This is a genomic window from Psychromonas sp. (assembly GCF_047632955.1).
Lineage (GTDB): Bacteria > Pseudomonadota > Gammaproteobacteria > Enterobacterales > Psychromonadaceae > Psychromonas.
Window position 1 is genome coordinate 1 of record NZ_JBLIED010000025.1, and the last position, 51,711, is coordinate 51,711.

48 protein-coding genes and 3 rRNA genes are annotated in these 51,711 nt (G+C 40.9%); 24 read left to right on the plus strand and 27 right to left on the minus strand.

All coding sequences use genetic code 11. The annotated features are described in order from the left end of the window. The 5 genes from ACJAZP_RS13795 to rpoE form a co-directional block, all read right to left on the minus strand. A 16S ribosomal RNA gene (locus ACJAZP_RS13795) occupies nt 1–90 on the minus strand; the annotation flags it as partial. A gap of 459 nt (nt 91–549) precedes the next feature. Beyond that, a complete protein-coding gene (locus ACJAZP_RS13800) occupies nt 550–999 on the minus strand; it encodes a SoxR reducing system RseC family protein (RefSeq protein ID WP_415231321.1) in 450 nt (149 codons plus the stop codon). Nucleotides 1,000–1,002: 3 nt separating this feature from the next. Continuing rightward, nucleotides 1,003–2,010: a MucB/RseB C-terminal domain-containing protein gene (locus tag ACJAZP_RS13805; RefSeq protein ID WP_415231322.1), complete on the minus strand. Its 1,008-nt coding sequence runs from the start codon at nt 2,008–2,010 to the stop codon at nt 1,003–1,005. 158 nt (nt 2,011–2,168) lie between these two features. Beyond that, nucleotides 2,169–2,714, minus strand: coding sequence for a sigma-E factor negative regulatory protein (locus ACJAZP_RS13810; protein WP_415231323.1), 546 nt, complete (start codon nt 2,712–2,714; stop codon nt 2,169–2,171). A gap of 12 nt (nt 2,715–2,726) precedes the next feature. After that, a complete protein-coding gene (gene rpoE, locus ACJAZP_RS13815; protein ID WP_415231324.1) occupies nt 2,727–3,305 on the minus strand; it encodes an RNA polymerase sigma factor RpoE in 579 nt (192 codons plus the stop codon). A gap of 230 nt (nt 3,306–3,535) precedes the next feature. Between rpoE and nadB the strand changes: the two genes are divergently transcribed. Then, nucleotides 3,536–5,167: an L-aspartate oxidase gene (gene nadB / locus ACJAZP_RS13820; RefSeq protein WP_415231325.1), complete on the plus strand. Its 1,632-nt coding sequence runs from the start codon at nt 3,536–3,538 to the stop codon at nt 5,165–5,167. Between the two features lie 271 nt (nt 5,168–5,438). Here nadB and ACJAZP_RS13825 read toward each other — a convergent pair whose 3' ends face one another. Continuing rightward, nucleotides 5,439–5,891, minus strand: coding sequence for a protein YgfX (locus tag ACJAZP_RS13825; protein ID WP_415231326.1), 453 nt, complete (start codon nt 5,889–5,891; stop codon nt 5,439–5,441). After that, entirely contained in the window at nt 5,863–6,114 is a 252-nt protein-coding gene (locus tag ACJAZP_RS13830) for a succinate dehydrogenase assembly factor 2 (protein WP_415231327.1), read from the minus strand. The genes ACJAZP_RS13825 and ACJAZP_RS13830 overlap by 29 nt, the downstream gene beginning before the upstream one ends. Before the next feature lie 179 nt (nt 6,115–6,293). Here ACJAZP_RS13830 and ygfZ point away from each other — a divergent pair, with 179 nt between their 5' ends. From ygfZ to metJ, 3 genes are all read left to right on the plus strand, one after another. Then, a complete protein-coding gene (gene ygfZ / locus ACJAZP_RS13835) occupies nt 6,294–7,271 on the plus strand; it encodes a tRNA-modifying protein YgfZ (RefSeq protein ID WP_415231328.1) in 978 nt (325 codons plus the stop codon). A gap of 195 nt (nt 7,272–7,466) precedes the next feature. Next, nucleotides 7,467–10,253 carry a class I adenylate cyclase gene (locus tag ACJAZP_RS13840; protein ID WP_415231329.1) on the plus strand — a complete coding sequence of 929 codons (2,787 nt, stop codon included), beginning with the start codon at nt 7,467–7,469 and terminating at the stop codon, nt 10,251–10,253. 83 nt (nt 10,254–10,336) lie between these two features. Then, nucleotides 10,337–10,627 (plus strand): met regulon transcriptional regulator MetJ, encoded by a 291-nt coding sequence (metJ, locus tag ACJAZP_RS13845; protein WP_415231330.1) that lies wholly within the window; start codon nt 10,337–10,339, stop codon nt 10,625–10,627. Between the two features lie 44 nt (nt 10,628–10,671). On the opposite strand, the gene slmA is transcribed toward metJ, so the two are convergent. From slmA to coaBC, 3 genes are read right to left on the minus strand one after another with little or no spacing between them, the layout of a single operon-like run. Next, entirely contained in the window at nt 10,672–11,274 is a 603-nt protein-coding gene (gene slmA / locus ACJAZP_RS13850) for a nucleoid occlusion factor SlmA (RefSeq protein WP_415231331.1), read from the minus strand. Between the two features lie 34 nt (nt 11,275–11,308). Then, entirely contained in the window at nt 11,309–11,764 is a 456-nt protein-coding gene (dut, locus tag ACJAZP_RS13855) for a dUTP diphosphatase (RefSeq protein WP_415231332.1), read from the minus strand. After that, nucleotides 11,764–12,999 (minus strand): bifunctional phosphopantothenoylcysteine decarboxylase/phosphopantothenate--cysteine ligase CoaBC, encoded by a 1,236-nt coding sequence (coaBC, locus tag ACJAZP_RS13860; protein ID WP_415231333.1) that lies wholly within the window; start codon nt 12,997–12,999, stop codon nt 11,764–11,766. Before coaBC ends, dut begins: the two co-directional genes overlap by 1 nt. A 177-nt stretch (nt 13,000–13,176) precedes the next feature. Between coaBC and radC the strand changes: the two genes are divergently transcribed. The 3 genes from radC (at nt 13,177) to rpmG (ending at nt 14,392) form a co-directional block, all read left to right on the plus strand. After that, on the plus strand, nt 13,177–13,854 hold the full coding sequence (radC, locus tag ACJAZP_RS13865) for a RadC family protein (RefSeq protein ID WP_415231334.1): 678 nt from the start codon (nt 13,177–13,179) through the stop codon (nt 13,852–13,854). A 134-nt stretch (nt 13,855–13,988) separates the two neighbouring features. Beyond that, nucleotides 13,989–14,225, plus strand: coding sequence for a 50S ribosomal protein L28 (rpmB, locus tag ACJAZP_RS13870; protein WP_415231335.1), 237 nt, complete (start codon nt 13,989–13,991; stop codon nt 14,223–14,225). A gap of 11 nt (nt 14,226–14,236) precedes the next feature. Next, the gene (rpmG, locus tag ACJAZP_RS13875; protein ID WP_011768487.1) at nt 14,237–14,392 is read left to right on the plus strand and encodes a 50S ribosomal protein L33; all 156 of its coding nucleotides are present in this window, start codon (nt 14,237–14,239) and stop codon (nt 14,390–14,392) included. Nucleotides 14,393–14,611: 219 nt separating this feature from the next. Here rpmG and ACJAZP_RS13880 read toward each other — a convergent pair whose 3' ends face one another. Beyond that, a complete protein-coding gene (locus ACJAZP_RS13880) occupies nt 14,612–15,127 on the minus strand; it encodes a hypothetical protein (protein ID WP_415231336.1) in 516 nt (171 codons plus the stop codon). Nucleotides 15,128–15,183: 56 nt separating this feature from the next. Between ACJAZP_RS13880 and mutM the strand changes: the two genes are divergently transcribed. Continuing rightward, nucleotides 15,184–15,996: a bifunctional DNA-formamidopyrimidine glycosylase/DNA-(apurinic or apyrimidinic site) lyase gene (mutM, locus tag ACJAZP_RS13885; RefSeq protein ID WP_415231337.1), complete on the plus strand. Its 813-nt coding sequence runs from the start codon at nt 15,184–15,186 to the stop codon at nt 15,994–15,996. 851 nt (nt 15,997–16,847) lie between these two features. Here the strand turns inward: mutM and ACJAZP_RS13890 are convergent. From ACJAZP_RS13890 to ACJAZP_RS13905, 4 genes are all read right to left on the minus strand, one after another. Beyond that, nucleotides 16,848–17,198, minus strand: a complete 351-nt coding sequence (locus tag ACJAZP_RS13890) for a type II toxin-antitoxin system RelE/ParE family toxin (RefSeq protein ID WP_415231338.1) — start codon at nt 17,196–17,198, stop codon at nt 16,848–16,850. Next, nucleotides 17,179–17,460 carry a type II toxin-antitoxin system prevent-host-death family antitoxin gene (locus ACJAZP_RS13895; RefSeq protein ID WP_415231339.1) on the minus strand — a complete coding sequence of 94 codons (282 nt, stop codon included), beginning with the start codon at nt 17,458–17,460 and terminating at the stop codon, nt 17,179–17,181. Before ACJAZP_RS13895 ends, ACJAZP_RS13890 begins: the two co-directional genes overlap by 20 nt. Before the next feature lie 600 nt (nt 17,461–18,060). After that, nucleotides 18,061–19,251 (minus strand): hypothetical protein, encoded by a 1,191-nt coding sequence (locus tag ACJAZP_RS13900; RefSeq protein ID WP_415231340.1) that lies wholly within the window; start codon nt 19,249–19,251, stop codon nt 18,061–18,063. Between the two features lie 8 nt (nt 19,252–19,259). Further along, complete coding sequence (locus tag ACJAZP_RS13905) at nt 19,260–19,478, minus strand: hypothetical protein (RefSeq protein WP_415231341.1); 219 nt, start codon at nt 19,476–19,478, stop codon at nt 19,260–19,262. 1,268 nt (nt 19,479–20,746) lie between these two features. Here ACJAZP_RS13905 and serC point away from each other — a divergent pair. Continuing rightward, nucleotides 20,747–21,964 (plus strand): 3-phosphoserine/phosphohydroxythreonine transaminase, encoded by a 1,218-nt coding sequence (gene serC, locus ACJAZP_RS13910; RefSeq protein WP_415231342.1) that lies wholly within the window; start codon nt 20,747–20,749, stop codon nt 21,962–21,964. Nucleotides 21,965–22,178: 214 nt separating this feature from the next. Here serC and ACJAZP_RS13915 read toward each other — a convergent pair whose 3' ends face one another. Both ACJAZP_RS13915 and ACJAZP_RS13920 read right to left on the minus strand, forming a co-directional pair. After that, complete coding sequence (locus ACJAZP_RS13915) at nt 22,179–23,378, minus strand: DegT/DnrJ/EryC1/StrS family aminotransferase (protein WP_415231343.1); 1,200 nt, start codon at nt 23,376–23,378, stop codon at nt 22,179–22,181. 17 nt (nt 23,379–23,395) lie between these two features. After that, entirely contained in the window at nt 23,396–24,769 is a 1,374-nt protein-coding gene (locus tag ACJAZP_RS13920; RefSeq protein ID WP_415231344.1) for an aspartate aminotransferase family protein, read from the minus strand. 219 nt (nt 24,770–24,988) lie between these two features. Between ACJAZP_RS13920 and ACJAZP_RS13925 the strand changes: the two genes are divergently transcribed. Next, nucleotides 24,989–25,726, plus strand: coding sequence for a sulfite exporter TauE/SafE family protein (locus tag ACJAZP_RS13925; protein ID WP_415231345.1), 738 nt, complete (start codon nt 24,989–24,991; stop codon nt 25,724–25,726). A gap of 586 nt (nt 25,727–26,312) precedes the next feature. On the opposite strand, the gene ACJAZP_RS13930 is transcribed toward ACJAZP_RS13925, so the two are convergent. From ACJAZP_RS13930 to tauA, 3 genes are read right to left on the minus strand one after another with little or no spacing between them, the layout of a single operon-like run. Beyond that, complete coding sequence (locus ACJAZP_RS13930; RefSeq protein WP_415231346.1) at nt 26,313–27,305, minus strand: ABC transporter permease subunit; 993 nt, start codon at nt 27,303–27,305, stop codon at nt 26,313–26,315. 9 nt (nt 27,306–27,314) lie between these two features. Continuing rightward, nucleotides 27,315–28,154 carry a taurine ABC transporter ATP-binding protein gene (locus ACJAZP_RS13935; RefSeq protein ID WP_415231347.1) on the minus strand — a complete coding sequence of 280 codons (840 nt, stop codon included), beginning with the start codon at nt 28,152–28,154 and terminating at the stop codon, nt 27,315–27,317. Nucleotides 28,155–28,196: 42 nt separating this feature from the next. Beyond that, on the minus strand, nt 28,197–29,204 hold the full coding sequence (gene tauA / locus ACJAZP_RS13940) for a taurine ABC transporter substrate-binding protein (protein WP_415231348.1): 1,008 nt from the start codon (nt 29,202–29,204) through the stop codon (nt 28,197–28,199). 255 nt (nt 29,205–29,459) lie between these two features. On the opposite strand from tauA, the gene ACJAZP_RS13945 reads away from it, so the two are divergent. Continuing rightward, nucleotides 29,460–30,947 (plus strand): PLP-dependent aminotransferase family protein, encoded by a 1,488-nt coding sequence (locus tag ACJAZP_RS13945; protein WP_415231349.1) that lies wholly within the window; start codon nt 29,460–29,462, stop codon nt 30,945–30,947. Between the two features lie 213 nt (nt 30,948–31,160). After that, nucleotides 31,161–31,931, plus strand: coding sequence for an SDR family NAD(P)-dependent oxidoreductase (locus tag ACJAZP_RS13950; protein ID WP_415231350.1), 771 nt, complete (start codon nt 31,161–31,163; stop codon nt 31,929–31,931). Between the two features lie 135 nt (nt 31,932–32,066). On the opposite strand, the gene coaD is transcribed toward ACJAZP_RS13950, so the two are convergent. From coaD to cyaY, 3 genes are all read right to left on the minus strand, one after another. After that, nucleotides 32,067–32,543 (minus strand): pantetheine-phosphate adenylyltransferase, encoded by a 477-nt coding sequence (gene coaD / locus ACJAZP_RS13955; protein WP_415231351.1) that lies wholly within the window; start codon nt 32,541–32,543, stop codon nt 32,067–32,069. Nucleotides 32,544–32,568: 25 nt separating this feature from the next. After that, nucleotides 32,569–32,802: a hypothetical protein gene (locus tag ACJAZP_RS13960; RefSeq protein WP_415231352.1), complete on the minus strand. Its 234-nt coding sequence runs from the start codon at nt 32,800–32,802 to the stop codon at nt 32,569–32,571. Between the two features lie 167 nt (nt 32,803–32,969). Beyond that, nucleotides 32,970–33,284, minus strand: coding sequence for an iron donor protein CyaY (cyaY, locus tag ACJAZP_RS13965; RefSeq protein WP_415231353.1), 315 nt, complete (start codon nt 33,282–33,284; stop codon nt 32,970–32,972). Between the two features lie 145 nt (nt 33,285–33,429). Between cyaY and lptM the strand changes: the two genes are divergently transcribed. The 9 genes from lptM (at nt 33,430) to ACJAZP_RS14010 (ending at nt 42,839) form a co-directional block, all read left to right on the plus strand. Beyond that, a complete protein-coding gene (lptM, locus tag ACJAZP_RS13970; RefSeq protein WP_415231354.1) occupies nt 33,430–33,612 on the plus strand; it encodes an LPS translocon maturation chaperone LptM in 183 nt (60 codons plus the stop codon). A gap of 68 nt (nt 33,613–33,680) precedes the next feature. Further along, nucleotides 33,681–34,946, plus strand: a complete 1,266-nt coding sequence (lysA, locus tag ACJAZP_RS13975) for a diaminopimelate decarboxylase (protein ID WP_415231355.1) — start codon at nt 33,681–33,683, stop codon at nt 34,944–34,946. Nucleotides 34,947–34,978: 32 nt separating this feature from the next. Then, nucleotides 34,979–35,806 (plus strand): diaminopimelate epimerase, encoded by an 828-nt coding sequence (gene dapF / locus ACJAZP_RS13980; protein ID WP_415231356.1) that lies wholly within the window; start codon nt 34,979–34,981, stop codon nt 35,804–35,806. Nucleotides 35,807–35,913: 107 nt separating this feature from the next. Next, nucleotides 35,914–36,813, plus strand: coding sequence for a tyrosine recombinase XerC (gene xerC, locus ACJAZP_RS13985; protein ID WP_415231366.1), 900 nt, complete (start codon nt 35,914–35,916; stop codon nt 36,811–36,813). 33 nt (nt 36,814–36,846) lie between these two features. Next, complete coding sequence (locus ACJAZP_RS13990; RefSeq protein WP_415231357.1) at nt 36,847–37,554, plus strand: HAD-IA family hydrolase; 708 nt, start codon at nt 36,847–36,849, stop codon at nt 37,552–37,554. Nucleotides 37,555–37,590: 36 nt separating this feature from the next. Further along, on the plus strand, nt 37,591–39,762 hold the full coding sequence (gene uvrD, locus ACJAZP_RS13995) for a DNA helicase II (RefSeq protein WP_415231358.1): 2,172 nt from the start codon (nt 37,591–37,593) through the stop codon (nt 39,760–39,762). Nucleotides 39,763–39,950: 188 nt separating this feature from the next. Beyond that, the gene (locus ACJAZP_RS14000; protein WP_415231359.1) at nt 39,951–40,406 is read left to right on the plus strand and encodes a hypothetical protein; all 456 of its coding nucleotides are present in this window, start codon (nt 39,951–39,953) and stop codon (nt 40,404–40,406) included. 138 nt (nt 40,407–40,544) lie between these two features. Next, on the plus strand, nt 40,545–42,293 hold the full coding sequence (gene argS, locus ACJAZP_RS14005; RefSeq protein WP_415231367.1) for an arginine--tRNA ligase: 1,749 nt from the start codon (nt 40,545–40,547) through the stop codon (nt 42,291–42,293). Nucleotides 42,294–42,296: 3 nt separating this feature from the next. After that, nucleotides 42,297–42,839 (plus strand): SPOR domain-containing protein, encoded by a 543-nt coding sequence (locus ACJAZP_RS14010; protein ID WP_415231360.1) that lies wholly within the window; start codon nt 42,297–42,299, stop codon nt 42,837–42,839. A 306-nt stretch (nt 42,840–43,145) separates the two neighbouring features. Here the strand turns inward: ACJAZP_RS14010 and melB are convergent, their stop codons facing one another. After that, nucleotides 43,146–44,528: a melibiose:sodium transporter MelB gene (gene melB, locus ACJAZP_RS14015; RefSeq protein WP_415231361.1), complete on the minus strand. Its 1,383-nt coding sequence runs from the start codon at nt 44,526–44,528 to the stop codon at nt 43,146–43,148. A 360-nt stretch (nt 44,529–44,888) separates the two neighbouring features. Further along, entirely contained in the window at nt 44,889–47,003 is a 2,115-nt protein-coding gene (locus ACJAZP_RS14020; RefSeq protein WP_415231362.1) for an alpha-galactosidase, read from the minus strand. Between the two features lie 254 nt (nt 47,004–47,257). Between ACJAZP_RS14020 and ACJAZP_RS14025 the strand changes: the two genes are divergently transcribed. From ACJAZP_RS14025 to hslU, 3 genes are all read left to right on the plus strand, one after another. Further along, nucleotides 47,258–48,262: a substrate-binding domain-containing protein gene (locus ACJAZP_RS14025; RefSeq protein WP_415231363.1), complete on the plus strand. Its 1,005-nt coding sequence runs from the start codon at nt 47,258–47,260 to the stop codon at nt 48,260–48,262. Between the two features lie 159 nt (nt 48,263–48,421). Continuing rightward, the gene (hslV, locus tag ACJAZP_RS14030) at nt 48,422–48,976 is read left to right on the plus strand and encodes an ATP-dependent protease subunit HslV (RefSeq protein WP_415231364.1); all 555 of its coding nucleotides are present in this window, start codon (nt 48,422–48,424) and stop codon (nt 48,974–48,976) included. Nucleotides 48,977–48,987: 11 nt separating this feature from the next. Then, nucleotides 48,988–50,322 carry an HslU--HslV peptidase ATPase subunit gene (hslU, locus tag ACJAZP_RS14035; protein WP_415231365.1) on the plus strand — a complete coding sequence of 445 codons (1,335 nt, stop codon included), beginning with the start codon at nt 48,988–48,990 and terminating at the stop codon, nt 50,320–50,322. A 970-nt stretch (nt 50,323–51,292) separates the two neighbouring features. On the opposite strand, the gene rrf is transcribed toward hslU, so the two are convergent. After that, a 5S ribosomal RNA gene (gene rrf / locus ACJAZP_RS14040) occupies nt 51,293–51,408 on the minus strand. A 197-nt stretch (nt 51,409–51,605) separates the two neighbouring features. Further along, nucleotides 51,606–51,711, minus strand: a 23S ribosomal RNA gene (locus ACJAZP_RS14045); the annotation flags it as partial.

Genomic DNA, 51,711 nt, shown 5'->3' on the forward strand with positions numbered 1-51,711 from the left:
ATAGCAAGCTATTTCCTGTTACCGTTCGACTTGCATGTGTTAAGCCTGCCGCCAGCGTTCAATCTGAGCCATGATCAAACTCTTCAATTTAAAGTTTAATTTGCAGCTTGCGCTGCGACTCAATATTACTGACTAAAACTAAAGAACCTAAGTTCTTTTGTTATTCTGAATTAATGAATTAATTCGTGTGTCACTATATTGATGTTGCCTTTACAAGAAAGGACTTTGATTTTTTTGAAATCACATCAACAATAAGTGTCCACACAGATTGTTTGATTAAATTGTTAAAGAGCGTGCCTTTCGGCAAGGTGCGTATACTACGCCACCTGCAAACGATGTCAATGATTAATTCTTGTTTTCAATCAACGTTTAACGTTATTAAAAACTTAATCTCTTTCGTTCTGAGTAACTGGTTTGACTTGCGTCTTTACCGTTTCCGTGGATGCGCATTATAGAGATTTAGATGACGCTGGCAAGCGTTTATTGGCAATTATTTGAATAAAATGAATGAACGATTAATTAAACAACAAAGTGCTGTTTAGTTAGCCGTTATTGTATTGTTTTGCTGCTGATTAGCTGATTGATAGATTTTTGAGGGTACAATTTTTTACTAACGAAGTGAGTTATCACAAAACCAATCGCCGCCCAGCTGATTGCTATTAATATAATGAAGGCTTCATTGGTTATGTAAAACTGTTTGGCTATTAATGCACTGCAGATAAAAAAGAGAAGGGGTACAAGGTAGACTAACATGGCACTTTTTATTAAATCTTTATTATTTATACGCAGTTCAACAAAGTTATTCACCTTCATTTCTTCTGTATAAGGAATACTAAATTGGAGTGCTTTGTCTGAAAATGTTTTTGATACAACACCCACACCACAGTTATCATTATTTTGACACGACGAACATGCCGATTTTGAAATGTATTCAATATGAGCGAGAGTTTTACCCTTATTTTTTTCTATTGCTATTATTTTCCCTTTCTCAGCTACCATCTTTTATTCCACCATAGAAATTGATTCGATTAAACGCTTGGCAGTGGCAACAGGTATTTCGCCGATCACATTGATCTCAAAATTATCTTTTTGATCTGTGTATAAAACCGTTGCGCCGCGTTGAATTATATTTTGCTGTTGCTCTGACGTTGTTTTTTTAGTTGATATATATATCGAAACAGAAACAATGCCATCGTTTAACATTATGTAGGAAACCGGTTCATTTTCATACATTACTAATTTATGCTGATCATCCTTAACAACTTTAAAACCAGCAGGCAACCAATCGACCTTCCATAAAGACGCTTGAAGATTAGAGCTTTGGGTTAAATGAAATAATTCAGGCAATTTTTGATTACTCAAGCTTTCTAGCCATGGATTCAGTTGTTCGCTAACTTTTAATGAAACAACCATTATCTGGTCAAGAATAATATTTTCATTATTAATTGTATCTAAGCGCAAAGGCAAATGAGTATCAAGATCGATCCAGACTATATAACTATAACGATATTGATCTTTACTTATCATACGTATCGCCATTGCTGTTTTACCCGCAATGCGACCTTTTCCTAAAATAATGTACTCGTATGACACTAACCCCTGGTCATAATCAAAATTAGCAATATTTGCAAAAACACTTTGGTTGCGAGTCGATTGTAACGTATAGGGTTGTGAGCCCTGTTCAAAATAACTTATTTTCTGCAGGTATTGTAAAGACTCACGCATTGCGCCGTTTAAATAACGAAAATAAACAATCTCTTCTTGATTAATCACGCCATGGAGTAACTGTTTGGGTTCAACTGTATTTTTTAGGTTATTTAAATATAATATTTCATAATTTAAATTTTTATAGGATTTTTGCATCAGCTGCAGGTATTCAATAGCAGTTAGCTCATCCTTTTTTTCTGTTTGATCGTTGCTCGCCTCTGTGGCTTGAACAGAAAATGCGGCACTCGCCATTAATATCAACACACAGGTAATTAACGTTTTAAAATATAAGAGCAGTTTCATTACTTACCTTAAGGTTGTGTTTGCAGCTGTATTTTTTAATTTAAATATTTATACGCCGTTTACATAAGCAGCAGTTAGACTATCTTTTTTATGCTTTGATAGTGCTCACCTCTGTGGCCTGCACAGAGGTGAGCTTTTAATCTTAAATTAACAATTACTTAAGGTTGCGTTTGCAACTGTAATTGATGGTCATTTAATAATGCGTCTAATCGTGCATTATGTTCTTTAACGTCCTGTTGTGATTGTTTTTTAGTTGCCTGCAAGCTGACCGGGTTTGCACCGCCCATGGGCACAGTCTTTAACACTTCAAGTCCTGCACCGTTGTTTTCAAAGGTTGGTTCAGAAGTAACAAGGCTTGCTAACACCACCACACCGGCAACGGACGCGGCGATCGCATATTGTCCAAAACGTTTAAAAAAAGAGATGACGTTATTTTCACTTGCTTGTGCCACTGTTTCATTAATTGCACCAAGCTCCACAACTGGCGCTGTATCAGGTTGTTTTTTTATTTCAGCCATGACTTGTTGGCTAATATCAAAATTAACGAATTGATCGGTAACATCACCACGCATCACCTCACCAATTAAATTATAACGGCAAAATTGATCCTGTTTATCTTTATTGATCAGCAGTTCATCAATTAACTTCTGCTCAATAAATTCATTATCAACAATCGCTGACAGTTGTTCATTCACATCTTTCATTTTGCTTCCCAATTAATCTTCTAAAAGAGGTTTCAGATGCTTATCTATCATTTCACGAGCTCTAAAAATCCGAGAGCGAACTGTACCGATAGGGCAATCTTCGATAATTGCTATTTGTTCATAACTCATTCCCTCGAGCTCTCTAAACGTAATAGCAGCCTTTAGTTCCGGGGGTAATTGTTCAATAGTTGTTAAAATCACTTTTTTTACTTCCTGAGATCTTAATATCGCCTCAGGATTATCAACTTCTTTTAACGCATCACTACCTTCAAAATTATCAGCTTCCATTGCATCAATATCTGATGCGGGCGGTCGACGGCTTTGACTTGTTAAGTAATTTTTTGCTGTATTAACCGTAATTCTATATAACCAGGTATAAAACGCACTGTCTCCACGAAAAGAGGCCAGAGAATTATACACTTTGATAAATACCTCTTGGGCTACATCTGCAATATCCCCAGTATTGCGCACATAGCGCGTTAAAATATTGGCAACTCGGGTTTGGTATTTTCTAACTAACAATGTAAAAGCAACTTGATCCCCGTTTTGAATACGCCGAACCAGTTGTAAATCTAAATCTCGCTCACTCATTAGGGCTTCTCTACCTATGATAATGTTGGTGAGCCCTATTAGCACCCACACTTATGACTTTGAATAAAAAAGAAAGTTCCGAAAAAAATGAAAATAATTGACTTTTTGGACTGACTTTATATTTAATATACCTAAAGTAGTTGAAAAGTATAGGTTCTCATTTTAAAGTGGTTAATGTGAAAATGAAATAGATACTGACAAATGACCTTAATAACAGAGCATATAACGCTATGACAGAAAGTAAATCAATAACTGAACAGCAACATACTTGTGACGTCCTCATTATTGGCGCTGGCGCTGCCGGGCTTTCATTAGCGCTAAAGCTCGCTCCTCACGCTAAAATCACAGTATTGAGTAAAGGCAAGCTTTCCGAAGGTTCAACCTTATATGCCCAGGGGGGCGTTGCGGCTGTTTTTTCCGATGATGACAGTGTTGAAGCGCATGTCCAAGATACATTAATTGCAGGCGCAGGTTTATGTGATGAAGATGCTGTACGCTTTACGGTCAGTAATGCCAAAGAGAGCATTCAATGGTTAATTGATACCGGCGTTGGTTTTGATACTGAAATTGATAGAGATGGTCAGGCACAATACCACCTCACGCGGGAAGGCGGACACTCGCATCGCCGTATTCTGCACGCGGCCGATGCGACGGGTAAAGAAATTGAAACAACGTTACTCGGCGCGGTCAAAAAGCATAAAAATATCAACCTGCTGGAAGGCTATAATGCGGTTGATTTAATCACCAGCCGAAAATTAAATCTTCCGGCAAACCGCATTTTAGGCGCTTATGTCTGGAACCGTAAAGCCGAGCGAGTTGAAATCATCAAGTCAAATTTTGTCACACTGGCAACGGGCGGCGCCAGTAAAGTTTACCAATATACCAGTAATCCCGATGTCTCCAGCGGTGATGGTATTGCCTTAGCCTGGCGCAGTGGTTGCCGTATTGCCAACATGGAATTTAATCAGTTCCACCCGACCTGTCTATTCCACGCTGACGCTAAAAACTTTTTGTTAACTGAAGCACTCCGCGGAGAAGGGGCTCATCTGCTGCGCCCGGACGGTAGTCGCTTTATGTTTGATTTTGATGAGCGTGCCGAGCTGGCTCCGCGTGACATTGTTGCGCGGGCAATCGATTATGAGATGAAGCGCTTAGGGGCAGATTGTATGTATTTAGACATCAGCCATAAATCCAAAGAATTCATCGTTAAACACTTTCCCACTATTTATCAGCGCTGCTTGTCACTCGGCATCGATATGGCCGAGCAACCTATCCCTATTGTACCCGCAGCGCATTATAGCTGTGGTGGTGTGATGATCGATCATCATGGGCAAACAGATATAGATGGATTATATGCGATTGGAGAAGTCTCTTATACTGGCCTGCATGGCGCAAATCGCTTAGCCTCGAATTCGTTATTAGAGTGCATTGTTTATGCGCATGCCTGCGCCAAAGATATAATTAACCGTCTTCCTTTTTATAATGAGCGTAAATTTGCAAAAATTCCTGACTGGGATGAGAGCCAGGTAGATGATTCAGATGAAGCGGTCGTCATTCAGCATAACTGGCATGAGCTGCGCTTATTTATGTGGGATTATGTTGGTATTGTGCGCACCGATAAACGTTTACAACGGGCGCTGCACCGAGTGCAGTTACTGCAACGAGAAATCGATGAATATTACAGTAACTGTAAAGTAAGCAACAACCTTCTGGAGCTCAGAAATTTAGTGCAAGTTGCTGAAATAATGGTAAAAAGTGCAATGAAAAGAAAAGAGAGCCGAGGTTTACACTACAATCTTGATTACCCTGAACAACTGGACAACCCGAAACCCACCATTCTTAGCCCTGACAAAAACAGCTAGTCATCACCAGAGTCTGTTGATCTTTTGTGTGCATTTTTGCAGCAATTTGTGCGTGCTTAATACAAGGCAGAGCCTGCGCGGTGTGGTTATTCTACACAAGCAGGCGATAACGCAGTAGGAAGTGCGCACAAATGTTGCCCTTTGGGTTGATCTAAAAGCGTCCTGCGCTGCGTTATTCGTCGTTTACAGAGAATAACTATGTGAACGATACATGCCTTGCCCAGAATACTTTTAGACTGAACAAAATTTGTACTTGAATGATCAACAGATCCTACTGCCCGGTTTTAATCAATCGGGCTAATAACCGGTACTCATCTTCTTTAACTGCATCTTTGTAAATGACAATAAATCTTTTAGCAGGTTTTTTGTGGATGATTAAGTTTGATAAGTCAGTGGGTCTGCTTTGCAAATGCACAAATAAGCAAAAACCATTATAAAAAGAAGATGAGCTAATTTCCCCGCGGAGCAACTGCTTATTGGCAAATACAACGTCAATCTTTCCCGTATCACTCAATTTTAGTTGGTAAGTCTGAGCATAGGCTTTTTTCCCCCCATAGGCCGCAATCAGCACTAAAAATACAGACAATATAATGCTTAACCAGGTTAATTCAACGACTAGCAGTAATAATAGAATAAGGGAAGAGTACAAGGTAAAAACAAAAACACCTCCGTAAAGAGAGGTGCTGACAACAATGTTATACTTTAACGCGCTTGAGTATGACATCGATGATCTTCGCCTGTTCGGCATCGGGACAGATTTTATGACCCATGAACCAGGCAAACAAGTCCGGATCTTCGTTAGTCAATAAACGTTCAAAAGTCAGCTTATCCAGATCAGATAAGTAATCATAAGCGTCTTTAACAAAAGGGATAAATAACACATCGAGCTCTAACATACCTCGGCGACATGCCCATAATAAACGAGATTTATTGACGGCTTCAGCCATTTCTTTGCTTTCCTATTTAAAATAAAGTGCATAGATACCTGAACTACTTGATGATACAGATTCAAGTAATTTGGGTATACATCATAACAATAATAAATTATTCACAGCAACTGCTGACAAATTATGTTGTGAGCTATACCATGGTAAAATATCATAACCGTATAAAGATGAGGCCTAAAATGTTTAAACTCAGTCAACTCAATAATATCAGCCAGCTGCCCGACTTGGTCTTATGTCCCCTGAATAGCTGGGATTTGATTAGCGTAACAGGTGAAGATCGTATTACCTTTCTACAGGGCCAACTCACATGTGATTTGACGAATTTAAAACCAGGCCAACAAACACTGGCAGCTCAGTGTAACCCGCAGGGAAAAGTTTGGAGTATTTTTCGAGTTATTATTTTAAATGATAGAATTTTACTGACTCAGCCGAAATCAGTAACGGCAAAACAACTGCCTGAATTACAGAAATATGCAACCTTTTCAAAAGTTACCATTAACATAGAAACTGAATACCAATTATTGGGTTTGGCCGGCTGTAAATCTGCAGCTTATATTGCCAAAAATTTCGATATATCAGCCACTCGTGAAGAGAGTCATCTGCTGGGCGATGATCAGGGTGTTATCATCAAACAACCCTACCCATCATTACGTTATTTAATGATTGTAAAAAACCAGCAGGCAATGCATTTAACTGAAGATCTCAAAGATCAGGCGGATATTTATGATGATAGTTTGTGGAACGCGATGAATATTGCTTCAGGTGTCGCTTTTATAGAGCAGGAAACATCCGGATTGTTTATTCCGCAAATGCTTAATCTGCAGGCACTTAATGGTATCAGTTTCACTAAAGGTTGTTATATTGGCCAAGAAACCGTTGCCCGGGCAAAATACCGAGGCGCAAACAAACGGGCGCTTTTTATTCTCACCGGCCGCGCCACAGAGGCACCCAAAGCAGGACAAAATGTACAAGTTTTATTAAACAACAACTGGAAGCGTGTTGGTACTATCTTATCCGGGTGCCAATACGGTGATGGACATATCGAAGTGTTAGCCATTTTACCAAAAGACAGTGACTCACAGAGTGTTTATCAGATACAAGAGATAGAAGGTTCAACCCTTTATTATGCTCCTTTACCTTATGAACTAGACGATTAAAAACAAAAGTTCAGCAAATGCATAATAAGCAAGAAAACTGTTTTTTTATTAACGGTTGTGCGGTTACTCATAAAGTCTTTTCTCGCAATGGAATTGGCTTTAATTTGTCATTACTTATGAAAACTTGACATTTACCGGTGTACTAAAAAATGCTAAGCTAATCACACTTTCATTTACTCCCAGGTTCATTTATTGATGAAATGGGCAGCAGGTTTTACGTTGAATCCAGAAATAAAAAGATTACGTGACAAAGCTGACGAGTTGACTCGCCTGCGGATACAATCGGCAGAATTATTGATGGATGCAGACACCCTGACTGTATTTCATACTTTCCCTCTTTTATTTCATTATAATCACCCTAGCCTTCCGGGCTATACCCAAGGTGATACCCCTGTTGGCATACATCAATTTAACGTTACAAAAAAACATAAAAAACAGCTGGCTGAATTATTTTCCTATCAAGCCGAGCCACAAAAAGACACCCAAGAAACTGACTTAAATACAAAACCATATGATTTATCCTCATATTTAAAAGAGCAAAAAAAGACTCACTCAGCAGACTTAAAAATACAACTCAAGAACTTATTATCACTTCAAGATGAGCCGCAAAAAAACACTCAAACAACGGGCTTAAATAGCAAAGCATATAACTTGCCTTTATATCTAAAAGAGCAAAAGACTCACTCAGAAGACTTAAAAATACAACTGAATAACTTATTATCATTTCAAGATGAACCACAAAAAAAAGCGCAGCCGGCGGATCTAATCGGTTTATATGCGATGGGCAGTACGGCCTCCATAGGTCAATCGTCCGAAAGTGATTTGGACATTTGGATTTGTTATCCTCACCAACTGGATCAGCAGCGGGTCAAACTATTAGAGAATAAAGCCTGGTTAATAACCCATTGGGCAGAAGGTTACGGGGTTGAACTGAACTTTTTTTTAATTCCTGATAATAAGTTTCGTATTGATAATACATCCGATATGACCATGGATGCATGTGGCAGTTCGCAGCATTTATTATTGCTTGATGAGTTTTATCGCACTGAACTGCATATCGCAGGAAAACGCATCCTATGGTGGCAGGTCCCCTTTGAACATGAAAAAAATTATAATCAGTATGTGCAAAACCTTTATGATAACGGTGACTTAAATCCCGATGACTGGTTAGATCTCGGCGGATTTGACCGTATTCCGGCTGAAGAATATTTTGGTGCAACACTTTGGCAACTCTATAAAGGCATCGATACGCCCTACAAAGCGGTCTTAAAAACCATTCTTATGGAAGCTTACTCTTGGGAATACCCCAACACTCAACTCATTGCAATGTGTTATAAAAAACGCTTTCAAGAACAACAGACTGACATTGAATATCTTGATCCCTATTGTCTCATGCTGGAAAGAGTAACCACGTATTTAAACAAGATTAACGACCTTCCACGCCTCGAGGTGGTGCGCGCTTGTTTTTATCTAAAAACCGAAGAGACCCTTTCAAAAATGTGTACTTTGGATCCACCTACCTGGCGACGCCAAGTTTTAACTAAATTTGTCAAGCAGTGGGGTTGGAATGAGAGTCAGATTGCAGATTTAGATAATCGCAAAAAATGGAAAGTGAGAGCGGTCACTAAAACCAAAGATATATTGCTTGATACTTTAATGGCAAGTTACAGTAAATTGCTCAGCTTCGCGCGTGATAATAATATTGAAGGTTCAATCAGCGCCGAAGATTTGGGTATATTATCGCGTAAACTTTATGCAGCACACGAAAGCCTACCGGGTAAAGTAGACCTAATTAACCCTAAAATATCACCGGATCTATCGGAGCCGAATCTCAGTTTTATTCAAGTTCCCGAAAATAGAAAAAATGCGGCTGGATGGTATCTGTATAACTGTCCTCTTGACAGCTTTGCCCTGATCAACACCCCGACATTAATGTATGCTAAATATATTGCCAAGTTAGTTGCATGGTGTCATATGAATGGATTGTATGAAGAGGAGACGCAATTATATATCTATAATCAAGGTTCTGACCTTGTGGATAAAAAACTAAACCAGTTTATTCAAGATCTTTATTCGGTTTTTCCTATTTATATCCCCAAAGCAAGCAATAATGCATTAAGCCGCCCTTGCGAGATCAAACACTTAACCATTTTTTTAAATCTTGAAAGAGATCCCACCCGTCACTGGGAAAGTACCCCCGAAAGTGAAGATGATCAACGGGGAGATGTTTTTTCTTACGGCGAAGAAAAAGAGTGTTTAATTGGCAGTATTGACCTTATTTACCGGAATTCTTGGAATGAGGTACGCACCTTACACTTTAATAATAATCAATCCGTTATTGATGCACTTCATACTATTTTAGGAAAAATGCACCAGGAGGCAGAACCTCCTGAACAGATAGATTTATTTTGTTACAGTTGCCAGTTTCAATCGCAAATAAGTCAGGCATTTATATCAAAACTAAATGAATACATACAGTTGCGTTTGGATTCTATCAGCCAGCGATCCGTACAAACGTTAAGGACAGGCGAAGAAAAGTTTGCTTTTTATTTTGAACAAACGGGCGTTTCAGTACAGCATCTAAAAAATCCCGTTGATATTTACAGCCATATTTCCAATAAAAAACTATCCAGCAGTGCCCTTAATTTAAAAAACACTTATTTTGATAAAACAGCATCCATTATTGGCTCACATATCAGTGAAGGTATCGTGCAGTTCTTTTTTGAGAATCACAGTAATGGGTTTAATGTTTATATTGCCAATGCGGATAATGAAATAGAAACACTGCATAATTTTACCGGCGGTAAAGATGATTTGGTGCAAAACGTAAATCGATTTTATGCTTCAAATAACAATGAAATGAATAAATCAGATGAAAGAATAAATTTCAACTTACCGCAGTTTTATGAAATTGAATTATCCAACAATAAAGAGCTTATTTTATCGTCATTTACCAGTACAGCCAAGGAAAGTGAACAATAGACATCCAGCCCTCTTTACGTATAGATTGCCATAATAAGCAACAAACGGTAAAATAACCTTTCTACTTTTATGGGGTAATAAAGATGTCTACAAAATGGAATGGTGAATATATCAGCCCTTATGCTGAACACGGTAAAAAAAGTGAGCAAGTAAAAAAGATAACTGTCTCTATCCCCACTAAAGTCCTTAAAATATTGACCGACGAACGCACCCGTCGTCAGGTCAATAATCTACGCCATGCAACCAACAGCGAATTATTATGTGAAGCCTTCTTACACGCTTATACCGGGCAGCCTCTGCCGGAAGATGGGGACCTTGATAAAAACCAGCCCACAGGTATTCCAGAAAGTGTTAAAAAGTTAATGAAAAAATAGAAAATAAAACTGCCTGTCATTCACTTTTTCTGCGCAGTTTATAATTAACTTTGTTGCAGCTGTCGGTATAAGAATGGCCATTGAATATTGAAATACTGGGTGGGTTTCTGTTTAAATTGACTGCGTACAAACTGGCTCATGCGTCCTTCAACAAAAGCCAATAATAAGTTCGCGATGATAGCCTCGTCAATACTCAGTTTACCGCCATCAAAAATGGCTTTTTCTCTCAGGATCAGTTTGAGTTGTGACTCTAACTTTGAAAAAACATGCTCAATGCGTGTTTGCAGGCGCTCATTTTCTCCTAACAAAGCATCCCCGGTTAAAATGCGCGTAAGACCGGGATTTTGCTCTGCAAAACCTAACAAAAAATATAAGATATGTTCAATACGTGCGAATGTTTGCTTTTGCTGTTCTTTAATTAAATTTATCTGGGTAAAGATGGTTGATTCAATATAATCAATTATCCCTTCAAACATTCGCGCTTTGCTTGGAAAATGGCGATATAATGCGGCTTCAGAAACGCCGACTTCAGCAGCTAATTTTGCGGTTGTAATACGCTGGCCGGGTTGCCCTTCAAGCATTTTAGCCAATGCGCGTAAAATATCGTCCTTGCGATTTACTTTCTTTTTGGTAATTTGTGTCAGCATAATTTACAACTTCCCTTGTCGTTTTAAACTAAAATCAATGTTTACCCGAGTGACCAAATCCACCCTCGCCACGCTCTGATCCCTTAAATTCAGTAACAATTTCAAAGGTTGCCTGTATTACGGGCAAAAAAACCAACTGCGCCAATCGCTCTCCCGGCTCAAGGCTGAAGCTTTCTGTACTTCTATTCCAACAAGAAACCATCAGCGGACCTTGATAATCAGAATCAATTAAACCCACTAAATTTCCCAACACAATACCATGCTTATGACCCAATCCTGAACGCGGTAAAATGGTTGCCGCCAGTTTAGGGTCACCAATATGGATGGCAATACCCGTTGGAATTAGCTTGGTTTCTCCAGGCTGAATAATTAATGCTTGATCAATACAAGCACGCAAATCCATACCAGCAGATCCCGCCGTGGCATGCTCAGGAAGCGGGAATTCTTTACCAATGCGGGGATCGAGAATTTTCAGCTCTATCTGTTTCATTATTTAAATCCTTTGTTTTTTAAAGCGTATTGTTGGCTTATTATTTTAAGTAGCTGCCCGGCAACCGCCTTTTTATCGGCAAGTGTTATATCAAATCTCTGTTCGCTGGAAAACACGCTTAACGCATTTTGTTCACTATTAAAACCTTGGCCACTTTTTGCAACATCATTGGCTGCAATTAAATCTACATTTTTACGTTTTAATTTATCTTTTGCATGAACTTCAAGATACTGCGTTTCTGCAGCAAAAGCCACGCAGAAAGGTCGATCTTGATGATTTGCGACATCGGCAATAATATCCGGATTTTTTACTAACTTAATCATTAAATCATCAGTGCCTGACTGTTTTTTCATTTTTTGCTCGGCAACCGTTTCCGCTCGATAATCCGCAACAGCCGCACAAGCGATGAAAATATCGCAGTGATTAAGGCAGGATAAACTGGCTTGGTGCATCTCTAACGCACTTTCAACATTCAATCGAGTCACCCCGTTTGGCGTACCTAAGTGCACCGGACCACTAATTAAAGTCACATTTGCCCCACTTTTTTGCGCCGCTTCGGCCAATGCAAACCCCATTTTACCGGAACTGTGGTTACTGATATAACGCACAGGATCTAATGCTTCCTGCGTCGGCCCTGCCGTAATGGTGATGTTAACACCCGTAAAATAGCGGTTTTTATCATTGAAACAATCTATAACGTGCTCGACCAGATCAGCCGCCTCAAGCAATCTACCGGGCCCTATATCGCCACAGGCTTGCATACCTTGTGCCGGTCCCCAAATCATTAGCCCGCGTTGCTTTAATACGCTGATATTGTCTTGCGTTGCCTGTGCTAAGTACATTTGCTGATTCATTGCCGGCGCAACCGCAATGGGAGAGGATGTCGCTAAACATAAAGTGGTTAATAACTCATCCGCCATGCCCGCACGTAATCGTGCGATTAAATTGGCGGTGGCGGGTGCAAGCAAAATAAGGTCCGCCCATTTGGCCAACTCGATATGTCCCATACCAGATTCTGCATTGGGATCTAATAAATTATCAGCTACAGCATGTCCGGAGACAGCCTGCATGGTGAGAGGCGTGATAAACGCCTTCGCCGAAGAGGTCATTACAATTCGGACATCTGCACCCTGATCCTTTAAACGGCGCGTTAATTCTGCGCATTTATAAGCAGCAATTCCGCCCGCAATACCCAGTAATATTTTTTTCCCGCTTAAAACATGATGTTCAGACATTGTGGAAGACTCAATATAACAAATAAGAAGAGCATAGAATAGCAAAGTAATGAAGCAAAATGTCAATAAATCTACTCAAATTAATCGCAATTTAATGGCTGCACTATACTTATCCAAAATCGGCTCAATAACAATTTATTTATCATCTTCATGTCCAATTATTGGAATTTACAGATCATGACAAAATTAAAAGAATGGCCTAATCAAGAAAGACCGAGAGAAAAATTGCTGCAAAAAGGCACCGCTGCCCTTTCGGATGCGGAGCTGCTGGCTATCTTTTTACGAACGGGCTGCAAAGGCATAGACGTAGTCACTCTCGCCAAGCAATTACTCACTGAATTCGGCTCCTTACATGCTTTATTTGCGGCATCAGAATCGGATTTCTGTGCAAAAAAAGGGTTAGGACAGGCAAAATATGTGCAATTGCAGGCGGTCCTTGAAATGTCCAGCCGTTATTTACAAGAGCCCTTAAATACCGGACAACTGTTAACCAGCGCCACACAAACCAAAGCCTTTTTAATCGCTAAAATGCACAATTTACCCTATGAGGTGTTTGCGGCAATATTATTAGATACGCAGCATCGTATTATTCGCTTTCATGAGTTTTTCTTCGGTTCAATCGACTGCGCAACAGTGCATCCTAGAATCATCGCGCAAAAAGTTTTATCTGAAAATGCAGCGGCAATTATTCTGGTACATAACCACCCTTCAGGCGATCCGTCTGCAAGCGAAGCAGACAAAATAATCACTCGAAAAATAGTTTCTGCGCTGCAATTAATCGACGTCCGAGTTTTAGACCATTTGGTCGTTGGGCACAAAAAATGTACCTCATTTGCAGAAAATGGATGGATTTAACGCCTAAATTCGAAGTTTTGTTGATCTTCCATACGCAATCATGTATAAAATGCGCCCTCGACGCCTTTGGCGACGGCTAAAAAAGGTGTTCGACTATTTTGCTCGAGTAAAACTAATATTTGGAGAATCACGACATGTCTAGAGTATGTCAAGTTACAGGTAAGCGTCCAGCTTCAGGTAACAATGTATCACACGCAAAAAACCGCACACGACGTCGTTTTTTACCTAACCTGCAAACACACCGTTTCTGGGTAGAAAGTGAAAACCGTTTTGTAAAACTGCGCCTAACTACTAAAGGGATGCGTATCATCGATAAAAAAGGTATTGATTCAGTATTAACTGATCTTCGTGCCAATGGTGAAAAAGTTTAAGGAGATTTAAAATGCGTGATAAAATTCGTTTAAATTCAAGTGCTGGTACTGGCCATTTTTATACTACCGATAAAAATAAAAAGACTATGCCTGAAAAGTTTGAGATCAAAAAGTTTGATCCTGTTGTACGTAAGCATGTTATGTACAAAGAAGGCAAAATCAAGTGATCTTGATTTAGTCTGTAAAAACCCAGTTTATACTGGGTTTTTTTATGCCTGAAAAACATATACCAAACGCATCAAATAAGTAATCAGTCTTGCTGGTTAAAATCAATCCTATCTGCGTTATAAGTCTTAAAAGGAGAATAACTACTTCCTGCAACTCATGTCTTGCTAGTATTAATTTTCCCTACGCAATACAAGTTCACATCTTTAATACATTTGCTACTAACCTGTCCTTTTTCTACTCAGATCTCTGGCTAAAATCAACGACAAACCGATTATCTGTAAAAAAATAGACCAGGTTCGTAAACGCGATATCTGTTTTTTTAATACCATCTCCAGCTCAGCCAACCCCAAGTTCAGAAAGTACTTAGCGTCTATTTTCTCCCGTAAATCATCTTGATAGTCATTAATTTTTAAATCTAATTCACTAATATTTTGTAACATTGAAACAGGGATTTCCTGATGCAGATAAGTTTTCAGTAATATTGAAAATTGCTGTGCAACATTTTTCTGCAGATCACCCTGGTTTAATAACAGATATAACGTTTCACGCTTTCTCTCCATACCCTCTATCTGTACCCAGAAAAGATCTATCTCTTTATTGTTTCTGGTGGCCTGAGCAGACAGTATATTAAGCTGCTGATCCTTACCTTCAATAATAAAGTGTGTCACTAATGCAGATGAAATATTTAATACCAAACCAATTAATACAACCAGCCACGTAGGTAAACCAAGCATAGATTTTCTCCAAAGAGTCAGTACACTGATAATATTAGTTCAAAGAGAGGATTTTTATGCCTGAATTACCGGAAGTAGAAACCAGCAGAAAAGGAATTAGCCCGCATCTTATTAATAAATCTGTGCAAGATGTGGTGCTCCGGCATACTCAACTGCGCTGGAAAATACCGCAGGATTTATTATCAGAAATTAAAGGTAAAATATTACTTTCAATCGATCGCCGCGCTAAATACCTGCTATTCAACTTTAGCAGCGGCACCCTGTTAATTCATCTCGGTATGTCCGGTAGTTTACAAATTTGCCCCTTAGATAGCCCGCCAAAAAAACATGACCATGCCGATCTCATTTTCGCAGATTGTTTGTTACGCTTTACCGATCCGCGCCGTTTTGGCGCGATTTTATGGCTGGGCTCTACGCCGGAAGACTCTCCGCTGTTAAGTAAACTAGGTCCTGAGCCGCTCAGTGATGATTTTACTGCTAAGTATTTATATACAGCAGCAGCAAGCCGAAAACTGCCCGTTAAGCAGTTTATAATGGATCAGAAGGTCGTTACTGGGGTAGGCAACATTTATGCCACAGAGGCTCTTTTTAGGGCCGGGATAAAACCAACTCGCAGTGCCGGTAATATCTCGCAGAAACGCTACCAGTTATTGGTTGATTGTATTAAGGAGATTTTACAACAGGCAATACAACAAGGCGGCACCACTCTTAAGGATTTTGTCGGCAGTGACGGCAAACCCGGCTATTTTCAACAGACGTTACAGATTTACGGTAAAACGGGTCAGCAATGTCCAAACTGCGAAAACCCCTTAAAATCCGTTAAGTTAGCAGCAAGAGCCAGTGTGTATTGCGCCAATTGCCAGCACTAATTTTCTTGCAGGTTGTTTGTAGGCTTTAACTTATAGTTACGTTGGTTTGTTAGTCTCTTTCGCTTAAAAGCAGTTGTCTCAATTTTCATTGTTGGTATTTCGCGTTTGGTGCCAGATGATGAGAAACCGAAACGCAGTTCCGCAGTTCGAGATAATCATTATCTATCAACAGCAATAGCATATTAAGATAAAGGACGTTTTGTTCGTAATATTATGCTGACGCATACCTCACAGTGCCGTTCAGAAACGTTTTTTATCCTAATTCGCCCAATAATTTCTTAACGTAACGTAAATTACCTAACCTTTTTGGTCGGTTTAGTTATAAAAAAGTTTAAATATCTAATAATTAATTTTTTAATTTTAAAAACAGTCAGTTACCATAATCCGTATTTTATGCATAGACTGCGTGTAAGAGCATCTAATATTATGTTCTTAGTTTTGGAATACCTGAGGTATTAGAGGATTACTAATCAACGTAAACTAAAAGGAATTATTACGGCTGTAAAACATACACCGACAGGAGTTGTACACAAGGGAAATAAAGGTAGCGATACCGGGTGTGGGACAAATACTAAAACTCACTCAGATCATTGGGTTTCATCCCATGAAAAGATCACTTGTGACAAAAATGGATGTAAAAACTAAAATTAGGCGTTACTTTTTCATTTATCAGCACACCAAACAACAAGTTTATAAAGGCTGCCAAATGGTGCCCGTTTTTCTGGGAATAACGGTTACTTACCATAAGCGGTATTTTGTGTATGTTGATTCTAATGAGAATAAAGAATCTTTAACTTAAATATTGGGATAATAGTGAGGGGCGAACCCGCAATTAAGCGGGTATTAGTAGGTTATCGGTACATTAAGCAATGATTAATTAACTGCTCTTTAACGGATTGCCTCTGGCCTAATAAAAGAAAGGTGGTTACAACAGTTTCTTTATGCCGTTCGTTGACTTCATACAATAATCTATAACCGTTTATATTCGCTTCACGAACACTTGAAATACCTGCAATATCAAACATGCTCTGTGATACATAATAAATCAAAGGGTTACTGCTGACCGCATTTTCAAAGATATCAATAGTACTTTCTATTTTTTCTAAAACACTGATCTCGTCACTCCATCGTGACAAATATGCAATAGTAAGATCTGTTGAGTTGTTAAATGTCTCAGTGTATTCAATTACGGCTTGGGCCATTTTTATTTACTTCTTTTAAGGTTAGTTTACGTTGTGCTAACCGTTCCTTAAAAGAGCTTGATGACATTACACGGCCTGCCTGCATATCGCTTTTAGCGAAGCTAACAAGTTTTAATAGAGCAATAGCCTCTTCACGGTTATCTCTATCTTCAATCGATTCGATAACGTAAGCCGGCTTACCATTCCGTGTGATGATCAACGGCTCTTCCAAGGGAAGGTTCGCTGCATTTTTCTTTAAAAAACTTACTGTTTCTACATGCATAACTTATCCCCTTGGTTATTAAGAAGTGCCTTGAGTTAGTTATCACCACAAGGCGCTTCATAGAAGTCTCTGATAATTAGTGATGCTGTTTGCAGTCCATCCACCACGGTAATTACCATCAACGTAATTATTTTAACATGACTTTAAATAAAAACCAAATTAAGACCAAATTAAGACTCATTGATAAAAATCATGATTTTAGGTCATCGGGTTGTAAATTTGGATGGAGGGAGAGACTGAATTTATCTGTATTTCACATACCCCCTTAGATATGTAAAAAAAAAGAAAGGAAAACCACTTTTAGTTTTCAATAAATCCTATGCATTTAAATGTCAAACCAAAGCGGCTAGGAAATTTTCGTTTACGTTTTTCTTGCTGTTGATGAAAAACAACACGGCATCTATGGCGTGCAATACATCTCCTATAGATTCTTGTTTCAAAATGATCCCTAAACTAATTAAACAAAAAAATCCCCAACCTTAAATAAGGTTGGGGATTTTGATCAGAGAGTCGGGACCTTCGAGTTTTATTAAAAAACCCTTAACCTCTGCGCATTGAGATTATACCGGCAGCTGTAATCACTGCTCTTCAAAGTCATTCTTAATAGGTATATTCGATATAAAGCAGCGGTGCGCCACTCTGATCACCATCAAAAGATTCTGCGACTCTTTTTCCTGAACCCGAGAAGATAAAAACCATGGCATTACCACTATTCCACCCCGTTGTTGATACTATTTCCTGCACGATGGAAGTCAGATCTGAGCTGCGCTGATCTGCACCCGTTGCACCGACACTGCTCCACAAAGCCGGTGACCATGATATAGATTCACTGGTCTGAGTACGGTAGCTGATATTAAAGTTTGTACTATCAAAGCTAGACGCATTGGCTGTACTTTCACCCACTATGTCAAACAGTGCATCGCCAGAATTTTTTGTTTCATCTACCTTAAACTGGATATAGGCTTTGGTAATAATAGCATTTTCAGGTATCTCTAAACCTGTAAATCTTATTCCGACGGTTTGTGTGAAAGACTCTTCGACAAGCTCAAGATCAGAACTGCGCAGGGACATGCTGCCATCCGGGTCCTCTTCGGCATCATCTTTACTTGCCGAAACACGGCTTTGTACAACGATAGTGGCTGTTGGCACTTCTGTCGTTGGTGATTGCGTCGTTGGTACTTCCGTCGTTGATACTTGCGTCGTTGGTACTTGCGTCGTGGGTACTTCCGTCGTTGGCACTTGCGTCGTTGGTACTTCCGTCGTTGGTACTTGCGTTGTTGGTACTTGCGTCGTTGGTACTTCCGTCGTTGGTACTTCCGTCGTTGGTACTTCCGTCGTTGGTACTTCCGCCGTTGGTACTTCCGCCGTTGGTACTTCCGCCGTTGGTACTTCCGTCGTTGGTACTTCCGTCGTTGGTACTTGCGTTGTTGGTACTTGCGTCGTTGGAAGGTCTGCAGCCGCATCAATACAGGCTTCTTCTGAATAAGCGCTACCCGCTTGATTAAAGGCACCAACACGATAACAATTTGCCTGCCCAGCAATACCGTCAACTTCAGTATAAGTGGTTGTATTGGCTGCTAATGTTGCCAGAAGTAGATACTCCCCGTCTATTTTACGTTCAATAATGAACCCTTCTTCGTTAGCTGAATTATCAACCCACGAAATATCCCATTGACTGGAGGCCGCAAAAGCGGGCGAAGTAATACCTGCAAATAAACTCACCACACCGAAAATAAAAATAGACAGTGGTTTTATTATTATAATTATCCGTCTTAATAGTTGTTTAAGCATTATTTGTTCTATACCTTGATATTGAATGTTTCTGTTACTGACCCTCTTGCACCTAATAATGCTGAAATAGCATAAGCTAGCTCAGCAAAGGTGCCGATCAGCAACAATGTAAACTGAGAATTGTTCTTTTTAAAAGGTTCGCTTGCATTGATATTTGTGACTTCGATAGCACACCCACCAACAGCAGCTCCCCCCGAAAAAGCAGAAATAAAAAGCCTGTCCGGCAAAGATGCTTGTCAACAACTGTGGAAAAAGCACTTTTACTTTTCCACTAAAACCCGTCATTAAAATTAATTATCTTTAAATAGGTTTACCTGATACTCCATAAAGCCCTCGCAATAAAAAATTAAAAGCATATTAATACTATGCTATTACAAAATACTTTTAACTGATCATAATGATCATGAGAGCTGCACTTAAATTCTCATGATAAAAATTAAGTTAAAAATGTGAATGATCGTTAGATTTAGCTTGTAAGCAAGAATGTATCCAAGTAATAGTAGAGTCTTGTACGTAAGCTGAAATATTAAAATAGCGGAAATAAAAACACGCAGTTTAAGAGTTTCATCAATCTTTAGACGCGCATTATACGCACAACTAACGGAGCATTAATAACCTAACTTACCATGCATTTATAAAATAATTATCTTTGTCAATGCTTTCAATATGTTTCGATTAACTTATAAGACTATCAAAAAAATTTGTCAGCGATAGTCAAATCACATTAACAGAGAGTAAGGTTTTTTCGCTACACCCCTCTTGCAGAGCCCATAATCTCTGTACCTTTACATATTATAATTTTATTTTAAAAAATGCTGATGGAGAAAAGGACGGACATTCAATGCATTACAATACAAAACCAAAAAGGTCAGGTAATTTTCGTTGACCTTTTTATAGTACCTAGGATGACTTAAGTCAATAAAAGCAGAGGTGAATTGAACGAGAATTCAGAATAATGAGTGACAAAGTTATATCGTTACCAGGGCCGCTTCGATGATCGAGCTTTTTTATTTCTCCAATAAAAATGACCTATCAATGTGCCATTTTCTTCACAAAGACCATCACCAACAACAAATTCATCGGCTTCCCGTGAAAACCACCAGCCACGAAAAACCAACTAATATAAAGACGCGCTAATAGAGATTGTCGACAAAAAGGACAGCAACGACTTGGCACCAAGGAAACTCAGGGTTGGCGCTAACTAGAAAGGAGAGTGCCCCTTACAATTTGTATCGTTGGTAACTGGAATAAAAATAGAGTAAGTCATTTCTGACTCATTCGGCCAGTTTTAGTTTTGTAGTAATCGCAATAGTCAGCTGAATTCCCCACAGAGTTTGATCATTTACCCGTTTGCGGCGACAGTCCGCTGATCAATGGCTTATTAAGAATTAACGCTTCTGCTAAGGAGCTAATTTATACATCAGAGACATTACGCACCAGACTGATGATGTCAGAGCTGCGACTGGCTTGTTCATAAAAACAAGGAATATTGATTATGGAAGCTGAAATTAAAATGAATATAAACACACTTGAAAGCACTTCCACACACCCCGCCCTTTTGGGTTCACTCAGCCCAAGCGTTGCGCCAGAAAAGGTCATTAATTTCAGTCCCGGACCGACATCATTACCAAAGGCTGTTGAGAAGCAGATTGCTGCAAGCTTTAATAACTCCGGATTTACATCACTGGCATTATCACACCGTGCCCCTGAGTTTCTGAAAATACTTAACCATACGCTTGCGACAATTAGAAAGGTGATGGAGATACCCGACAATTATGAGCTGCTTTTTACCCATGGCGGCGGCCACGGTCAGTTTGCGGCTCTGCCACTTAATCTCTGTCACCATCATTCAGATACTGCAACCTATGTTGTCAACGGCACTTGGTCAGCAAGAGGACGGGATGAAGCCCAAAAGTACTGTAATGTTGAAACCATTGACGGGAAAGATAAGCGAACAGGGAATTATACAAATTTTCCCGTACTGAGCGAAGCAGATATAGATCCGCAAAGTAAATATGTGTATTTATGCTCTAATGAAACAGTAAATGGTATTGAGCTGCACCGCCTTCCTAAACTTCCGGAATCACGCAGGCATATTCCCTTAGTTGTTGATGCAAGTTCAGATTTCACTACTAAACCTATCGACTGGCAGGGTGATGGTGTTGGCGTACTCTTCGCCTGCGCATCAAAGAATATCGGCCACCCGGGCTTAACTCTGGTGGTTATTCGTAAGGATCTGCTTGGCAAAGATAAAGCCTCCCCACTTTGCCCTGGCGTATTTAACTATACGATCAACAGTGAAGCGGGAAATCTCTGGAATACTCCCGCAACTTTCAACATCGAAGTGGTTGGTTTTCTGATGGACTGGCTCGAACGCCAAGGTGGCGTGGTTGCTAATGAGCGCCGCTGTATTGCCAAGTCCCAAGTTTTATACAATGTTATCGATAATTCCAATGGTTTTTACGGCACGCCGGTTTCCAATAAAGTATTAAGAAGCCGCATGAATCTGCCGTTCAATATCAAAGGCGGAGATCAACAGTTGACCGATAAATTTCTGATTAAGTGCTGGGAAAGGGGCATGGTCGGGCTGCGCACACTGACACCTTTCGGCGTAGGGGATTATCTTCGAGCTAGCCTGTATAACGGCGTTACTGAAGAGCAAGCCACCAGCCTAGCTGATTTTATGCGCTGTTTTGCAAACGAAAATGGATAGCAGGATCTGCTTCAACTTGGCCGCTTTTTGACAATTCATCGCAAAAAAATTTAGGTGACGTGCTTAAAGGATGTAGCGTCACTCTTCCTTTTTTCAAAAAAGAAAGAGGAAGGGCTTTTTTAGTGTTCAATAAATCCAATGCTTATAAATAGCAGGGCAACGAGGCAATTTTCCCTTTGCAGTCTAAGCCATCAGCCTTAAAAAATAACAGTAGCTACTTGCCTGCGCCAAGCTTCTCTACCTCGGTGACAACTATATCAGCGACTGCTTTGCAGTCATCCAGACTAAATGTAAGCGGGATCCGAAGATCAATCAGTTGCGCCAAAATACGCTCTGTTGGTTCCAGTACTGACCTGTCATTAAGATAATGCCAGCTATCATATTTACTCGTGTAACTGTTTGGTTTGCTATCTCCAAACCACTTAACAGATACCCCCTTCGCTTCGCAGTTAGCAATAAGCTGTTTAAAATCGTCCTTTGAGAATAAAGGAATGGAGAACTGGATGGAACTGCCAACAAAAGCCTCTTTTTTTTGTCTTTTTATGGTGTTGATGTCTAGGCTTGACCCAATAACTGCGTTCATCAAATAGTATCTGGCATTCCAGGCTCGACATTTATCATCGAGTTTTTTAAGTTGCGGTAATAGTATTGCAGATCGCAGGTTATCCATTCGGCCACTGTAGTTAGGAGTAGTATATTTAACAGCATCAAACTGCTCTTTTTCAGGAGCCGCATGATGTTTGTCGTAAAACATATAAGAGCCCGAATATATTATTGCTCTTGTTATAATGTCATTGTCAGGCGTCACTAATAAACCACCCTCTCCCGAATTAATATGCTTATAGGTTTGCGTGCTAAAACAGGCCACATCACCAAAACTGCCACTCATTTTACCGTTCCATTTAGCGCCCATGGTATGGGCACAATCTTCGATAAGTGCGAGGTTATGACGTTGGCATATGTCCATCACTCTATCCATATCGGCGATATGTCCACGCATATGAGAAAGCAAAAGATATTTAGCACTCGAATGGCGCGCTTTATATTCCAGATCGTCAAGATCGATGCAGAGCTGCTCATCAATATCGACCAGTACAGGGACACCACCGGCATTGTGGATGGCACCGGGGACCGGTGCCAATGTAAATGCATTACAGAGCACTTTGTCGCCCGGCAGGATAGCGAGGCTTTTTAGGGCAATGTGCAGGGCGTAACCGCATGACGCACAGGCAAGGCAGTTTTCAACACCAAGGTATTGACTAAATGCCAGTTCAAGCTCATCTGTCAGGCTTTTTTCACCGGCTTGTACATTGTAGCGATGCAGGCGACCGGATCTCATCACCGCGATTGCAGAAGCAATGCCCTCTTCGGGAATGGCTTCCTGCTGAGTAAAGGATTTAGTAAAGCTGACCATTTAAACACTCCCGAAAATTATAATGCCTCACTGAAAACACTATCAAGCGTTGCCACAATAAAATCGGCCTCTTCATAGCTGAGCGTTAATACCGGACATAAACATAAAGTATTATTAAGATGCTTAAAAGAGCGGTTGGTACGGCCTATAATTAAGCCTTTTTTCATACACATTGCGGCAATATTAATCGCCACGGATTCCGCAACAGGCCTTTTGCTTTCGCGATTACTGACCAGTTCAATACCGAGTAACAAACCTTTACCGCGTACGTCGCCAATAATCGGATGCTTCTCTTTTAACAATTGTAATTTGCCCAATAAGTAATCACCCATTAGCGCACTGTTAGTCACAAGATCTTCGCGTTCTAATATTGCTAAATTAGCCAATGCAGCTGCAGGACCGGCAGTACAACCGGCGTAAGTACTGACATCTCGAAAGTAGGCGTTGCGGTCACTGCTATCGGCAAGAAACTCATCAAATAACGCTTCCGTAGTAACAACACATGAAATAGCCGCATAACTGGATGCAACTCCCTTTGCCAGTGTTACGATATCGGGTTTGATGCCGTAATGCTGATAACCAAACCATTTCCCCGTTCTGCCCATACCGCAAACTACTTCGTCCATGTGTATCAGCACATTATATTTTTTACATATTTTCATCACTGCCGGCCAATATCCCTCAGGCGGTGTGATCACTCCTCCCCCGGCTGTGATAGTTTCAAAAACAACCGCACCAACAGTATCCGGACCTTCGCGCAGAATGACCTTTTCCAACTCTTTTGCCGCTAGAATACCGTAATCTTTAATATCACCAAATTGACTTCTGTACTCACAACAATGAGGAAACTCAACAAAACCAGGTACAAAGGGACCGTAATGTAGACGCCGCTCTTCCTGACCTGTCGCACTTAATGTGGCAATAGTGGTACCGTGATAATCCCTCTCGCGATATAAGATCTTATTCTTTTTACCCCCATACTTTTGCTGAGAAATTTGGCGTATCATTTTGAATGCCTTTTCATTCGCTTCTGAACCTGAGCTAGCGTAATAAACACGGCTCATGCCCGGCATTTTTTCTAATAATTTTGCAGCGAATTCAGCACTGGGCTCATTACCCGCTGTACTTGCAAAAAAGTTAAGTTTCAAGATCTGCTCGCGTACCGCATCAGCAATCTCAGTGCGACCATAACCGACATTGACACACCAAACACCACCGGAAGAAGCATCAAGATAACTGTTGCCCTTTGCATCCCAAATACGTGAGCCTTCACCCTTTACCATTACCATCGGATCCTGGTGCTTTAATACACTATGTTGACTCAAATGATGCCATATATGGTTGCGGTCTTTTTCTATTATATCTGATGCTGGTAACGTCATGGTGTCCATAATTATCTCCTGCGATAAGTGTTAATGACTATGGAATCACACTAACTTAATAATCAGCTGCTTCTCTAGAACCAGCCATTTTAATTGATGGAGCCAAAGATTTTACCGGTTTTCTGATGTGCGCCTCTGGAGCCATAATTGCCTTTAATTGGCTCTAACCTTGATAAACTGATATTGCAATAGTGACCGGTAGACTCAACAAGCAGTTAAGGATAAAAAGTGGAAAAAATTTGGTATGTTATGCCCGTGGTCATGTTTGCAGCGGTAGTGCGAGGATACAGCGGATTTGGTTTTGCAGTGATTGCAGTGGTTGGCCTAAACGTCTTTTTTGAACCGCAACAAAGTGTGGCGATTGTTTTATCGTTAGATCTTATTTGCAGCCTTAATTTATGGAAGCAGGCAATTAAACAAGCCGATTTTCCTGCTTTAAAAAAACTTGTTTTTGGATCAATATTAGGCATTCCAATCGGTTATTGTTTTTTACTTTTGGTGCCCGCAGAGACACTTAAGCTGCTAATTTGTTTGGGTGTTTTGGCGTTAGCTGCGCTTTTATTCTCCAGTTTCAGGCCTTTTAATGCAGAAAAGACCACCACCAAAGTCGGGTTTGGTTTGGCTTCCGGTGCGGGAACCGCTAGTGCATCTATCGGCGGGCCAATGATTGTGTATTATATGTTATCCAGCAATTTAACCACCAGCGCGCAACGTGCAACCATGATTTTATTTTTTATTGCCAGTGAAGCATTAGCCGTTATTACTCTTATCAGCGGGGGATTAGTCGATGGAACATTACCTAAGGCTTTATTAATACTGACTGTTCCAACCATTGTTGCCGTGTATTATGGCCAATACCTGTTTAACCGCAGACCACCTCAATCTTTAAAAAGCTTTGCATTGCCAATCATGGTGGTGGTTGCTTTACTCGGTATAGCGAACTCTGTTGTTACCCTATTAGCTTAAAGCGCTATGCTGATTCTCAAGTGACCTGATGTGTCAGGTCACTTCTCTTTTACTAGGTCAAGCCTGCCTTTCAATATTAACTTTATTGGCCTCTCCGAGTGCTTAAAACCCATTTACTACAGGCATATTAACCCACCTCTTGAGCTGAAGATCTAAAGAGAAACGAAGACTATTCTATTACTCTTGGTTTTCACTCTGGCTATTAGGGTTTTCTTCGCAAAAGGATAAGCCGCCTTCCAAATCAATCTCATCACTAATCATTACTAGCGGGTGCAAATATTTGAAAAACTTAACCTCAGATCGGGATAAGCAAAATAAGACAATACCGTTATTTCCGCGTTAAAATTACTGTTTTAAATCATCTACCACTACCCGCTATCGCGTTTTATAGTGACTCAGTATCTTACTGCCCATTTATGCTCTTCAATCCCTTTACTCAGCGCTTTAGTTAACAAGCCCAGAAAGTTTTATTCATAATTTACAAGCTAAAAAGAAGGCCTAGGAAGGCTTATTTTATAACAAAATAAAAGCAAAAAAAAACCCGCTATCACATAGTGATAGCGGGTAATAACAAACATAACAGCGGTTAATTATAACCTTTCCAGGGGATCAGTTTTGCTTCCAGATAACGCATTAACAAGTCAAAACTGTAAGCGATAATACCAATCACGATAATACCTGCGATCACCACATCAGTGACTAAAAACTCCGAAGCATTAAGTACCATAAAACCAATACCTCGCTCTGCTGCAACCATTTCTGCTGCCACTAAGGTAGTCCAACCAAAACCGATAGCAATACGCATTCCGGTCATAATATCCGGCATTGCACCACGAGCGATAACTTGCGTAATCACCTGCCAGGGGCTGGCACCCATTGAGTAAGCGACCTGAATTTGCTCAATGCGAACTGACGTCACACCTGCACGTGCACTTAGTACAATCGGCGATAGCATAGCGAGGAAAATCAGGGTCACTTTACTTGATTCATCGATACCTAACCAAATAATGATCAGTGGTAAATAAGCAAGTGGTGGCAGAGGGCGGTAAAACTCTATTAATGGATCAAAAATACCACGGAAAACACGGTTACAACCGATAGTGATACCTAATGGAACACCAATTAAACAAGCTAATAGAAAAGCACCAAAAATACGTACTAAACTGGCATTAAGGTGTTCCACTAACGTAGCGCCCGCAAAACCATCCACGGTAATATCAATTAAGCGATGAACCACATCAATGGGAGAGGGTAAAAAGATCGGTTTAATAAAACCACCTTCCGTTGCAACTGCCCATAGCGCAATAAAAAATATTGTCGAGCAAACCCCGATTAAGCGACTATCTCCAGCACCCGGGGTACCAAAATACTCCCCGCTTTGTACTGCACTTGGCGCCCTTAATTTTTTTATTTTAAGCTCTATTTTATCTAAAAAGGAAACCGACGCTGCAGCCGTTGCCCGCTCCTCTTTAGTGTCTACCATTTTTTGTTCCGGGGCCGGCTGGCTGTCGACCTCTTTTGCCTTGGATAGACAGGGAGCGGCTGCACTTGTCGTTAATGCTTTAGTAATACTGGTCATAATAGTTCCTTAGGCTATAGCCAACTCGTCGCCATGAATGATTGCTAAAACTTGTTCACGCATTGCTATAAACTCAGGGCTGGATTTTACTTTCCTTGCATCCCTGCAATCTAAAAACTGCTGATTAAAGTCTAAATCAAATTGATGGGTGATACGCCCGGGTCGAGGCGACATCACCACCAATCGCGTGGCTAACAATAAAGCTTCATCAACACTGTGGGTAATAAAGAACATCATCTTGTTGGTTTCACGCCAGACATCAAGCAGCAACTCTTGTAAGGACTCGCGTGTCAGCGCATCCAGAGCACCGAGAGGTTCATCAAGAAGCAACATTTTAGGGTCATTGGTTAGTGCACGGGCAATCCCCACACGCTGCTGCATACCGCCAGAAAGCTGGTATACCTTGTGTTGATGAAAATCCTCCAAGCCAACAAGTTTCAGATACTCCGCGGCACGAGTGCGGCGCGTTTTTTTATCAATCCCCTGCAGCTTTAAGCCAAACTCGGTATTATCAATCACATTTAGCCAGGGTAATAGCGCATGTTTTTGAAACACAACACCACGACCGGCGTCAGGTCCGGTTATCTCATCACCAATATCCTGTCCGCAAAGCACTCTGGGATAACCTTTGACTTTACTGTCACCCAGTGTCAGGTATCCCTTAGTTGGCGAGATAAAACCTGCAATTAGATTAAGCAGAGTGGTTTTACCGCAACCCGATGCCCCTAAAGCAACCACTAAATCGCCCTGCTTCATGGCAAAATTAACATTCGACAACGCTGTAACGGACTCCCCGCCTTCTGATCCGGGATAGACAACTGAGACTTTACAAACTTTCAATGTGTTCATTGCGGTACTCCTAACTAGATCGATTGAACTTAATCTCACTGATTATAATTTAGATGCTGCAAGCGCATATTCAGGGTTAACAAAGACACTGTAATCAGGCATTAAATGATTTATTTTTTTCTGCTCGTTAAGGAATTCTGAGGTTGCTTGTAAGGATTTAGCAACACCACCTTCGGCACCACAGCCAAGCCAGCTACAGGATAATTGAGTGTTAAAATCGAGGAAGTCATACAAAGCCAACACATCGGCAACCGTGTTCACGTCACCACCAGTAATTTTTGCAATTGATTTGGCAATAGGGTGAGATGGACCAAAGGTTTCTTTATGAGAACGGTATTCTTGGTCAAGGTCAGCTGCAACTTTCAAAGTCTTAGCCATAAAATCTGCATTTTCTTTAGCGAATTTTTTATTGACCACCAAGCCGTCAAAAGTTGCTTTTCCCCAACTACTAAGGGTTTTAGACGTGATAAGAACCTTTCCATCTTTTTTGATTTTGCCTAACACTGGATCCCAGATGAAGGCTGCATCAATATCTCCTCGTTGCCATGCGGCAGCAATGGTATTAGGTTGCATATTAATTAATTTAACGTCTTTTTCAGACAAGCCAAACTGCTCTAAGGCAAACATAGCGTGATAGTGAGTGGTTGATACAAAAGGTACCGCAATGCGTTTTCCTTTTAAGTCTGATGGGGACGATATTCCTGCACCATTACGTACAACAAACGCTTCTGCATCGGCAATGTTTTCTAAAATCCAAACTACTTCAATCTCTATGCCATGACTTACTGCCGCAGCAATTGGACTAGAGCCTGCATTAGCAAGATCAATTGATCCTGATGCCATCGCAGTGACCACTTTTGCACCTGAGTCAAAACGTCGCCATTTAACGTTATAACCCGTTGCTTTTTCAATTAACTTTTCGTTAATCGCATGCTTCCAAGGGTTATACATCCCCATGTAACCGATAGTGACATCTTTTGCAGCTACCGTTGAAACAAAAAACAGGGCAGCCATTGCGGTCATTATTTTGAGTGGTTTACATTTTTTCATCTTAAAATTCCTTATTAATCTGATGTTGTTGATGGGACGTTGCTTTCGTTATTTAAATTACGCGGTGCAAAAAATAAGATACAGGGCCAGTTTTTGAAATTCATAGTCCACTATTGTTATCGTTATTTTTCATTCACCTTTTAAAACTAATGTTGGCCTGAAAATTGCTTAATAATATAAGAGCGGAGTTACTGTTATTACGGTGAAATAAAGATACAAGCAAAATACACTCCAACATTTCATACAGGTGACGTAATGGTTGATTTTTTAATGAATATTGAGCTTCATCAAAACAGCACTTATCAGCAACAGATCCGTGAAAAATTAGTCGAGCTAATTGAACAAGATACCTTTGGTGACAAGCCGTTACCTTCCGGTAGAAAGATGGCCGAACTGCTTGGCGTATCAAGAAATACCGTTGTATTAGTCTATGAAAGTATGGTTGATGAGGGTTACCTTGTTGCTCGTGAACGCTGTGGTTTTTTTGTTCATTCAGACTTACTCATGGTGCAACGGATCTCCAATTCAGTGCAAACCACCACAAAAGATGCACCTCGCCCCTCTCACCAGCCTAACTGGTCTAAACGATTACAAAAACAACCCAGCCAACTATCAACGCTCAACAAAGATGAGAATTGGCTAAACTACCCTTATCCCTTTATTTACGGTCAGATCGACGTCAATGATTTCCCCCTTTATCAATGGCGGGAATGTTCACGAATAGCAGAAAGTAAAGGTAAACTGCATGAATGGGTTGAAGGTTTTATTGATATGGATGACCCGCAGTTGGTCGCGCAGATTCGCCAGCAAATTTTATCCAAACGTGGCATCAGTGCTAAAACCGATGAAGTGTTAATCACCCTTGGCACTCAAAACTCGCTGTTTTTATTAACCAGTTTATTAGCTGACAAATCAGTCACTTTTGGTGTTGAAAATCCGGGTTATGCCAACTTACGACACGTTATCGCATTATGTGATAGTCCGCTTAAAGCGCTTGATATTGATCATCAGGGTGTGCAGGTAGGTGAACAACTTAAAGATTGTGATTATGTGTGCGTCACCCCAAGCCATCAATATCCAACCACGGTGACCATGACAATAGAGCGGCGTAAGGCATTGCTTGAGCAAGCATCTAAAGATGATTTTATCGTTATTGAAGATGACTACGAAAGTGAAGTTAATTTTATAGAAAAGCCGCTGCCGGCCCTAAAAAGCTTTGACCAGGACGGTCGAGTGATTTATACGGGCAGTTTATCAAAATCCCTTACTCCCGGAATACGTATCGGTTATTTGGTTGCTGATAGTTCGTTAATTACTGAACTGCGTAAATTGCGCGCCTTGCATTACCGTCATCCCCCCTCCAATAACCAGCGCATCACCGCCTTGTTTCTCAGCCAGGGTTATTATGACAGCCATGTTCGCCGTATGCGCCAATCCTATGAAAAAAAATGGTTACTGATGCAACAAGGCATCGAGCGCTATCTCGGTGACTGCGAGATCCACTCTACCGCCGGCAGTTTCTGTTTCTGGATAGGTTTACCGGAAGCAATCAGCAGTCATCTACTGGTTGATAGCGCAGCCGCACATGGCATTTTAGTCGAATCTGGCGACAGCCTTTTTATGCAGAAAGATGCTCCCGAAAATTATATCAGGCTGGGATTTTCAGCGATTAACAGCGATAAAATCATACCAGGCTTGGCTATTTTGGGAGGACTGATCAACGAACTGCGTCCCGTCACTTAAACATGCTTTTATATTTATACAGTCGTGACAATCCGCAGGTGTTGCCTTTTTAGTCTTCATTGATCAGCATTTATTTAGAATGGAAGCTGTCCATAAATATCCTGGTATTGATCATATTAAGATCTGGCTCTAACTTTTTTAATCATTGCACAGTAGCTTATTAGGCCGAGAGGTAATAACGCGTAATACCCAATATCTAATAAGGAATTTTCCATGAACACAAAAATAATGCCGACTGTATTGATTACCGGAGCAACATCCGGGTTTGGACTGGCAACCGCGAAAAAATTTGCTCAACATGGTTACCCGCTCATTATTACCGGACGCAGAAAAGAACGTTTACAAGATCTCAGCGACCAACTATCACCATTAACAGATGTCTTTTTTTATCAGTTAGACGTACGTGACAGCGATGCTGTAAAAGCATTTACTCAGGCTATCCCAGATAATTTTAAACAGGTCGCTATACTGGTCAATAATGCAGGTCTTGCTTTGGGAACAGAGCCTGCGGATCAGGCTTCATTGGATGACTGGCACACTATGATAGATACCAATGTTACAGGTCTGGTTAATGTGACTCACAGTTTATTACCGATATTAGGTAAGCAAGCCTCGGCCAGCATCATTAACCTTGCGAGCATCGCGGCTAACTGGGCTTATCCGGGCAGTCATGTTTACGGTGCAAGCAAAGCCTTTGTCGCTCAATTTTCCAGAAACCTGCGCAGTGATTTTGCAGGAACAGGCCTACGCGTTACCAGCTTAGAGCCGGGTTTATCTGAAAGTGAATTTAGCCTGGTAAGGTTTAAAGGAGATAAAGACAAATACCAGCAAATTTACAACAATGCGCACGCACTACAACCTGAAGATATCGCTGATATTATATTTTGGATAGCAGAGCAGCCCGCTCACATTAATATTAATAGTATAGAGGTGATGCCGACTTCTCAGGCTTGGGATAACTTTAAAATAATTAAGCATCCCTAAAAATATTTAAATTAACAGATTGCTAGTCTGCTGCTAGTGGATATAACGCTAGAAAGACCCATTAAATTAACTGACACATTAAAAGGGTCTTTTTATATTCCACAATCTGCATCTTAGAGGATTTTATGATGTTATTTAAAAACGCTTGTTAAGCAGTGCTTCTTTTACACAAGCCGGCGCAAAGGAGTCAAGATCACCATGATGTTTGAAGACTTCTTTGACCACGGTTGATGAGATAAAACCGGTTGCGGCATTGGCGGGTAACAAGATGGTTTCTAATGCTGTATTTAAGGCTTTATTGACTTGCGCTAGTTGTAATTCATAATCCGCGTCCGTGGTACCGCGTATCCCGCGAATAAGAGCCTGGGCATTATGCTCCTTAGCAAAATCTGCTAATAATCCAGAGAAAGGGATCACTTCAACGCCGTTTAAATGCGCCGTAGCTTGGAATAATAAATCACAGCGCTCATCTAAATTAAATAAGGTTTTTTTGCTGGTGTTGACCGCCACGGCAATAACCACCCTTTCAGCGAGTTTACTTGCCCTGCTGATCAAATCAATATGACCCAGCGTGACCGGATCAAATGAGCCGGGAAAAACAACTGTTTTCATTTCTATCCACCATCATTATCTTTATTTATTTAACCACAGCATCATTAATTTCATTTAAAGTTCCGCGAGCAGCATCTGCATTCCAGTAAAAGCTGTACCAGGGTTCAGGATGATCGGCCGAGCGCCAACTTTCCCTTGGAAATTCAAGCTCAATATAATTATCATGGAGTGAATACACCGAAGCCTCGATGTCAGTATCGCTTGCAATCCAAAAAGCGATTAGTGCAATAAGCGGATAAACAATAAATAATTTAAACATGATTCACTCCATTTACGGTATACGAGATTGTTTACTTTAAAAAAACTAAAAACAACAACCCTGCACTGATTATATTTTCAAATATATATAACAGTCAATAATCTGCTACAAAGTTATCAGAAGGTCATTTTAAACAGATCTCGCAGAATAACGTCTTTTATTCGATATTAATTAAAATCTACCTTTTCTTTTGATTGTTTGAAAATTGCCGCAGATAAAAAGCTTAAAAACTCATCACCACTGCGGTCATCTATCCATTTACCCTCTTTATAATCATAATGATGACCATTTTCTAAGGTCGCCAACCAAACTTGATGCAGGGGCTGCTGACGGTTAATAATCAACTTAGTATGGTTTTCAAACTCAAGTGTTAATAAACTACCATTTTGGTCATAATCTACATCCGCACCTGATTCTTCAATTCTCTCTTCTATCTTTTGGTAGAGCTGATCAGCTAATTGTATAAATTCACTATCATTCACATTACTTCCCCTTTGCTTTTTAACAATGAAATGCGATTATATACTCAAACTAGGTAAAGATGCAGGAATCAGTCTATTTAAGCTGTTTGCATGTAAACAAATATCATTATCAATGCGGCGCGACAAAAACTCGCTGGGAAAAAGTATGAAAAACATTAATTTATCTATTGCAGCGTTGCTTTTTGCAGCTTTATTGACGGGTTGCGGTAAAAGCGGTTCTCTGTATAGAACCCCTGAACCTGAAACTCAGGTTAAACCACAAAATACAGCACCGAGCCCAGCAGAAACAGCTGACAGTGACACCAAAAAAATCACTGCAAGCGAATAACAAAATTTAATTTGTTATTGTTTAACACATTGATTTTACATATTTAAGAAAATAAAAAGGATTTACAATTGGATCACTTTAATTATCAAAATGATGGCCGTCTTTTTGTTGAAGGGTTACCTGTAGAGCACGTTATTAAAAAAACAGGTACACCAGCCTATATCTACTCGCGAGCAACCATCGAGCGTCATTGGCAAGCTTTTGACCGCGCAGCAGGTAAACACCCTCATCTGATATGTTACGCCGTTAAAGCAAACTCTAATTTGGCTGTATTAAATCTGATGGCAAGAATGGGATCCGGATTTGATATTGTTTCTGTCGGAGAATTAATGCGGGTGATTCAAGCCGGTGGCGATCCGAAAAAAATCGTCTTCTCAGGCGTAGGTAAAACGGAAGTCGAAATATCAGCGGCACTGCAGGCCAACATTATGTGCTTTAATGTTGAATCCATTTCCGAACTGTACCGCATTAATGGCGTTGCCAAAGCCTTAAATGTCAAAGCGCCTATCTCAATTCGCATTAATCCTAATATTGATGCCGGTACTCATCCTTATATCTCTACCGGTTTAAAAGAAAATAAATTTGGTATCGAAATTGAACAGGCGTTAGACGTTTATCAGATAGCCAGAGATCTTGAATTTTTAGAAATAAAAGGCGTGGATTGCCATATCGGTTCGCAGTTAACTGAAATTGCTCCTTTTATTGAAGCCTTAGACAAATTGTTAATTTTAATCGACCTACTGGCAGAACAGGGTATTACTATCTCTCACCTTGATCTCGGAGGCGGCTTAGGCGTACCTTATAACCAAGAAACGCCGCCGGAGCCTGCTCAATATATGACCGCAATCATTAATAGAATGGCCGGTCGCAGTCTCAAACTTATTTTTGAGCCCGGTCGTGCCATTATGGCAAATGCAGGTGTGCTGGTGACTAAAGTTGAATTCTTAAAACTCAATGATTACAAAAACTTTGCCATTGTCGATGCGGCGATGAATGATTTAATCCGCCCGGCGTTATACAGTGCATGGCAAAATATTATCCCATTAAACAACGTTTATACCGATGGCAAAGATCGTCCTGTACGTAACTATGACATTGTGGGTCCCATTTGTGAAACCGGTGACTTTTTGGGTAAAGAGCGTCAGCTTGAGTTAGCTGAAGGTGATTATCTTGTTATCCGCAGTACCGGTGCCTATGGCGCAACCATGAGTTCTAACTATAACTCACGTTGCCGGGCTGCAGAAATACTGGTCGATGGTGACAAAGCTTTTGTCGTACGTGAACGCGAAGAACTCAAAGATTTATGGCGTGGTGAGCACGTTTTACCAAAATAATAACGCTGACTTAAATTCAACAACGAGAAATAATGAATATTCAATTTTCAAAAATGCACGGCTTAGGTAATGATTTTATGGTCATTGACAATGTCACGCAAAATGTATTTCTTTCTAAAGATACGATCCGCCGTTTGGCAGATCGTAATTTTGGTATCGGTTTTGACCAATTATTAATGATTGAACCGCCCTATGATCCGGAGCTGGATTTTCATTATCGTATTTTTAATGCCGATGGCAGTGAAGTAGAGCAGTGCGGTAATGGTGCGCGTTGTTTTGCACGTTTTGTTAAAATGAAAGGTTTGACACAAAAACGGGTAATTAACGTCAGTACCGGCAATGGTAAAATTCAGCTTAAAATCGAGCATGATGGTAATATTACCGTGGATATGGGTAAACCTATTCTGGATCCTGCAAAAGTACCTTTTGAAGCTCAGAAAGAGGAAAAAACCTATATTCTACGCGTAGAGGACCATACTGTTCTATGCGGCGTGGTTTCCATGGGTAATCCGCATTGTGTGGTATTGGTTGATGATGTTGATACGGCGCCGGTTGCAACTCTGGGCCCGTTATTAGAAACCCATGAACGTTTTCCTAACAAGGTAAATGTTGGTTTCTTAGAAATAAAAAGCCGCGATCGTGCACGCTTAAGGGTTTGGGAGCGCGGTGTAGGCGAAACATTAGCCTGTGGCACCGGCGCTTGTGCTGCCGCTGTGGTGGGGCAATTGCAGGGTAAATTAGATACCCACTGTACAATTGAATTACCCGGCGGTGAACTGCGCTTTTTTTGGCAAGCAGGACAAAGTGTCAGAATGACCGGCACTGCTGAGTTTGTTTTTGATGGACAAATTCAAATCTAAGCTCAGCTTCTGACTCTCTATTAATAAGTGTGATTTTTATCTGTATTGCTGAAAATGACACTTTTTTTCTCTCTAAAAATATAATGAGTAAAGCTATGCAAACAAAGATGCAACCTTTACGACCCCTTATCGATAGCTACTTAAATCATATTGCCAGCCAGCGCGGTTTGAGTCCGGTGACCATCACCAACTACCAACGTAATTTAGCTGAATTTGTTACCTTATTAATTGAAAGTAACATAAGCTGCTGGACAGACTTAGACAGTCAACTGGTGCGTTTAATGGTTAAAACCCTGCATAAAAGGGGTCTTAAAGCCCGTTCTATTGCCACCAAACTTTCCGCTTTACGTTCTTTTTTAGACTATTTAGTACAGATTGATACTTTAACCAATAATCCGGCAAAAGGAGTCTCTGCACCCAAATTAGATAAACCCCTGCCTAAAAACGTCTCCGTTGATGATATGTTTCAGCTTCTGGATATTGATGAAAAAGATCCGCTTAGTATTCGCGATCAGTGCATGATGGAACTGATGTATTCTTCTGGGTTACGCCTCAGCGAGTTAGTAGGCATTAACTTACAAGACATGAAATTATCTGCAAAAGAGCTGATGGTCACGGGTAAAGGCAGTAAACAGCGTTTATTACCTATTACCGACAGAGCCGTTGCAACTATTAAAATCTGGCTTAAAATCCGCCCTGAATTTTGTATAAAGGACGAAAAAGCACTGTTTGTTTCTAAACAAAAAAAACGCATATCAGCGCGTAATGTACAGGCTAGAATGGAAAAATGGGGCTTAAAACAAGCCTTACCGGGGCATATCAATCCGCATAAATTACGTCACTCCTTTGCTACCCATATGCTTGAATCAAGTGGTAACCTGCGTGCGGTGCAGACTCTGCTCGGACACGCAGACTTAGCCACCACCCAGGTTTATACACACCTCGATTTTCAACATCTATCAAAAGTTTATGATCAGGCGCACCCGCGTGCTAAACGTAAAAAATAACCACAAAATAACTACAGAGATGGATACATCACCATGAAATACTACCGGGCACTTAAACCTTTTAAAGCAATCAGTTTTGATCTTGATGACACCCTTTATGACAACCACCCGATCATCAAAAAAGCCAATCGAGCGATTATTGAGCACCTCAACCAGACCTATCCTGAACTGGCGGAATTGACCGAAAAACAGTGGTCATTATACAAAAATAATGAAGCGCTGGAATTTCCCGAAATAAAACATGATGTTTCTTTATGGCGCACTCAGACACTAACTCGGATCATGACAATTTACGGGATTCCGCAGTTTAAGGCGATAGAGTACGCTCAACATGCTTTTTCTGAGTTTCTAAAACTACGCAGTGATTTTGTGGTGCCAAAATCGAGCTTAAAGCTATTAGATAAGTTAGCACAAACTTACCCGGTAATCGCCATTACCAATGGCAATGTAGATGAATTTAAAATCCAACTTAATGATAAGTTTGAGTTTATTTTAAAAGCCGGTAATGGTTTTAAGTCCAAACCGGAAGCCGATCTGTTCATCGAAGCGGCCAGACGTTTAAACATTGAAGTCAGTGATATTTTACATGTAGGTGACCATTTAATAAGTGATGTTTACGGCGCGCAAAATAATGGTGCGCAAGCGGTTTGGTTTAATCCCAACAAACAATCTCTGAGTGGTGCAATGTTATTACCCACCGTCGAAATCAGCCGTTTAGATCAACTCTATAAACTGCTATAATTTTATTTTACTGAATAAATACACAGGTCTTTTGTTATGGATGTTTCTTACTTAATTGATGATTTAAATGATCAGCAGCGTGCTGCTGTTTCCGCGCCGGAGCAGAATATGCTCGTTTTAGCCGGTGCGGGCAGTGGTAAAACACGTGTTTTAACTCATCGCATCGCCTGGTTGATGCAGGTAGAGAACATTCCGACATATTCTATTTTGGCGGTAACCTTTACCAATAAAGCCGCCAAAGAGATGCGCGGCCGTATTACCGATATTTGCCCGCAGCAGATAGGCGGAATGTGGATAGGTACTTTCCACGGCATTGCCCACCGTCTATTGCGCCTGCATTATCAAGAAGCTAACTTACTAGAACAGTTTCAAATAATTGATAGCGACGATCAGCAAAAGATGATTAAACGTATTATCAAAAGTCTGCATTTAGATGACAAATATTACCCGGCCAAAGAGTTACAATGGTATATCAACGATAAAAAAGATGAGGGTTTACGGGCCAAGCATATTCAAGTGGGTTATAGCCAACAGGAAAAACAACGTCTGCAGGTTTATAAGGCCTACGAAGAGGCTTGCCAGCTGGCCGGATTAGTTGATTTTGCGGAATTATTATTACGTGCCCACGAGTTGCTATTAAACAACCCTGCTCTGTTATTACATTATCAGCAGCGTTTCCGCCATGTCTTGGTCGATGAGTTTCAAGATACCAACAAACTACAATATGCATGGTTAAACCTGCTCACGGATAACAACAGTTATTTGACCATAGTAGGAGATGACGACCAGTCTATTTATGGCTGGCGCGGTGCTGATATTGAGAATATTCAGCGTTTTTTAAGAGAAAAACCCGATCCGGTCACGGTCTGCTTAGAGCAAAACTACCGTTCAACGGGACATATCTTAAATGCCTCTAACCATCTGATTAAAAATAATAGTGACCGATTAGGCAAAGAATTATGGACCAGCGGTGAAGATGGGCAGCCGATTGCCATTTACAGCGCCTTTAATGATTACGATGAAACGCGTTATGTTACCTCGCAGTTACAAGCATGGCAAAATAGCGGTAAAAAACTCGCCGAGTGCGCCATTTTATACCGCAGCAATGCCCAGTCTCGTCTTTTTGAAGAGCAGTTAATGGCGCAGCAGATCCCCTACCATATTTATGGTGGTCAGCGCTTCTTTGATCGTTTAGAGATAAAAGACAGCATCGCTTATCTGCGCTTAATCAACAACCATCAGGATGATGCCGCCTTTGAACGTATTATCAATAAACCTAAACGTAAAATTGGTAATACCACCCTGGATAAGATTCGACTTTGTGCCCGCGAGCAGGGTTATACCATGTGGCAGGCGAGTCAGTTTTTAATTGAGCAGAAACAACTCAGTGCCGGTGCAAAAAATTCATTGTCTCTGTTTATTGAACTTATCAACCGCTTCGAAAGTGAAACCTCGGAGCTGCCTTTATTTCAGACCGTTGACCATGTTATCCGTCACTCCGGTTTACACAGCATGTTCGAAAATGAAAAAGGTGAAAAATCACGCAGCCGTATAGAAAATTTACAAGAACTGGTTTCTGCCACTAAATCTTTTGTTATCCCGGCTGAAGAGCAGGAGATGAACGAGATCACTGCTTTTTTAGCCTATGCCGCATTAGAGTCGGGTGATAACCAGGCCGATGAGTTTGATGATGCCGTGCAATTAATGACCATGCATGCGGCAAAGGGGTTAGAGTTTCCGCAGGTCTTTATAGTCGGTGTGGAAGAAGGCATGTTCCCCGGGCAGCAATCCGCTGACGATGAAGTGCGCTTAGCCGAAGAACGTCGCCTTTGTTATGTGGGTATGACCAGAGCGATGCAAAAACTCACCCTCTGTCATGCGGAAAGTCGCCGTCTATACGGACAGGAAAAATTTCATTCTCCTTCGCGTTTTATCAGTGAATTGCCGGAACAGGATATTGAATATATTCGCCTTAAAACTCAGGTCCGCAGAGTCCAGCAGCCTGCCGTTAAGCAGCCCGCATTTACTCGAGAAAGCCAGGATATTTTAGGCTTTAGTATTGGCCAGCAGGTAAAGCATCCGAAGTTTGGAGAAGGCACCGTGATTGCTCAGGAGGGCAGCGGAGAAAACAGTCGCTTACAGGTGAATTTCATGGGTGTCGGCAGTAAATGGTTAATGAGCGCTTACGCCCGTCTGGAAATAGCATAGGCAGCAGCGATCAACGTTAGGTGAAATAAACATAAAGTTTGAGGTTTTAATGTTTAAATTGAAAAAGGTTAACTAAACTTCATTCAACTGTTTTTATGATACTGAAAAGTCACTTCTGCTAAAGAGCAAAATCAATGATAACGTCGGTATCGATAATGATCTGAAGCGATAATGTTGAGGAGTTTATTATGCGCCTTAAACCGATTAAAGATTTCCTTTATTACATAGCGCAATGTCATCGGGAGCTGGCTGATTTTTATCTTCGACTGAGTATTGAGGTAAATAATGACAAGGTAAAATTATTACTCGATTTTATGCGTAATAAAGAGCAACTATCCTATCTGCAACTCCAGCAATATACGCAGCAAGCCCCTCCCGGTTTATTAGAAACTGGCTTAGATAGTGAATTTAATCACAATTTTCCGATGCAATGTCAGCAGATGGCATTAAAAGCTGAATTATCAATTGATGAGGTTGTCGCTTTGGCAACGAATTTTAATATACAACTGATCGAGTTACTGCAGAACGCCGCCTATAATTCACCCACCATAGAAGCTGAAATTGCGCTTGAGAAACTCACTAATCAAGAAGAGGAAACCTTACACCAAGTGGTTCTGGCCAGTCATGAATTCGAATATATGTGATTTCACCTCGATTCGCTCAGCGTCAATAACCTAATTTCCTCGAAGTATTTATTTAAAAGCCCTTTCCCTAGTCTTCATCTCTTATAAACGGTAGAATCTGTGCTTAATTATTGGCCCGTATCAATTGGTGATTTATCTATGAAAGCGCATATCCAGCAACTACTCGAGCAAGCTATCGTTTGCCTTATAAAACAAAAAATTATTCCTGCGGATATCCAGCCTCGCATCAATATTGATCGCACCAAAGATAAATCCCACGGCGACTACGCGAATAATTTAGCATTAATGTTAGCAAAACCTGCCAAACAAAATCCGCGTCATCTTGCTGAACTGATAGTTGCCAACATGCCTGAATCAGAATTAGTCATAAAAATGGAGATAGCGGGACCTGGATTTATTAACTTTTTTATTAACCCTAACTTTCTGGAAAAGCAGATTGATAGTGCCTATTCGAATGAAAAATTAAATCTATCGGCAGAAGCTAATCCGCAAACCATCGTCATCGATTATTCATCGCCAAATCTGGCTAAAGAGATGCATGTTGGTCACCTGCGTTCATCGATTATTGGTGATGCCGTCGCGCGTACCTTGGAATTTCAAGGCAATAAAGTTATCCGTCAGAACCACGTGGGAGATTGGGGTACACAGTTTGGTATGTTGCTCGCTTATATGGAAGAGTTACGGGCTAAAGGTCAGCCAATTGAAAATAACCTGGCTAATTTAGAAGTCTTTTATCGTGCCGCAAAAGCGCGATTTGATGAATCAGAAGATTTTGCAACCCGCGCACGACATTTAGTGGTTGAGCTTCAGGGCGGCAATAAAGAGTGTTTAAAACTGTGGGCACAATTTAATGAAACCAGTCTTTCACACTGTCAAGAAACCTATCAGCGTTTAGGTGTAAGCCTGACGCGTGCAGACGTTCGCGGAGAAAGTAGCTATAACGATCAGTTAGCGGTAATAGTTGCTGATCTTGATAAACAAGGTTTATTACAAGAGAGCCAGGGCGCTAAATGTGTCTTTTTGGATAACTTTAAAAATAAAGAAGGTGACCCGCTACCGGTTATTATTCAGAAAAAAGATGGCGGTTTCCTCTATGCAACCTCGGATCTTGCCGCGATGCGTTACCGCCAAAATGAACTGCATGCCGATCGCATGCTTTATTTTGTCGATGCCCGTCAGGGATTACACTTCCAGCAGGTTTTTGAAGTTGCCCGTTCGGCGGGTTTTGTTAATGACAAAACATCACTTGAACATATGCCCTTCGGAACCGTAATGGGTGAAGATGGCCGTCCCTTTAAAACCCGTTCAGGGTCGGTTGCCAAATTGGCTGATTTACTCACAGAGGCAGAAGTGCGCGCTTATGAGTTAGTCAAAGAAAAAAATAAAGAGATGCCTGAGCAGGAACTTCGCCATATTGCGTCGGTGGTGGGTATATCTTCGGTTAAATATGCCGATCTTTCTAAAAACCGTAGCAGTGATTATACTTTCAGTTTTGACAGTATGTTAAGTTTTGAAGGTAATACCGCACCTTATCTGCTTTATGCTTATACACGTGTTGTAAGTATCTTTAATAAAGCCGGAATCGAAATGGACAGTGTCACTGCGGCGGTTTCTTTGAGCGAAGAGAAAGAGATAGATCTTGCTAATAAACTGATCCAATTTAATGAAATTATTAATCAGGTTGCTAAACAGGGTATGCCACACTTTTTATGTTCATACCTGTTTGAACTCGCCGGGCTCTTTTCAAGCTTTTACGAGGCTTGCCCTATTTTGATTGCGGAAACCGAAACACAAAAACAGAGCCGCCTGAAACTAGCCGGATTAACCGCTAAAACCCTTAAGCAAGGTTTGTCACTACTGGGAATTAACACTCTGGAGCGCATGTAATCTATGGCAACCCAAAACAGACGAAAACCTTCTAAAGCAGGAGGTCCCAAAAAGTCCTCCGCGCGTAAACGCACGGCGGTGAAGCAAACAGCAGCTAATAAAGGTATCCCCTATTTAGCAGTTTTAGCAGTTGTGCTGATCATCGGGTTTATTAGTTTTTTTATGTTTGGGGTTGAAAAACCGCCCGCTGTGCAAACAGTTAATAAAGCTGTACAGAAAAAAGAGGAAGTTTTACCCGAAAAACCTCAACCTGTCTGGGAATATGAAAATACTCTTAAGACAAAGAAAATAACCGTTGATATTCCCGAAGATAAAAGCGAAAGCCAACCTTATCAAATGCAGTGTGCTTCATTCCGCGCAAGGGGTGATGCTGAATCACTCAAGGCTAAAATTGCATTTCAGGGTTTAACCGCCGAAGTAAAAAAAACAGGTAACTGGTATCGGGTTATTTTAGGGCCCTATGAACGTAAAAGACTGGCGGAAAAACACCGTCATAAACTGCAACGCGCTAAAATCAATGGCTGCCAAATTTGGTTCTGGCGTTAATAAAATGATTGCTCGGAACTGTTAACCTTTGATGTCATCATAACTGGATATTATATTTTCTGCCGGCTGGGCAGAAAGAGCGGATAAGTTGTTCTATATGAGTCACTGATAAGGTAGTTGGAAGGCAAACAGCCTCAGCCTTTCGACTCGCTGATTTTTGTATATTAAGGTAGATTGTTATAGATGCAGGTTAGAGTAGAAACGCTATTTAAATTTGCTTAGATAAAAGCCATTACTATGTAGTAATGGCTTTTTTTTAAATGAATAACTTCTTCAGGTTTAAAGCAAGTAGAAAAAAGTACTTTATCAAGCTTCTGCTGGAATCCCCTCTAGCGGAACATTCTCTGCTTTTTCTTCATAATCTTTAGCATTAAAACCTTCATGGAGATGGTAATAACGTTTGTAAACAATGCCACTGATTGTCATCAGTAGGATTGGCAGACCAATCATCATTATCTGGATACCCATGATAGTGTCGCTTGACTGCACTATATTAGGTACGTAACCGACAACCGTCAGACCCATACCAACGATGAAAGCACCTGCTGCACCGGCAAATTTCACCAACATGGTTTGTACAGAGAAAATAACACTCTCAGTACGGCGGCCTGTTTTGTACTCACTGTAGTCAACAACGTCAGCTAACATGACGGTTTGCAGTGCATTTGCAATACCAACACCAAATTTAATCGCGGCTCCAGCCAAACCAATTAACAGCACATTTCCGGGTGTGATAATACTCATTGCCAGTAAAACCAGACAAGAAAGGATAGGAAAACCACAAGCAACTACCCATAGATTCTTACGCGGTAGAAATGCCGCCAAACGGGGAAAGAAGAACACACCCGCCACTTCTGCTGCACCCGCTACCATCATATAAATAGGAAACAGTTCGGGATTACCCAGCGCATAAGTGAAGTAGTAGATAGCAAAGCCGCCAACCAACATATTTGCAACCTGAAAAGACAATACGGTACCAATTAGCGCTTTTAGCTGATCGTTCTTACCCACAATGGCCAAAACATCTTTAAAATTGAACTTCGCTGCTGGCTTAGCCGTGACCGCTACGGTCTTTTCTTTTACATTACGAACGGTAAGTAGAGCACTGAGTATGAACAGAACAGCAATCACAATAGATGCCTTGAAAAATCCCTCCCCTTGATCGCCATCTCCCAATACACTGACGAAATATAGACCGTATGAACCAGTAACAAACCATGCAAGGCTAGCGAAAAGCCGTGGCCAAACAACTAATTTTTCCCGTTCCTGACGTGAGCTTGAAAGTGCAGGAATCATCGACCAGTATGGAATATCCATAACGGTGTAGGTCAATCCCCATAAAATGTATGCTGCAGTCGCGTAAATATATAACGCCGTACCTTCAAAGTAATGCGTACAGAAAAGTGCAATCAAAACACCTGCATTCAAAACTGTACCAATTAGGATCCAGGGGCGGAATTTACCCATTTTTGAACGCGTATTATCAACAATAACACCCATCATAGGGTCAGTAACCGCATCAAGAATTCGAGCCACAAGAAAGATAGTACCCACAAATGCCGCAGACAAGCCTGCAACATCAGTAAAATAGAACATTAAGAAAATATAGATTGGCGCACAGGCAAGGTCTTTACCTAAAGCGCCAACACCATAGGACAATTTGGTTTGCAGTGTAATGTTTTCAGACATAATGTTTTCCTTTAGGCTAGTTACTGTTTGTCTAACTAGACTCAGCAGCACTGACCTTGTTGTTTATTAAATTGATAAGAAGATCTTAATTGCTCACTGAAAGTATTTCTGTGATCAACAACCGTTTAGAGGAAACGTTTCCATAAAGTAATTAAAAAACGTGACGCAGAACATTTACTGCAACTTAATAAGCGAAAAACAGGGTTTTTTTTCAACAAGGGTCACAGTTTTACAGAGGTTTTTTATGAAAACGATTACATATTTATACAAAATGGGAAAAAAAAGAATAAAAAAAACCGGTTATTTAAAAAAATAACCGGTTAATTTGTATATAACCTCATATATCGGTAGTTTCGTTAATTAGATCCGCTCAAATTTAATCAAGATAGCGCTCTCAGCATCAAGAATAGGCATAGTCAAACCAACTTCGTCACACCAGGACCCTGATAACTTACAACCAGATTCTGTCCATACGGGCTGGTAATTGACTATTTCATCATAGTCTGCCGGCTTATCAATGACTGAAATATGATAGAGGGCCTTTGCGTCCAAACCCGGTATCCGCAGGTGACCACTCAAGGCATTGGTCGGCATAGCCAACTGCGCAATCATAACAACAGCCTCGGATTTATCCTGTGCAATCACCGCGTGAATCTGATGAGCCGGGTCGTCACTTGGAACACGCCATGTTTGGCCATTATGCAATAGCGGCCGAAGCATTTTGTGCAGTTTAATATAGCGCTCAAAACCTTGTTTCTCTTCCTGATTTTCATTCACGGGATCCAGTTCTATGCCCATATGACCGAACAACGCCGTCAAGCCGCGGAATTCAATACTGTGTCGACGGCGAGTACTGTGGCAATAACTCGCACCGATATGACTGCCCATCACTTCCGGCGGGAAAAAGTAACTCATTCCGCGTTGAATACTCTGCCGCTCCAATGCGTCGTTATTGTCTGACGGCCAAAAGCGCTGAGTTCGTTTCAGTACTTCAAAATCAATTCGCCCACCGCCGGCAGCACAAGACTCGATTTCTACCAGAGGATGCTCCGCTCGAACCTTATCGATCAGCTGATAATAGCGCTCAACCTGTTGATATGCTGCCGCTTTACCTAAGTGACCAGGCTGTACTACCTCGCGGTTCATATCCCATTTAATGTAGGCAATATTGTATTTTCCAAGAAAATAAACCAACCTGCCCAGAAGATAGGTGAAAGCCTCCTCATTTTGTAAATCAATGACATACTGATTACGCCCAGTTGGTTGCTGGTATCCATCCAACGCTAATAACCATTCAGGATGAAGACGGTAAAGATCAGAGTTTTTGTTGATCATCTCCGGTTCAAACCACAGACCAAACTCCATTCCCAGTGAGTTCACATGCTCGACCACTGGCTTTAATCCATTAGGATATTTACCGTTATCAAGGAACCAGTCCCCTAATCCGGCTGTATCTCCATTGCGTCCCTTGAACCAACCATCATCGATAATAAAACGTTCAACACCCATTTCAGCCGCCTGAGTGGCCATCGCCATAATGTACTCCGGATCGTGTTCGAAGTAGATGCCCTCCCAAGTATTGAGATGAATTGGTCGTGGTCGATTGGCAAAGTCGCTTGGTAAAATGGTTTTTCGCACATGAGAGTGGAACTGCTGACTCATACCATTCAAGCCTTGATGACTCGAGCTTGCATATAACCAAGGCGTGGTTAAGCTTTGATCTTTTTCTAACGATACTTCTCCCGGCATATAAATCACTTCGGCCTGCATAAAACGGCGGCCGTCTGCTTTTACATCAACACGAAGTCTGTGGTTACCACTCCAGGCAAGATGAAAACCCCAGACATCTCCACAAAGCTCACCAAAGTGCGTCGTTCCAGCAACTAGCGCAGGGTAGTGTTCGTGTGATGTTCGACCACGACGATTCTCCTGCTGATAACCCCCCTGCAACAATGGTTGACGTAGCGTTTGAAACTCATGAACCCAACGACCGTAATAGGTCATTAATTCATTAGCACGAGCAGGTAGAGGCAAAGTATTTGCTAAACGATTCACCTGGTACACACCGTTTTTGATGTTTGTCAGTGTCTGACGGGTTTTAAGCACATCATAGGCATCCAAGCAAAGCTCGGTTACCAGGCGCAGTCCTGCCTGCGTATCTTCACTGATAATTATCAGCGCTTGATCTTCTTGATTAATTTCTTTAATCATAAAAACCGGAGCCCAATCCATACCGGCTCGATGCCCTTCTACACCCGGACTGCTGAAAATCCCACGACCAAGCTCTGGGCTTAATGTCATTGCGATATCAGTATCTAACCGGCCGTATGGCACTGGCCGTTGCAGCGCCATACGAAAACTGGCCAGATCACCTTTTATCGGTGCTCCCCAATGTAAAATCTCAGCGTATTCTCCCAACTCTATAATTAGCTGGGTTTGTTGTCCGGTCAGCTCAATCAGCTTTTTCTCAATCATCACGCTCTACCTTAAATTATAAAATCACCCGCATACTAAAGAAAAGAATAAAAGTTTCAGTGATCTACTTCATGACAATGGAAACGTTTCCTGACGAGGATTTTGATTGTATTATCTATGTTGGCAATCATTCTAAACTGCAATATGTCATTTCAAGCAATACATTGACCTCAGGACACAAAACGTTCTTTTAACATTTGTTTTCTGACCATATCCATTGTTTAATTAGCTGCTAATATAATTAAGAGGATTCTATGGCTACTATTAAAGACGTCGCAAAAGAAGCAGGTGTATCAATAGCGACTACATCCAGAGCCATTAACAACGCCCCCCATACCAGTGAATCAGCTATTATCGCGGTCAAAAAAGCGATAAAAAAACTCGGTTATCGGCCCAATGCCCATGCCAGATCACTGGTCAGTAAGTCTTCTAATGCGATCGGTGTGCTGGTTAATGACGTATCAGCTCCCTTCTTTGGCAGCATGGTGAAAGCGATTGAAAAAATCGCCAGTGAACAACAAAAACAGCTTTTGATTGGCAGTGGTTATCATAATGCAATCAAAGAGCGGAATGCTATAAATTTACTGATCAACAGCAGCTGTAAATCTCTGGTTATTCATAGTAAAGGCCTGTCAGATCAAGAGCTGACCAGTCTCGCTGCTGAAATACCTGGAATGGTTGTAATTAACCGTATTGTTCCTGACATTGCCTCCCGCTGTATTGCTTTGGATAACCACAAAGGCTCCTACATAGCAACCGAGTATCTGATTCGTAATGGTCACAAACACATTGCTTATATCTGCTCTAGCCATGATATTGAAGACGCTCATGATCGCAAAGCCGGCTATCTCGATGCTCTTGGTGATAACGGTATTGAAGCAAGAGATGAATACATAGAGTACAGTGAGCCTGACGAGCTAGGTGGTGAGCAGGCAATGATTAACCTTATCGCAAAAAACACCCCGATCACCGCCATCGCCACCTACAACGACGAAATGGCCGCAGGTTGTCTGGTTTTGCTTCAAGAAAACGGAGTGCGAATTCCAGAAGATATGTCGGTAATTGGCTTCGACGATAGCCACATTGCACGTTTTATCTATCCGCGACTGACAACCATCCGCTACCCGATTCAAGTGATGGCAAACGAAGCAGTTAAGATGGCATTGCAATTAGCCAACAATCAAGAAGCAGACCAAAAACAACACCGATTATTTATGCCTACTCTGGTACGCCGCGCATCGGTGGCAAGTATTAAATAATGAGTAGCAGGAGACTAATAAAAAAAATGAACAAACAAAAAGTTGTCCTTTTCGCTTTACACACCCCTTGAAAAAAACAATTATCCCCCACATATATTATGTATTAATAAGAGCCTATTTTTTACGGCCCATTCTATTTATCACTTTTAAGGTAAAAATATGACTACCATTGTTTCAGTACGTCGTGGCAACCAAGTTGTTGTTGGTGGTGATGGCCAAGTTTCTCTTGGCAATACGGTTATGAAAAGTAACGCGCGTAAAGTACACAGACTCTATAACAATCAAGTAATCGCTGGTTTTGCTGGCGGCACTGCAGATGCATTTACGCTGTTAGAGCGATTTGAGGCTAAGCTGCAGGCACATCAAGGGAATCTTGAACGTGCGGCGGTCGAATTAGCGAAAGACTGGCGAAGTGATCGCGCATTGCGCAAACTTGAAGCACTATTAGCGGTGGCGGATAAAAACTCTTCTTATATTATTACTGGTAATGGTGATGTGGTTCGACCTGAAAATGATCTGATAGCAATCGGCTCTGGTGGTAATTTTGCACAGTCGGCAGCGATAGCATTGTTAGAAAACACCGATTTAGATGCGAAAACAATTGTTCAAAAAGCATTGACTATAGCCGGCAGTATTTGTGTTTTTACAAATACAACACAAACCATTGAATGCATTGATTTCCCTGATGAAATCACTACAAAAAGTAAAAAATAGGGTACATAACTATGTCAAACATGACACCAAAAGAAATTAAACATGAGTTAGATCGCCATATCATTGGCCAAGACAATGCCAAACGAGCGGTTGCAATTGCACTCCGTAATCGCTGGCGCCGTATGCAACTTGATGAAGATATTCGTCAAGAGGTCACTCCAAAAAATATTTTGATGATCGGTCCTACCGGCGTAGGTAAAACAGAAATTGCCCGCCGTTTAGCAAGACTCGCTAATGCGCCGTTTATAAAAGTTGAAGCTACTAAATTTACTGAAGTGGGTTATGTTGGTAAAGAAGTAGAATCGATCATTCGTGATCTCGTTGATGTCGCTATTAAACTGACACGCGAAGAAGAAATGGCAAAGGTTACCCATAAAGCAGAAGATTTAGCTGAAGATCGTATCTTAGATATACTTATTCCACCTGCCAAAACAGGCAATGATTGGGAAGATGTTAAAACAGAAGATAGCGCAGCAAGACAGTCTTTCCGTAAAAAACTGCGTGAAGGTACATTGGATGATAAAGAGGTTGAAATAGATCTGCCTATGCAACAAATCGGGGTGGAAATAATGGCGCCTCCCGGCATGGAAGAGATGACCAATCAGTTACAAGGCATGTTTCAAAATATGTCAGGTAAAGATCAAACTAAAAAACGCAAAATGAAAATTAAAGAGGCGTTAAAATTACTGATCGAGTCGGAAGCTGCAAAATTAGTGAATGAAGAAGATCTTAAAGAAAAAGCACTCTTTTCTGCTGAAAATAACGGTATTATCTTTATCGACGAAATAGATAAAATTTGTAAACGTGGTGATAGTTCCGGCCCTGACGTATCAAGAGAAGGTGTACAACGAGATTTATTACCTTTAATTGAAGGATCTACCGTTAGCACTAAGCATGGCATGGTGAAAACTGACCATATGTTATTTATCGCATCGGGTGCATTCCAAATTGCTAAACCTTCAGATCTTATTCCTGAATTACAGGGCCGTTTACCTATCAGAGTTGAATTAGAAGCACTGACAGAAGGAGATCTGGCGAGAATATTAACCGAGCCTAAAGCTTCCTTAAGTGAGCAGTATCAGGCCCTATTAGCAACCGAAGGTGTCACGCTTCAATTTACTAAAGACGGCATAGATAAAATTGCTAAATCTGCCTGGCATGTAAACGAAACGACCGAAAATATAGGCGCACGTCGTTTGCACACATTATTAGAACGTATTCTAGATGAACTTTCCTATGAAGCGTCAGAACGCCAGGGTGAATCAGTGACCATTGATGAAAACTATGTTGCTGAAAGATTAGATGATTTGTTGGAAGATGAAGATTTAAGCCGCTACATTCTATAAAAACAACAATCTATTGAACAAAAAGGGATTCGATGTGGATCCCTTTTTTTGTAACGTTTAACGTGGTCAACTAAACTCACTCCAATTAACCTTCCTTTTTAAAATACCCGGTCATCAATTTAAAAGTGTTTCAGCCGCAACAACCCAAATAAGAGTGAATATATTTTATTGCCTAGCTTGTGCAATACCAAAAGCATTAAATTTATGATCAGTTGCTTCAAAGGAAAAATTTACGCTCACAAAGCTGTCGGTATGATTTTGAATAGTAAATCTAATCACTTTATTAATGCATTTGATATGGTGTTATCGGTAGGTTGCATTCTATGCACCGCGAGCAGCGAAAATTGGTGCATAGAATGCACCCTACGAGCTATGCGTTTGTTGTCATGGTTGGTGCTAGTTGGCGTTCAAATAAGACAGCCATTAAATTTATGATTAATTTTAAATAGCAAATCAGATCACTTTATTAATGCGTTTAGTATAAAAACTGGCGATTAGCTTGTGCAATACAATATCGATAGAACAGAGTTCGCAGAGCTCACTCGCTTTTAAACCTTGGCTGGCGCCAATTCTACAGGGCACGCAGAGCCCGCTCGTAATACACAGAGTTCCCCCGCCCGTGAACCATCGCTGCTGCGATACTCGCCCTGCGGCATACTTTTTATCTCCGATGTTCGAGTAGTCATCAGAACAAGCGCTTAAACGAAAAAATTCCTGCTGACGTCAGTCAATAGGGATTTATCTGGATTTAATTGCTTAGCTTGTGCGGAATACTGGCGATGGAACAGGGTTCGCAGAGCTCATCCGCTCATGATACTTTGCTGTCGCAAAATTCGCCCTACTATCACATGAGTTGAAACCAACTTCGTTGGTACTCTTAACCTTTCCCCATCTAAGAGTCATCACCACAAGCGCTTAAACGAAAAAATCCCTGCTGACGTAGTCAACAGGGATTATTCGTTTATTAGGAGTCTAGCAATGACCTACTCTCACATGGGGAGACCCCACACTACCATCGGCGCAGCTGCGTTTCACTTCTGAGTTCGGAATGGAATCAGGTGGTACCACAGCGCTATGTTTACTAGACAAAAAAGTTAATTAGAAAAGCTGGTTTTGTTGTTGTTTTTAATCAAGCAATCGTAAATCTTTGTAAAATATGTTTCGCAAGCATATTTCTTTGTCTTGGTTACTTACCTGACCCGTCGAGTTTTCAAGGAGAATGTTAATAACATTCTCTGATTTACTCTACTTATTTGGTCAAGCCAACACGCTTTAGGTGTTGTATGGTTAAGCCTCACGGGTAATTAGTACAAGTTAGCTCAATACATTACTGCACTTACACACCTTGCCTATCAACGTTGTAGTCTCCAACGGCCCTTTAGGGAGCTT

What these genes read in the sequence shown, in the direction of transcription:
- ygfZ (WP_415231328.1), top strand. Translation starts at nt 6,294, where the DNA reads ATGTTTAAACTCAGTCAACTCAATAATATCAGCCAGCTGCCCGACTTG.
- ACJAZP_RS13950 (WP_415231350.1), top strand. Translation starts at nt 31,161, where the DNA reads ATGAACACAAAAATAATGCCGACTGTATTGATTACCGGAGCAACATCC.
- ACJAZP_RS13930 (WP_415231346.1), bottom strand. Translation starts at nt 27,305, where the DNA reads ATGACCAGTATTACTAAAGCATTAACGACAAGTGCAGCCGCTCCCTGT.
- ACJAZP_RS13990 (WP_415231357.1), top strand. Translation starts at nt 36,847, where the DNA reads ATGAAATACTACCGGGCACTTAAACCTTTTAAAGCAATCAGTTTTGAT.
- melB (WP_415231361.1), bottom strand. Translation starts at nt 44,528, where the DNA reads ATGTCTGAAAACATTACACTGCAAACCAAATTGTCCTATGGTGTTGGC.
- ACJAZP_RS13935 (WP_415231347.1), bottom strand. Translation starts at nt 28,154, where the DNA reads ATGAACACATTGAAAGTTTGTAAAGTCTCAGTTGTCTATCCCGGATCA.
- slmA (WP_415231331.1), bottom strand. Translation starts at nt 11,274, where the DNA reads ATGCTGACACAAATTACCAAAAAGAAAGTAAATCGCAAGGACGATATT.
- ACJAZP_RS13895 (WP_415231339.1), bottom strand. Translation starts at nt 17,460, where the DNA reads ATGCATGTAGAAACAGTAAGTTTTTTAAAGAAAAATGCAGCGAACCTT.
- ACJAZP_RS13920 (WP_415231344.1), bottom strand. Translation starts at nt 24,769, where the DNA reads ATGGACACCATGACGTTACCAGCATCAGATATAATAGAAAAAGACCGC.
- ACJAZP_RS13900 (WP_415231340.1), bottom strand. Translation starts at nt 19,251, where the DNA reads ATGCTTAAACAACTATTAAGACGGATAATTATAATAATAAAACCACTG.
- ACJAZP_RS14010 (WP_415231360.1), top strand. Translation starts at nt 42,297, where the DNA reads ATGGCAACCCAAAACAGACGAAAACCTTCTAAAGCAGGAGGTCCCAAA.
- lptM (WP_415231354.1), top strand. Translation starts at nt 33,430, where the DNA reads ATGAAAAACATTAATTTATCTATTGCAGCGTTGCTTTTTGCAGCTTTA.
- rpmB (WP_415231335.1), top strand. Translation starts at nt 13,989, where the DNA reads ATGTCTAGAGTATGTCAAGTTACAGGTAAGCGTCCAGCTTCAGGTAAC.
- ACJAZP_RS13890 (WP_415231338.1), bottom strand. Translation starts at nt 17,198, where the DNA reads ATGGCCCAAGCCGTAATTGAATACACTGAGACATTTAACAACTCAACA.
- metJ (WP_415231330.1), top strand. Translation starts at nt 10,337, where the DNA reads ATGTCTACAAAATGGAATGGTGAATATATCAGCCCTTATGCTGAACAC.
- coaD (WP_415231351.1), bottom strand. Translation starts at nt 32,543, where the DNA reads ATGAAAACAGTTGTTTTTCCCGGCTCATTTGATCCGGTCACGCTGGGT.
- ACJAZP_RS14020 (WP_415231362.1), bottom strand. Translation starts at nt 47,003, where the DNA reads ATGATTGAGAAAAAGCTGATTGAGCTGACCGGACAACAAACCCAGCTA.
- ACJAZP_RS14025 (WP_415231363.1), top strand. Translation starts at nt 47,258, where the DNA reads ATGGCTACTATTAAAGACGTCGCAAAAGAAGCAGGTGTATCAATAGCG.
- ACJAZP_RS13805 (WP_415231322.1), bottom strand. Translation starts at nt 2,010, where the DNA reads ATGAAACTGCTCTTATATTTTAAAACGTTAATTACCTGTGTGTTGATA.
- radC (WP_415231334.1), top strand. Translation starts at nt 13,177, where the DNA reads ATGACAAAATTAAAAGAATGGCCTAATCAAGAAAGACCGAGAGAAAAA.
- ACJAZP_RS13810 (WP_415231323.1), bottom strand. Translation starts at nt 2,714, where the DNA reads ATGAAAGATGTGAATGAACAACTGTCAGCGATTGTTGATAATGAATTT.
- uvrD (WP_415231358.1), top strand. Translation starts at nt 37,591, where the DNA reads ATGGATGTTTCTTACTTAATTGATGATTTAAATGATCAGCAGCGTGCT.
- hslV (WP_415231364.1), top strand. Translation starts at nt 48,422, where the DNA reads ATGACTACCATTGTTTCAGTACGTCGTGGCAACCAAGTTGTTGTTGGT.
- rpmG (WP_011768487.1), top strand. Translation starts at nt 14,237, where the DNA reads ATGCGTGATAAAATTCGTTTAAATTCAAGTGCTGGTACTGGCCATTTT.
- nadB (WP_415231325.1), top strand. Translation starts at nt 3,536, where the DNA reads ATGACAGAAAGTAAATCAATAACTGAACAGCAACATACTTGTGACGTC.
- ACJAZP_RS13830 (WP_415231327.1), bottom strand. Translation starts at nt 6,114, where the DNA reads ATGGCTGAAGCCGTCAATAAATCTCGTTTATTATGGGCATGTCGCCGA.
- dapF (WP_415231356.1), top strand. Translation starts at nt 34,979, where the DNA reads ATGAATATTCAATTTTCAAAAATGCACGGCTTAGGTAATGATTTTATG.
- ACJAZP_RS13960 (WP_415231352.1), bottom strand. Translation starts at nt 32,802, where the DNA reads ATGTTTAAATTATTTATTGTTTATCCGCTTATTGCACTAATCGCTTTT.
- ACJAZP_RS13945 (WP_415231349.1), top strand. Translation starts at nt 29,460, where the DNA reads ATGGTTGATTTTTTAATGAATATTGAGCTTCATCAAAACAGCACTTAT.
- ACJAZP_RS13880 (WP_415231336.1), bottom strand. Translation starts at nt 15,127, where the DNA reads ATGCTTGGTTTACCTACGTGGCTGGTTGTATTAATTGGTTTGGTATTA.
- ACJAZP_RS13915 (WP_415231343.1), bottom strand. Translation starts at nt 23,378, where the DNA reads ATGGTCAGCTTTACTAAATCCTTTACTCAGCAGGAAGCCATTCCCGAA.
- rpoE (WP_415231324.1), bottom strand. Translation starts at nt 3,305, where the DNA reads ATGAGTGAGCGAGATTTAGATTTACAACTGGTTCGGCGTATTCAAAAC.
- ACJAZP_RS13800 (WP_415231321.1), bottom strand. Translation starts at nt 999, where the DNA reads ATGGTAGCTGAGAAAGGGAAAATAATAGCAATAGAAAAAAATAAGGGT.
- coaBC (WP_415231333.1), bottom strand. Translation starts at nt 12,999, where the DNA reads ATGTCTGAACATCATGTTTTAAGCGGGAAAAAAATATTACTGGGTATT.
- ACJAZP_RS13825 (WP_415231326.1), bottom strand. Translation starts at nt 5,891, where the DNA reads ATGTCATACTCAAGCGCGTTAAAGTATAACATTGTTGTCAGCACCTCT.
- argS (WP_415231367.1), top strand. Translation starts at nt 40,545, where the DNA reads ATGAAAGCGCATATCCAGCAACTACTCGAGCAAGCTATCGTTTGCCTT.
- mutM (WP_415231337.1), top strand. Translation starts at nt 15,184, where the DNA reads ATGCCTGAATTACCGGAAGTAGAAACCAGCAGAAAAGGAATTAGCCCG.
- ACJAZP_RS14000 (WP_415231359.1), top strand. Translation starts at nt 39,951, where the DNA reads ATGCGCCTTAAACCGATTAAAGATTTCCTTTATTACATAGCGCAATGT.
- tauA (WP_415231348.1), bottom strand. Translation starts at nt 29,204, where the DNA reads ATGAAAAAATGTAAACCACTCAAAATAATGACCGCAATGGCTGCCCTG.
- dut (WP_415231332.1), bottom strand. Translation starts at nt 11,764, where the DNA reads ATGAAACAGATAGAGCTGAAAATTCTCGATCCCCGCATTGGTAAAGAA.
- serC (WP_415231342.1), top strand. Translation starts at nt 20,747, where the DNA reads ATGGAAGCTGAAATTAAAATGAATATAAACACACTTGAAAGCACTTCC.
- hslU (WP_415231365.1), top strand. Translation starts at nt 48,988, where the DNA reads ATGTCAAACATGACACCAAAAGAAATTAAACATGAGTTAGATCGCCAT.
- ACJAZP_RS13840 (WP_415231329.1), top strand. Translation starts at nt 7,467, where the DNA reads ATGAAATGGGCAGCAGGTTTTACGTTGAATCCAGAAATAAAAAGATTA.
- xerC (WP_415231366.1), top strand. Translation starts at nt 35,914, where the DNA reads ATGCAACCTTTACGACCCCTTATCGATAGCTACTTAAATCATATTGCC.